General features: G+C 59.3%; 59 protein-coding genes and 1 pseudogene (1 of these 60 only partly in view). 27 read left to right on the plus strand and 33 right to left on the minus strand.

Going from position 1 to position 54,621, the window contains the following annotated elements; translation table 11 throughout:
• The first annotated feature begins 320 nt into the window (after window positions 1-320).
• A complete protein-coding gene (locus KGB06_RS12075) occupies window positions 321-1,196 on the plus strand; it encodes a LysR substrate-binding domain-containing protein (protein ID WP_223515901.1) in 876 nt (291 codons plus the stop codon).
• 125 nt (window positions 1,197-1,321) lie between these two features.
• Here the strand turns inward: KGB06_RS12075 and KGB06_RS12080 are convergent, their stop codons facing one another.
• The 7 genes from KGB06_RS12080 to KGB06_RS12110 form a co-directional block, all read right to left on the minus strand.
• Window positions 1,322-2,686, minus strand: coding sequence for an MFS transporter (locus KGB06_RS12080; protein ID WP_223515904.1), 1,365 nt, complete (start codon window positions 2,684-2,686; stop codon window positions 1,322-1,324).
• A 90-nt stretch (window positions 2,687-2,776) separates the two neighbouring features.
• On the minus strand, window positions 2,777-4,210 hold the full coding sequence (locus KGB06_RS12085) for an NAD-dependent succinate-semialdehyde dehydrogenase (RefSeq protein WP_223515907.1): 1,434 nt from the start codon (window positions 4,208-4,210) through the stop codon (window positions 2,777-2,779).
• Window positions 4,207-5,241: an aldo/keto reductase gene (locus KGB06_RS12090; RefSeq protein ID WP_223515910.1), complete on the minus strand. Its 1,035-nt coding sequence runs from the start codon at window positions 5,239-5,241 to the stop codon at window positions 4,207-4,209. The genes KGB06_RS12085 and KGB06_RS12090 overlap by 4 nt, the downstream gene beginning before the upstream one ends.
• Window positions 5,242-5,251: 10 nt before the next feature.
• Window positions 5,252-5,764: a formaldehyde-activating enzyme gene (gene fae, locus KGB06_RS12095; protein ID WP_008043405.1), complete on the minus strand. Its 513-nt coding sequence runs from the start codon at window positions 5,762-5,764 to the stop codon at window positions 5,252-5,254.
• Window positions 5,765-6,095: 331 nt separating this feature from the next.
• On the minus strand, window positions 6,096-6,380 hold the full coding sequence (locus KGB06_RS12100; protein ID WP_223515912.1) for a pentapeptide MXKDX repeat protein: 285 nt from the start codon (window positions 6,378-6,380) through the stop codon (window positions 6,096-6,098).
• Window positions 6,381-6,426: 46 nt separating this feature from the next.
• Window positions 6,427-7,212 (minus strand): molybdopterin-dependent oxidoreductase, encoded by a 786-nt coding sequence (locus tag KGB06_RS12105; protein WP_223515915.1) that lies wholly within the window; start codon window positions 7,210-7,212, stop codon window positions 6,427-6,429.
• Window positions 7,209-7,829: a cytochrome b/b6 domain-containing protein gene (locus KGB06_RS12110; protein WP_223515918.1), complete on the minus strand. Its 621-nt coding sequence runs from the start codon at window positions 7,827-7,829 to the stop codon at window positions 7,209-7,211. Before KGB06_RS12110 ends, KGB06_RS12105 begins: the two co-directional genes overlap by 4 nt.
• Before the next feature lie 166 nt (window positions 7,830-7,995).
• Between KGB06_RS12110 and KGB06_RS12115 the strand changes: the two genes are divergently transcribed.
• Window positions 7,996-8,937 (plus strand): class I SAM-dependent methyltransferase, encoded by a 942-nt coding sequence (locus KGB06_RS12115; RefSeq protein WP_223515921.1) that lies wholly within the window; start codon window positions 7,996-7,998, stop codon window positions 8,935-8,937.
• 129 nt (window positions 8,938-9,066) lie between these two features.
• On the opposite strand, the gene KGB06_RS12120 is transcribed toward KGB06_RS12115, so the two are convergent.
• The gene (locus tag KGB06_RS12120; RefSeq protein WP_223515924.1) at window positions 9,067-9,516 is read right to left on the minus strand and encodes a cupin domain-containing protein; all 450 of its coding nucleotides are present in this window, start codon (window positions 9,514-9,516) and stop codon (window positions 9,067-9,069) included.
• A gap of 242 nt (window positions 9,517-9,758) precedes the next feature.
• Between KGB06_RS12120 and KGB06_RS12125 the strand changes: the two genes are divergently transcribed.
• Window positions 9,759-10,205 carry a hypothetical protein gene (locus tag KGB06_RS12125; protein WP_223515927.1) on the plus strand — a complete coding sequence of 149 codons (447 nt, stop codon included), beginning with the start codon at window positions 9,759-9,761 and terminating at the stop codon, window positions 10,203-10,205.
• 139 nt (window positions 10,206-10,344) lie between these two features.
• Here KGB06_RS12125 and KGB06_RS12130 read toward each other — a convergent pair whose 3' ends face one another.
• The 3 genes from KGB06_RS12130 to KGB06_RS12140 all read right to left on the minus strand — a co-directional run bounded on the left by KGB06_RS12130 (window position 10,345) and on the right by KGB06_RS12140 (window position 13,400).
• A complete protein-coding gene (locus tag KGB06_RS12130) occupies window positions 10,345-11,280 on the minus strand; it encodes a Ppx/GppA family phosphatase (protein ID WP_223515929.1) in 936 nt (311 codons plus the stop codon).
• Window positions 11,281-11,473: 193 nt separating this feature from the next.
• Window positions 11,474-11,824, minus strand: a complete 351-nt coding sequence (locus KGB06_RS12135) for a BON domain-containing protein (protein WP_223515932.1) — start codon at window positions 11,822-11,824, stop codon at window positions 11,474-11,476.
• A gap of 73 nt (window positions 11,825-11,897) precedes the next feature.
• Window positions 11,898-13,400, minus strand: coding sequence for an aldehyde dehydrogenase family protein (locus KGB06_RS12140; RefSeq protein WP_223515935.1), 1,503 nt, complete (start codon window positions 13,398-13,400; stop codon window positions 11,898-11,900).
• A 355-nt stretch (window positions 13,401-13,755) separates the two neighbouring features.
• On the opposite strand from KGB06_RS12140, the gene KGB06_RS12145 reads away from it, so the two are divergent.
• From KGB06_RS12145 to KGB06_RS12155, 3 genes are read left to right on the plus strand one after another with little or no spacing between them, the layout of a single operon-like run.
• Complete coding sequence (locus KGB06_RS12145) at window positions 13,756-13,959, plus strand: hypothetical protein (RefSeq protein ID WP_223515938.1); 204 nt, start codon at window positions 13,756-13,758, stop codon at window positions 13,957-13,959.
• Between the two features lie 57 nt (window positions 13,960-14,016).
• Window positions 14,017-14,532 carry a DoxX family protein gene (locus KGB06_RS12150; protein WP_223515941.1) on the plus strand — a complete coding sequence of 172 codons (516 nt, stop codon included), beginning with the start codon at window positions 14,017-14,019 and terminating at the stop codon, window positions 14,530-14,532.
• A 55-nt stretch (window positions 14,533-14,587) separates the two neighbouring features.
• Complete coding sequence (locus KGB06_RS12155; RefSeq protein ID WP_223515944.1) at window positions 14,588-15,286, plus strand: dienelactone hydrolase family protein; 699 nt, start codon at window positions 14,588-14,590, stop codon at window positions 15,284-15,286.
• Window positions 15,287-15,339: 53 nt separating this feature from the next.
• Here the strand turns inward: KGB06_RS12155 and KGB06_RS12160 are convergent, their stop codons facing one another.
• The 7 genes from KGB06_RS12160 to KGB06_RS12190 all read right to left on the minus strand — a co-directional run bounded on the left by KGB06_RS12160 (window position 15,340) and on the right by KGB06_RS12190 (window position 24,079).
• Complete coding sequence (locus KGB06_RS12160) at window positions 15,340-15,702, minus strand: copper-binding protein (protein WP_223515947.1); 363 nt, start codon at window positions 15,700-15,702, stop codon at window positions 15,340-15,342.
• Entirely contained in the window at window positions 15,699-18,857 is a 3,159-nt protein-coding gene (locus KGB06_RS12165; protein ID WP_223515950.1) for an efflux RND transporter permease subunit, read from the minus strand. The genes KGB06_RS12160 and KGB06_RS12165 overlap by 4 nt, the downstream gene beginning before the upstream one ends.
• The gene (locus tag KGB06_RS12170; RefSeq protein ID WP_223515953.1) at window positions 18,854-20,074 is read right to left on the minus strand and encodes an efflux RND transporter periplasmic adaptor subunit; all 1,221 of its coding nucleotides are present in this window, start codon (window positions 20,072-20,074) and stop codon (window positions 18,854-18,856) included. The genes KGB06_RS12165 and KGB06_RS12170 overlap by 4 nt, the downstream gene beginning before the upstream one ends.
• On the minus strand, window positions 20,071-21,327 hold the full coding sequence (locus tag KGB06_RS12175) for a TolC family protein (protein ID WP_223515956.1): 1,257 nt from the start codon (window positions 21,325-21,327) through the stop codon (window positions 20,071-20,073). Before KGB06_RS12175 ends, KGB06_RS12170 begins: the two co-directional genes overlap by 4 nt.
• Before the next feature lie 95 nt (window positions 21,328-21,422).
• Complete coding sequence (locus KGB06_RS12180) at window positions 21,423-21,764, minus strand: hypothetical protein (protein ID WP_223515958.1); 342 nt, start codon at window positions 21,762-21,764, stop codon at window positions 21,423-21,425.
• A 285-nt stretch (window positions 21,765-22,049) separates the two neighbouring features.
• Window positions 22,050-23,018: a nitrilase-related carbon-nitrogen hydrolase gene (locus KGB06_RS12185; RefSeq protein WP_223515961.1), complete on the minus strand. Its 969-nt coding sequence runs from the start codon at window positions 23,016-23,018 to the stop codon at window positions 22,050-22,052.
• A gap of 104 nt (window positions 23,019-23,122) precedes the next feature.
• The gene (locus tag KGB06_RS12190) at window positions 23,123-24,079 is read right to left on the minus strand and encodes a GlxA family transcriptional regulator (RefSeq protein WP_263288252.1); all 957 of its coding nucleotides are present in this window, start codon (window positions 24,077-24,079) and stop codon (window positions 23,123-23,125) included.
• 275 nt (window positions 24,080-24,354) lie between these two features.
• Between KGB06_RS12190 and KGB06_RS12195 the strand changes: the two genes are divergently transcribed.
• A complete protein-coding gene (locus KGB06_RS12195) occupies window positions 24,355-24,849 on the plus strand; it encodes a PaaI family thioesterase (RefSeq protein WP_223515963.1) in 495 nt (164 codons plus the stop codon).
• A 27-nt stretch (window positions 24,850-24,876) separates the two neighbouring features.
• Here KGB06_RS12195 and KGB06_RS12200 read toward each other — a convergent pair whose 3' ends face one another.
• On the minus strand, window positions 24,877-25,497 hold the full coding sequence (locus KGB06_RS12200) for a cell wall hydrolase (protein WP_223515966.1): 621 nt from the start codon (window positions 25,495-25,497) through the stop codon (window positions 24,877-24,879).
• Between the two features lie 139 nt (window positions 25,498-25,636).
• Here KGB06_RS12200 and KGB06_RS12205 point away from each other — a divergent pair, with 139 nt between their 5' ends.
• Window positions 25,637-26,497, plus strand: a complete 861-nt coding sequence (locus KGB06_RS12205) for a CAP domain-containing protein (protein WP_223515970.1) — start codon at window positions 25,637-25,639, stop codon at window positions 26,495-26,497.
• Window positions 26,498-26,519: 22 nt separating this feature from the next.
• Here KGB06_RS12205 and KGB06_RS12210 read toward each other — a convergent pair whose 3' ends face one another.
• Complete coding sequence (locus KGB06_RS12210; RefSeq protein WP_223515973.1) at window positions 26,520-26,756, minus strand: phage GP46 family protein; 237 nt, start codon at window positions 26,754-26,756, stop codon at window positions 26,520-26,522.
• Between the two features lie 202 nt (window positions 26,757-26,958).
• Between KGB06_RS12210 and KGB06_RS12215 the strand changes: the two genes are divergently transcribed.
• Together KGB06_RS12215 and yghX are read left to right on the plus strand one after the other, a co-directional pair.
• On the plus strand, window positions 26,959-28,722 hold the full coding sequence (locus KGB06_RS12215) for an L-lactate permease (protein WP_223515976.1): 1,764 nt from the start codon (window positions 26,959-26,961) through the stop codon (window positions 28,720-28,722).
• A gap of 102 nt (window positions 28,723-28,824) precedes the next feature.
• Window positions 28,825-29,712 carry a YghX family hydrolase gene (yghX, locus tag KGB06_RS12220; RefSeq protein WP_223515979.1) on the plus strand — a complete coding sequence of 296 codons (888 nt, stop codon included), beginning with the start codon at window positions 28,825-28,827 and terminating at the stop codon, window positions 29,710-29,712.
• A gap of 47 nt (window positions 29,713-29,759) precedes the next feature.
• On the opposite strand, the gene KGB06_RS12225 is transcribed toward yghX, so the two are convergent.
• Entirely contained in the window at window positions 29,760-29,903 is a 144-nt protein-coding gene (locus tag KGB06_RS12225) for a hypothetical protein (protein ID WP_223515981.1), read from the minus strand.
• A gap of 8 nt (window positions 29,904-29,911) precedes the next feature.
• Window positions 29,912-30,700: a DeoR/GlpR family DNA-binding transcription regulator gene (locus KGB06_RS12230; protein WP_223515984.1), complete on the minus strand. Its 789-nt coding sequence runs from the start codon at window positions 30,698-30,700 to the stop codon at window positions 29,912-29,914.
• 112 nt (window positions 30,701-30,812) lie between these two features.
• On the opposite strand from KGB06_RS12230, the gene KGB06_RS12235 reads away from it, so the two are divergent.
• The 3 genes from KGB06_RS12235 (at window position 30,813) to KGB06_RS12245 (ending at window position 32,798) form a co-directional block, all read left to right on the plus strand.
• On the plus strand, window positions 30,813-31,691 hold the full coding sequence (locus KGB06_RS12235; protein WP_223515987.1) for a serine hydrolase domain-containing protein: 879 nt from the start codon (window positions 30,813-30,815) through the stop codon (window positions 31,689-31,691).
• Between the two features lie 118 nt (window positions 31,692-31,809).
• A complete protein-coding gene (locus KGB06_RS12240) occupies window positions 31,810-32,616 on the plus strand; it encodes a DUF2092 domain-containing protein (RefSeq protein WP_223515990.1) in 807 nt (268 codons plus the stop codon).
• On the plus strand, window positions 32,613-32,798 hold the full coding sequence (locus tag KGB06_RS12245; protein ID WP_223515993.1) for a hypothetical protein: 186 nt from the start codon (window positions 32,613-32,615) through the stop codon (window positions 32,796-32,798). Before KGB06_RS12240 ends, KGB06_RS12245 begins: the two co-directional genes overlap by 4 nt.
• Before the next feature lie 31 nt (window positions 32,799-32,829).
• On the opposite strand, the gene KGB06_RS12250 is transcribed toward KGB06_RS12245, so the two are convergent.
• The gene (locus tag KGB06_RS12250; protein WP_223515996.1) at window positions 32,830-33,498 is read right to left on the minus strand and encodes an ATPase; all 669 of its coding nucleotides are present in this window, start codon (window positions 33,496-33,498) and stop codon (window positions 32,830-32,832) included.
• Window positions 33,499-33,671: 173 nt separating this feature from the next.
• On the opposite strand from KGB06_RS12250, the gene KGB06_RS12255 reads away from it, so the two are divergent.
• The 4 genes from KGB06_RS12255 to KGB06_RS12270 all read left to right on the plus strand — a co-directional run bounded on the left by KGB06_RS12255 (window position 33,672) and on the right by KGB06_RS12270 (window position 36,373).
• Window positions 33,672-34,166 (plus strand): hypothetical protein, encoded by a 495-nt coding sequence (locus KGB06_RS12255; protein ID WP_223515999.1) that lies wholly within the window; start codon window positions 33,672-33,674, stop codon window positions 34,164-34,166.
• Between the two features lie 73 nt (window positions 34,167-34,239).
• Window positions 34,240-35,148: an alpha/beta fold hydrolase gene (locus KGB06_RS12260; RefSeq protein ID WP_223516002.1), complete on the plus strand. Its 909-nt coding sequence runs from the start codon at window positions 34,240-34,242 to the stop codon at window positions 35,146-35,148.
• A 138-nt stretch (window positions 35,149-35,286) separates the two neighbouring features.
• Entirely contained in the window at window positions 35,287-35,508 is a 222-nt protein-coding gene (locus KGB06_RS12265) for a hypothetical protein (protein ID WP_223516004.1), read from the plus strand.
• Between the two features lie 124 nt (window positions 35,509-35,632).
• The gene (locus KGB06_RS12270; RefSeq protein WP_223516007.1) at window positions 35,633-36,373 is read left to right on the plus strand and encodes a hypothetical protein; all 741 of its coding nucleotides are present in this window, start codon (window positions 35,633-35,635) and stop codon (window positions 36,371-36,373) included.
• A gap of 39 nt (window positions 36,374-36,412) precedes the next feature.
• Here KGB06_RS12270 and KGB06_RS12275 read toward each other — a convergent pair whose 3' ends face one another.
• Both KGB06_RS12275 and KGB06_RS12280 read right to left on the minus strand, forming a co-directional pair.
• Window positions 36,413-37,216 (minus strand): hypothetical protein, encoded by an 804-nt coding sequence (locus tag KGB06_RS12275; protein WP_223516009.1) that lies wholly within the window; start codon window positions 37,214-37,216, stop codon window positions 36,413-36,415.
• Window positions 37,217-37,406: 190 nt separating this feature from the next.
• The gene (locus KGB06_RS12280) at window positions 37,407-37,607 is read right to left on the minus strand and encodes a YbdD/YjiX family protein (RefSeq protein WP_223516011.1); all 201 of its coding nucleotides are present in this window, start codon (window positions 37,605-37,607) and stop codon (window positions 37,407-37,409) included.
• A gap of 420 nt (window positions 37,608-38,027) precedes the next feature.
• Between KGB06_RS12280 and KGB06_RS12285 the strand changes: the two genes are divergently transcribed.
• The 4 genes and pseudogenes from KGB06_RS12285 (at window position 38,028) to KGB06_RS12300 (ending at window position 40,441) form a co-directional block, all read left to right on the plus strand.
• Complete coding sequence (locus tag KGB06_RS12285) at window positions 38,028-38,633, plus strand: SCO family protein (protein WP_223516014.1); 606 nt, start codon at window positions 38,028-38,030, stop codon at window positions 38,631-38,633.
• Entirely contained in the window at window positions 38,633-39,106 is a 474-nt protein-coding gene (locus tag KGB06_RS12290) for a copper chaperone PCu(A)C (protein WP_223516017.1), read from the plus strand. The genes KGB06_RS12285 and KGB06_RS12290 overlap by 1 nt, the downstream gene beginning before the upstream one ends.
• A 326-nt stretch (window positions 39,107-39,432) precedes the next feature.
• Window positions 39,433-39,633: pseudogene (locus KGB06_RS12295) on the plus strand (PLD nuclease N-terminal domain-containing protein); the annotation flags it as partial.
• A 496-nt stretch (window positions 39,634-40,129) separates the two neighbouring features.
• Entirely contained in the window at window positions 40,130-40,441 is a 312-nt protein-coding gene (locus tag KGB06_RS12300) for a fructose-bisphosphate aldolase (RefSeq protein ID WP_223516019.1), read from the plus strand.
• 91 nt (window positions 40,442-40,532) lie between these two features.
• On the opposite strand, the gene KGB06_RS12305 is transcribed toward KGB06_RS12300, so the two are convergent.
• The 5 genes from KGB06_RS12305 to KGB06_RS12325 form a co-directional block, all read right to left on the minus strand.
• On the minus strand, window positions 40,533-41,150 hold the full coding sequence (locus KGB06_RS12305; RefSeq protein WP_223516024.1) for a LysE family translocator: 618 nt from the start codon (window positions 41,148-41,150) through the stop codon (window positions 40,533-40,535).
• 249 nt (window positions 41,151-41,399) lie between these two features.
• Window positions 41,400-41,948: a cupin domain-containing protein gene (locus KGB06_RS12310; protein ID WP_007946335.1), complete on the minus strand. Its 549-nt coding sequence runs from the start codon at window positions 41,946-41,948 to the stop codon at window positions 41,400-41,402.
• Window positions 41,949-42,451: 503 nt separating this feature from the next.
• A complete protein-coding gene (locus KGB06_RS12315) occupies window positions 42,452-43,735 on the minus strand; it encodes an NAD(P)/FAD-dependent oxidoreductase (protein WP_411741846.1) in 1,284 nt (427 codons plus the stop codon).
• A gap of 72 nt (window positions 43,736-43,807) precedes the next feature.
• Complete coding sequence (locus KGB06_RS12320; protein ID WP_223516030.1) at window positions 43,808-45,298, minus strand: aldehyde dehydrogenase; 1,491 nt, start codon at window positions 45,296-45,298, stop codon at window positions 43,808-43,810.
• A 190-nt stretch (window positions 45,299-45,488) separates the two neighbouring features.
• Window positions 45,489-46,865, minus strand: coding sequence for a glutamine synthetase family protein (locus KGB06_RS12325; protein WP_223516033.1), 1,377 nt, complete (start codon window positions 46,863-46,865; stop codon window positions 45,489-45,491).
• A gap of 284 nt (window positions 46,866-47,149) precedes the next feature.
• On the opposite strand from KGB06_RS12325, the gene KGB06_RS12330 reads away from it, so the two are divergent.
• The 5 genes from KGB06_RS12330 to KGB06_RS12350 all read left to right on the plus strand — a co-directional run bounded on the left by KGB06_RS12330 (window position 47,150) and on the right by KGB06_RS12350 (window position 52,528).
• Window positions 47,150-47,911 (plus strand): gamma-glutamyl-gamma-aminobutyrate hydrolase family protein, encoded by a 762-nt coding sequence (locus KGB06_RS12330; RefSeq protein ID WP_223516035.1) that lies wholly within the window; start codon window positions 47,150-47,152, stop codon window positions 47,909-47,911.
• Between the two features lie 367 nt (window positions 47,912-48,278).
• Window positions 48,279-49,421: a polyamine ABC transporter ATP-binding protein gene (potA, locus tag KGB06_RS12335; protein WP_223516038.1), complete on the plus strand. Its 1,143-nt coding sequence runs from the start codon at window positions 48,279-48,281 to the stop codon at window positions 49,419-49,421.
• A 29-nt stretch (window positions 49,422-49,450) separates the two neighbouring features.
• Window positions 49,451-50,332, plus strand: a complete 882-nt coding sequence (locus KGB06_RS12340; protein ID WP_223516125.1) for an ABC transporter permease subunit — start codon at window positions 49,451-49,453, stop codon at window positions 50,330-50,332.
• Entirely contained in the window at window positions 50,329-51,213 is an 885-nt protein-coding gene (locus tag KGB06_RS12345) for an ABC transporter permease subunit (protein WP_223516040.1), read from the plus strand. The genes KGB06_RS12340 and KGB06_RS12345 overlap by 4 nt, the downstream gene beginning before the upstream one ends.
• 217 nt (window positions 51,214-51,430) lie before the next feature.
• Window positions 51,431-52,528, plus strand: coding sequence for a polyamine ABC transporter substrate-binding protein (locus KGB06_RS12350; protein WP_223516043.1), 1,098 nt, complete (start codon window positions 51,431-51,433; stop codon window positions 52,526-52,528).
• Between the two features lie 254 nt (window positions 52,529-52,782).
• On the opposite strand, the gene thpR is transcribed toward KGB06_RS12350, so the two are convergent.
• The gene (thpR, locus tag KGB06_RS12355; RefSeq protein WP_223516046.1) at window positions 52,783-53,322 is read right to left on the minus strand and encodes an RNA 2',3'-cyclic phosphodiesterase; all 540 of its coding nucleotides are present in this window, start codon (window positions 53,320-53,322) and stop codon (window positions 52,783-52,785) included.
• A gap of 60 nt (window positions 53,323-53,382) precedes the next feature.
• Here thpR and KGB06_RS12360 point away from each other — a divergent pair, with 60 nt between their 5' ends.
• Window positions 53,383-53,577, plus strand: a complete 195-nt coding sequence (locus tag KGB06_RS12360; RefSeq protein WP_223516048.1) for a hypothetical protein — start codon at window positions 53,383-53,385, stop codon at window positions 53,575-53,577.
• Between the two features lie 14 nt (window positions 53,578-53,591).
• Here the strand turns inward: KGB06_RS12360 and KGB06_RS12365 are convergent, their stop codons facing one another.
• Window positions 53,592-53,945: a DUF1428 domain-containing protein gene (locus KGB06_RS12365; RefSeq protein ID WP_223516051.1), complete on the minus strand. Its 354-nt coding sequence runs from the start codon at window positions 53,943-53,945 to the stop codon at window positions 53,592-53,594.
• 2 nt (window positions 53,946-53,947) lie between these two features.
• On the minus strand, window positions 53,948-54,621 hold the 3' portion of the coding sequence (locus KGB06_RS12370; RefSeq protein WP_223516055.1) for a hypothetical protein. Its footprint extends 415 nt past the window's final position; only the last 674 of its 1,089 coding nucleotides appear in the window; its start codon lies off the right edge, out of view; it ends in the stop codon at window positions 53,948-53,950.

Here is a 54,621-nt window from a genome sequence, read left to right on the forward strand (position 1 = left end):
TCGTACAGGCCGACACATCGGTTGAAGACAGGGACTGTTTAAGCGTCGTATTCTTTTTCATGGACTCGCCCTCGCTGCCGTTGGCTTCTTAGACTGCCACCGTGGCGCATTGACGCCTCGGCGTGGGCGAGTCCATCCAATTACAGTGATTTGCGGCGCACACTAAACCTGTAGGAGCGGGCTTGCCCGCGAAGGCGTCAGTGCAGACAACACTTGCATCAGCCCGTTGCCAATAGTCAGATAGGTACTCATAACCATACCGATAAAAACAATAGCCCGGCCCGACGCAACACCGGAGACCGGTACGGAGCCCTCCTTCCATGCGTCAACTGCCCTCGCTCAATATGCTGCGCGTCTTCGAAGAGGTCGCGCGCCATCGCAGTTTCAGCCAGGCGGCGCTGGCCCTGAACGTCACTCAAGGGGCGGTCAGTCGACAGATCAAGCAACTGGAAGACTACCTTGGTGTCGCGCTGTTCGTGCGCACGCCCCAGGGCTTGTCGCTGACCGAATCCGGCATCGCCCTCTCCCCGCACCTGGCGCAAGCCTTTGACCACATTGAACGTGCCCTGCAAGCCGTGCGCGTGCCCAACCTGCGCCAGCGCCTGAGAATCCTCGCGCCGCCGACCTGGGCGACACGCTGGTTGTCCGCGCATTTGCGCGTGTTCTGCCAGCGCTATCCTGACATCAGCCTGAGCGTGACCAACCAGGCCGGCCACGACAGCCTCGCCGAGATCGATTGCCACATCCGCTTCGGCCTCGAAGCCGTCAGCCATTGCAGCAGTCAATTGCTGGTGATGGAGCGGCACATCGCCGTGGCCAGTCCGGAGTTGTTTAGCGAGGGGCAACCGCCGGATCTGCGGCAGTTTCCTTTGCTGCACATCCTGCATGATGGCAAACGCTTGAAGGTCTGGGAAAACTGGCTGGCAGCGACGGGACGCGACGATGTCGATGCGGGGCAAGGACTGGAATTCAGCACGCTGGATCAGGTGATTCACACCGCGCTCGCCGGTGGTGGGCTGGCGGTGATTGATCGGCAGATGATCGAGAAAGAGTTGGCCAATGGCAGCCTGCTGCCGATTACCCCGGTGGAAGTGATCGGGCCGTATGGCTATTGGCTGGATGTGGCGAACGACAAACAGGGATTGTCGAAGGTGCGGTTGTTTACGGATTGGTTGGGGTTGGTCAGTAATCCCTGAGCCCCCCCATACCACTGTGGGAGCGAGCCTGCTCGCGATGGCGGCGGATCAGTCAATATTGATGTCGACTGACACTCCGTCATCGCGAGCAGGCTCACTCCCACATTTGGATCTTTATCAGGTCCTTAGATCTGCGCAGCCACTTTCACCACCGCCGCTGCACCACCCTCCACCGGGCTCTGCGCCTTGCCTGCCTGGCTCAGGGTCAGGGATTTGGTCTCAGGAGCCCACGCCCAGGAAATCAAGGCCCCGAACGCGAGAACCCCGGCCAGAATGGCCATTGTCGGACTCATGCCGATCCCGGCCACGCTCAGCGGCAGTAGAAAGGTACTTACCGCCGAACCCAGACGGCTGACCGCCGTGGCCAGGCCGATACCGCTGGCGCGCACTTCCGTCGGGAAGCTCTCGGCCGGGAACACCCCCACCAGATTGCTCACCGCCGACAGCACCAAGGTGAACACCCCAAACACCAACACCATCAGCCAGGCCGTACTGCTCGGCAACACCGCCAGCAGGAACAACGCCACCGCCAGAATGATGAACGAGTTGATCAGGAAGCCGCGACGGGAAAACTTTACCGTGCACCAAATGCCGATCAGTGCGCCGAGAATCAACAGCAGGTTGAGCATCATCTCAGTGCCGAAGCCTTCGGCCAGTCCCATTTTCTGCAGAATCGTCGGCAGGAAGGTGTAAATCGCAAAATACGGCATGACGATGCAGACGAAGAACAGGCAGTTGAACGCCGTGCGCTTGCGATATTCACGGCTGAACAGCACGGCATAACCGGAGCGGGTTTCGGTGGAACGGGTTTCGTCGAGTTCGACATTATCACCCAGGAATTTTTTGACGACTGCTCGCGCCTCAGCGATACGGCCCTGATTGACTAGCCAGCGCGGCGATTCCGGCGTGCCAATGCGGGCAATCAAAATCACCACCGCCGGGATCGCCGAGGATGCCAGCATCCAGCGCCAGGCATCGTCGCCCAGGCTGAGCATCGCCGTCCCGATGAAGGTCGCGGCAACATAGCCGCAAGTCCAGACGACACTGAACGAGCCGAGCAATATCCCACGGTGCTTTCTCGGCGCAAACTCGGCCAACATGGCATGTCCAACGCTATAGTCGCCGCCCAGGCCGATACCGATCAGGATCCGACACAGCACCAGGCCAATGGCCGTTTCGACATAAAACTGCATGACCGACGCCACAGCGATCAGCAGGAAACTGACCAGGAAAATTTTCTGTCGACCAACGCGATCGGAAAACCAGCCAAAAAACAGACTCCCCAGGAACAGGCCGATCAGTGCCGATGCACCGATCAGGCCCTGCCAGAACGCATCGAGCTGCATTTGCGGATTGAGCAGCGTCAAGGCGATACCGATCAGGCCCAGGATATAGCCATCGGTGAAGTGGGCACCGAAGGTCAGCCCGGCGATCTTGATATGAAATCGACCAATGGGCAGGTCATCGATATGTACCGATTTAACGGACATATAACTCTCCAATTGTTGTTATTGACGGAGAAATGAAATCAATCGTTTCAACTGTGGGAGCGAGCTGGCTCCCACAGGGTTTTTGGGAGGTTACAGACCACCCATCAACAAGTATTTGATTTCCAGATAGTCATCCAGACCGTACTTCGAACCCTCGCGACCGAGGCCCGATTCCTTGATGCCGCCGAACGGCGCCACTTCCGTGGAAATGATCCCTTCGTTGATGCCGACCATGCCCGCTTCCAGGCCTTCGGCCATGCGCCATACGCGACCGATGTCGCGGCTGTAGAAGTAAGCCGACAAACCAAACGGCGTGTCGTTGGCCTTTTGCAGCACTTCGGCTTCGTCCTTGAAACGGAAGCAGGCTGCCACCGGGCCGAAGGTTTCTTCCTGCGCGATCAGCATTTCGCTGCTGGCTTCGGCGAGGATGGTCGGCTCGTAAAACGTACCGCCGAGCGCATGACGACGACCACCGCACAACAGCTTGGCGCCCTTCTCCAGCGCATCGTCGACGTGCAGTTCGACCTTGGCCAGCGCCGCTGCGTTGATCAATGGGCCTTGCTCGGTTTCGCCGTCCAGCGCACGGCCCACGCGCATTGCCGCAACGGCTTCCGCGAGTTTGCCGGTGAAGGCTTCGTAGACGCCGTCCTGAATGAAGAAACGGTTAACACAGACGCAGGTCTGCCCGGTGTTGCGGAACTTCGAGGCCATCGCGCCTTTGACCGCAGCGTCCAGATCAGCGTCGTCGAAGACAATGAACGGCGCGTTGCCACCCAGTTCCAGCGAGACCTTTTTCAGCGTGTCCGCCGCCTGGCGCATCAGCAATTTGCCAGTGCGCGTGGAGCCGGTGAACGACAGTTTGCGCACAATGCTGGACGCTTGCAGCGCACCACCAATCGCGACCGCATCGCCAGACACAATGTTGAACACACCCGCCGGAATACCGGCCTGCTCTGCCAACACCGCCAGTGCAAAGGCCGACAGCGGCGTTTCTTCCGAAGGCTTGAGGATCATCGTGCAACCGGCGGCCAATGCCGGGCCGACCTTGCGCGTGACCATGGCCAAAGGGAAATTCCACGGGGTGATCGCGGCGACCACGCCAATGGCTTCCTTGACCACGATGATCCGTGCATCAGCCTTGTGGCTCGGAATCACGTCGCCGTAAGCGCGCTTGGCTTCTTCAGCAAACCACTCCAGAAAACTCGCGGCATAGACCACCTCACCCATGGCTTCGGCCAACGGCTTGCCTTGTTCGCGGCTGAGCAGGGTCGCCAGATCCTTCTGGTTGCTCAGCATCAACTCGCTCCAGCGCTTGAGCTTCTGGCTGCGTTCCTTGGCGGTGAGCTTGCGCCACGCCGGTAACGCTCGGTTGGCGGCGTCAATGGCCAGGCGGGTCTCTTGGGCTCCGGCCTTTTGTACTTCGGTGATCAACTCGCCGTTGGCCGGGTTGAATACCGAGTAGCTCGGACCACCGGACGACCATTGACCGTCGATGAAATTGCCAGTGCGGATCAGCGCGCTCATGCGACAGCCTCGGTGAGGGTGAAGCGTTCCAGACCCGGACGTGCCGAACGCAAAATTCGTTTGCCGGCGGTGTAATCGTTGATCACGTCGCACGGGGTGTAATTGCGTTCCAGCTCGTGCAGTTCTTCAGCGTCGAGCTGGGTGTCCAGCGCGGCCAGCGCACTGTCGAATTGCTCGGTGGTGTCTGCGCCCACCAACATGCAATCCACACCCGGATGGTTGGCCACCCAAGCCTGGGCGATTTGCGCATTCGAAACGCCACGGGCGCGGGCCACGCGTTGCACCGAATGAGCGATTTCGAACGAGGCTTCGTCGCTGTACATCTGCTGAGTAAAAAAATCGGTCTGGTTGCGCGTCGACTGCACATCGCCGGTCAACAATCCGCGGGCCAGCGGGCTGAACACCGAGACGCCCAGGCCTTGATCACGACAGAACGGGATCATCTCGCGCTCTTCTTCGCGGTAGGCGCAGTTCAATTGCAGCTGCATGTTGATCGGCTTGACCCAACCGTTGCGCTCGCAAGCCATGAGAATCTTCGCCAATTGCCCGGTGAGCATGGTCGAGACGCCGATGTAGCGCGCTTTGCCGGAGCGCACGATGTCGTTCATCGCGCTCATGGTTTCTTCGACCGGCGTGTTCACATCGAAGTAATGCAGCATGAACACATCGACGTAGTCCATGTTAAGGCGCTTCAGCGAGGCGTCGATGCTGTCCATGATGTGCTTGCGCGAATGGCCGCTGGCGTTGATCCCGTTGCGGGTGCCGTAACCGACTTTGGTGGTGATCACCAGGTCTTCGCGACGGACCAGGCGCTTGACGATGCGCCCCACCACTTCTTCGCCGACACCGGCGGAATAGAAGTCCGCCAGGTCGATGAAGTTGACGCCGTTGTCCAGCGCGTGCGCGACGATCGGCTCGCTTTTCTTCTCATCGAAGATCCACGGCTTCCAGTCCGGGGTGCCCATGTTCATTGTGCCAAGGCACAGGCGGGAGACTTGCAGGCCGGAGTTGCCCAAACGAATGTATTGCATGGCGCGGACCTCAGGCTTTTGGCGTGTAGAAAGGGTTGCTGATGTGATTGACCACATCCGCCAGTTGCGCGGTTTCCGGCTTGCCGGTCAGCGCGGCACGAATCGCCGTGCGGCAGGCGTTGTAGTTGTTCAGGTAGACCGCATCGAGGTCATCGCAGGCCGGGTTGACCCAGTTGGCGGTGACGATGGCCCATTCGTCTTCGGCTTCCGGCGGCAAGGTGCCGTCCAGCAGCGCTTCAAGCACGGCCTTGGCGATACCGGCCTGGGACGCGCCCCAGGTGGCGTTGCCGTGCAGGTCGCTGCTGATCGCCGCTTTGTTGACATAAAGGGTCATTGGCTTGACCGGAATGTTTGGCTGGGCGATCACCATGAATGGGCAGTGCCCCTGGCTTGGGGACGCCAGGCTGTTGGCAAACGCCTGGCCGGCCGGACCGTTGCGCGGGCCGATCAGAATATTGATGTGCGCGGCATTTACGCCCGGGCCTTCGAAACCTTCACCGATGTACAGGTCGAGTTCTTTCATGAGTCGTTACTCTTCAGGGAGTTTGGGTTGATCAGAAGCGCACGCAGGCAGCGGGCCTGGCGTGGCAAATGTCGGGGTTCGAAGAGCGCAGCAGGTCGCTGGCGAAGACGCGGCAGTGATGATGAGTCATGGTTGCAAACGCTCTTTTTTGTTGTTGATGAGCTGGTTTGCGATTTTTTAACACTGGGGGTTTGCGGGGCTGTAACCATTAAAAGTCATGAGGGCATGACTTCAAGTCATACCCTGCACACAGCTATGGGAATGTGGGAACTGTGAAGCTGCAAGAACTGTGGGAGCAGGTTCGCTCCCACAGGGATTGAGTCGTATTGGATTACTGCGACGCGGCGTCCTTCTTCATGGCGTCTTTGCTCATGCTGTCCTTGGACATGGCATCTTTTTTCATGGCGTCCTTGGACATTGCATCCTTGGACATGCTGTCTTTCTTCATCGTGTCTTGGGCCATGGAGTCCTTCTTCATCGTCGCGTCTTTGGACATGGCATCCTTGGACATCGAGTCCTTGCTCATGCTGTCGCTGCTCGTGGTATCGGCGGCAAACACGCTTGCGGCGCCCAGTGCGATGCACATGGACAGTACGGTGGTGGCTAACTTTTTCATGATGAAACTCCTTGAAGCTCAGGTTGCGGACAAGTGAAGTTGCGTGTCAGCTGCCACCGAACCAGTTGTAGCCCTGGTCTTCCCAGAAGCCACCGCTGTAGGTGTTGCTGACGAAAATCGCCTGAATGTGTTTGGGATTCTTGTAGCCAAGCTTGGTGGGCATGCGCAGTTTCATGGGGAAGCCGTACTGGCGCGGCAGCACCGCGCCGTCGTAGGTCAGCGTCAGCAAGGTTTGCGCATGCAGCGCGGTGGCCATGTCGATGCTGGTGTAGTAGTCGTCCGCGCATTTGAAACCGACATATTTGGCATCGGTGTCGGCGCCAACGCGCTTGAGGAAATCACTGAACCGCACGCCACCCCAACGGCCGATCGCGCTCCAGCCTTCGACGCAAATGTGCCGGGTAATCTGTTCGGTCTGCGCCATGGCGCGCAGTTCTTCGAGCCGCCAACTGCGCTTGTCCGCGACCAGGCCGGTGACTTCCAGTCGGTAGCTCTCCTCTTCCACTGTCGGCGCCTCGTCAATGCCGTAGTAGGCGTTGAAAGGGAATGGCCGGGTGATCATCGACTCGGGATAGGTCGGTGCCATGGCGTTGGGGTTGAACAGCCAGCCCTGCACCCGGTCGTTGAAGCGGGACATGGCGGACAGCGCGGTGTCGACGCTTTCGTTGTCGGTGATGTTGCAGCCGGACAACATCGCCACACCGCCGAGGGTCAGGCCACGCAGCAGGAACGAGCGACGCGAGCGGTCGGTGATCTGCGGGGCAAGGATTTTCCGGGCGTCTGTCAGGATCGATGACTTGTCCAGCCCGGTACTTTCGATGCGCTTTTTCATACCTGCTCCTTGTGACCGACGATCATGGCCCACAACGTTTTGGGAACCAGCGCGACCATCACCAGATGCACCGCAACGAAGGCCACCAACAAAGACATCGCGAAGAAATGCACCCGTCGCGCGCCTTCGTAACCCGCCATTAACTCGCGCAGCAGCGGGAACTGGACGGACTTCCACAGCACCAGCCCGGAAACCACCAGCAGCGTGATGTCGACCATCACGAACAGGTACGCCAGCCGTTGCACCTGGTTGTAATGACTCAGGTCGGCATGCCCCAACCGTCCTCGCAACGCTGCCCACAGGTCATGCAAGACACCTTTGGGCGAAACGGGAAAGAAACGGCGTTTCAGACGACCGCTGAACAGGTTGAAGGCCAGATAAATCAAGCCATTGATAGCGAGAAACCACATCGCCGCAAAGTGCCATTGCAGTGCGCCGCCCAGCCAGCCGCCGAGCGTGATCGATTTGGGAAAGCTGAAATCGTAAATCGGCGATGCGTTGTAGATTCGCCAACCGCTGGTGACCATGACCAGCACCGCCAGGGCGTTCAGCCAATGGGTCAGCCGTAGCCAGCGCGGATGGCTGCTGACGCGGGGTGAAGCAGATAGCTGCGACATGTCTGGCTCCCGGCAGTTGATCGATGGGGCCGAGTATGTGAGCGGACAGATCGCCAAATCCTCACGTAAAGTTAAATTAAACGTGATAACTCTCGACACGTTGCAACGCGCCTTGCCCCGCAATTGTGGTTAAAATGCCGCCCCCTCAAATTGCCGACCCTGCCCGATGAACCCAGACGCGCTCGCCACCCTCCACACCCATTTGCTGATGGCACTGGCAACGGCCCCCGCAGAAACCCGCCGCTTGTTCCACGGCCGTGGCCGCTGCTGGCCGGGGCTGGAGCAGTTGACCGTCGACTGGCTGCAGGGTGTAGTGCTGGTCGCGCTGTTCAAAGAGCCGGAAGCGTCGCAGCTGGAAGATTTGAAACGACTGTTGATGCAGATCACCCAGTCACACGAGTGGACCCAATCCGGCGCACATACCTTGCTGCTGCAACATCGTTATCTGCTGCAAAGCACCACCGAATGGCTGCTGGGCGAGGTGATCGATGAGATGACCATCACCGAGGGCGGCTTGCGTTATCGCGTGGACCTGGGCCGCAAGCAGAACACCGGCCTGTTTCTCGACATGCGTTACGGCCGCGACTGGGTGCGGGCCAATGCCCAGGGCAAGCGCGTGTTGAACCTGTTTGCCTACACCTGCGGCTTCTCGGTCGCCGCCATCGAGGGTGGCGCCGAGCACGTGGTCAATCTGGACATGTCCAGCCCGGCCCTGAGTCGTGGCCGCGATAATCACCGACTCAACGGGCACGACTTGAGCCAGGTCAGTTTTCTCGGCCATGACCTGTTCAAATCCTGGGGCAAGGTGATTGGCAAGGGGCCTTATGACCTGGTGATCATCGACCCGCCGTCCTTTCAGAAAGGCAGTTTTTTGCTGACCAAGGACTACCAGCGTGTGTTACGCCGGTTGCCGGAACTGCTCAGCCCTGAGGGTACGGTGCTGGCCTGCATGAACGACCCGGCGTTCGGGTCTGACTTCCTCATCGACGGCGTTATGCGTGAGGCACCGAGCCTGCGCTTTGAACAGCGGCTGGAGAATCCGCCGGAGTTTCCGGATGCGGACATTGAGTGTGGCTTGAAGGCACTAGTGTTCAAACTGGGGGATTGAGTTCTGCTCTACCTGTAGGAGTGAGCCTGCTCGCGATAGCGGTGTGTCAGTCGATATCAATGTTGAATTATGAATCGCCATCGCGAGCAGGCTCGCTCCCACATTTGCAGCGCATCAGGCAAACACTGCTTAGTCCTCCAGCACCAGCAGCGGCGTGCCTTTCTTCACAATGTACGTCGCCAGCTCTGACGCCTTGCCGCCACCAACGTTCTTCGCCAAATGCGCCGTACCCGCGGGGATGTACAGCGAATCGCCAGCCTTGAGCGTGACCGGTGGCCGGCCTTCCAGTTGGTACTCGAACGTGCCGTCGATGACGTATGCCACTTCCACGCCTGGATGCGAGTGTTTCGGCGAGACCACGCCCGCGTCGAAATCAACACGCACCTGAATCACCTCACGCTCAGCGACGTCCAGGTCCTGGCGCACCAGGTCCGTGCGGTGGATGCCTGACTGCCAGCTTTTGCCAGGCTGCGCTTCATGGCTTGCCTCGGCAGCCTGCGAAAAGCTCGCGAAGGTAACCAGTGTTACAGCGGCTAGCGCGATGCCGAGCCGGGTGTGACGGGAAGTGATACGGGACATCGCAATTCTCCAATGATGACCGCCGATGCGGTGTGTTCATTTAGAGGGCGCGGTGTATCCCGCTCGTGTCGCATAACCCATGGTTTTGTATGCCAAGTTGGCTGTCGGCACAGGAGATACGTTGCGATACAAGCACCCGTGTGCGCCAGGACCGACTATCCGAAGAAATGTCCTCTGTCACCGGACAGCTAAAATTGACAGGGGGATCACTTCAACGCGTCCTTACAAGCGGGAGTTTCACGATGAAAATCGTATCTTCGCTGGCGTCGGTGGTGGTGGCGGTCGGGTGGCTCTGCGGGTGTTCGACGGTGCCTGACAGTCAGATCACCAACGTTCCCCTGCACGCTACGCCCGTCAATGCCGGGAATATCGCCCGGCCCATCATGATGCCCAACGGCAATACGACCGAGTTCTGGTTTGCCGTCAGCGGTGAAACCATGGGCAGCGCATTGCCCGGTCGTTTGTCGGCTTACATCTATCCCGGAAGCTGCGCCAATCTGGGTTCGAAACCGGCCTATGACATGAACGACGGACCGAATGCGCGGTTCTATTCAATGGCATCGATGCAGTACTTCTGGAAAAGTGCGCCGGTGTCTGTCGAGACACTTCGAGCCGGCGACTATGCCTTGGTGGTGCGTGAAAACCCGGCCGATGGTCATCAAAACATTTTCTGCGGCAATCTAGGCTGAAGCCGTTGGACTTCCCTGCGTTCCCGCCTGTTGTGCGGGAACGTTTTTTTCAGCAATTGCCACATGTGCTGTCACTGGTCCTGAGCCATAACCGGGTCCGCCTCGCCTCGTTGACGGTGTCTAGGAAGCAATTCGGGGTTCAATGCTGTGACATCAGCCCATGCAGGACCCCGAACCTCAAACCCGCCTCCGAAGGCGTCATCTGCAAGATCCCGAAGACCTTGAACGCCGCCAGCATCACCACCAGCCCACCCGGCAAGGTGCTCAAGCGATGGTTTTGCAGACCGGCCAGTTTGAGCTGTTTGACATGCCCCACTTCCAGCAGTCGCAACGATAGGCGCAGCAGACCGCAGTAAGTGATACCGCTTTCGCCGTCGTCGTTCATCCCGTTGGCCTTGAGCACCTTGGCGAGCATCCGTGCCGTCCCCGAAGACCCGATGGCCTGCTGCCAACCCAAGGCCCGGTAACGCCGCGCCACTGTTTCAAATTGCAGCGTGGCCACACGCTCCGCCTCCAGCAACGCCGGGGCGGTTATGCAGCCACCGGAAAAATACCGCGCGCCAAAAGTACCGCTGCCAATGGCAATGCTTTCGGTCAACAGCGGTTGAGCGCCCTGCCCCAGGATCAACTCGGTGGACCCGCCACCGATGTCCACGACCAGTCGCATGCTTTGCGGGCTGGGGATCGAATGGTTGACACCGGCGTACACCAGCTGAGCCTCTTCGTGCCCGGAGATGACGTCAATCCGGAACCCGAGGTGGCGCTCGGCGCTGGCCAGGAACAGCTGCGCATTGTCGGCCTCGCGCACAGCACTGGTCGCCACCGCCCGCACCCGGCCGGCTTCAAAGCCGCGTATTTTTTTGCCAAATCGCGAAAGCGCCTGCCATCCACGATCCAGCGCCATTTCGTCCAGCGCACCGCCCTGAAAACCTTCCGACAAACGGACAGGTTCACGCAGGGTTTTCACCTCGTGGATCATCCATTTCTGGTTCCGTTTGACCGATTGGCCAATCATCATGCGAAACGCATTGGAGCCCAGGTCAATGGCTGCAAACAGGGAGGCGTCTCCTTTCATGGCGGGGATTCCTGGCAATTTCATCAGCCTGCGGAGGGAGTTCCGCGAAGCGTTCAAGATGGTTTGCAAGGATGCTGCCATGGGTTAGGTGACACCAAGATGACACCGCCGTTTTTTCTACGCCCCGGAGGCCAGCCGCCCCCCCGGGCAGCGCTTCCGGTTTACAGAAGCGCTGCTTACAGGGTCGCCTTGGTCATTTGTCGTCCGGTTTGGTTGACGATTGAGGCCGCTGTTCAGCGCTTTCTTCGGCGTTGGGCGGTTCGGGATAACTGCCTGGCATGAACACGTGAGTCAGCAATTCCCTGGCATCGACGTCGACAACGCCCTGAACTGAACGGGTCACTGCAACAACCTGCTCACATTGCCGATGGGTATTGACCCGGCCACTCAACGCCACCGTACCCGCATGGGTCTTGACGTGAATGTGCATGGCAAGGGTGGGCTCGGCCATGGCCAGGGCCGACTTCACCCGGGCCGTCAGCCATGTATCGTGAGCGACCGCTTCCAGTTGATGAGAATACTGCTCGAAGGAACGAAGTTTCATGGTGGATCCCTCTTTCAGAACGAAGGAGCAAACACCTTAATTATAGTGCGCCCCCCGCCTGCGGTCGGGATACCTAGCGTTTGACCGACAAATCGGTCTGCGTCATGCGACTACGAATAGTAAACACGCCGTCTCCGGAGAGAATCGCACTGCGAGCAAACAGCCGACCGCTCTCCCAGTTCGAAAGACCCAGCTCCGGCTTGTTCAGCGCGTACTGTCCGTCGACCCAGCGAGTGATCCCGTTGCCGACAAACGGAGCGTTGACCGCGTTGTAGAAACGCTCATGCGCAGCGTCATCCGCACTGATCAACGACACTGTGAACTGCGGGCTGTAGCGATTGAACAAGGCAATGGCACAGTCCAGATCGTCGACGATCATCAGGCTGACTTCCGGGGTTTCTTCCCATTCCCACTCGCGGCCCAATTGATCCTCTGGCAATGGCTCGACCATTGCCTCGGTCCGGTAGCCTTCGGCGCGGTATACCTCGACGTTTGCACTCAACCACTGAGCCGGCAAGTCCCCCTCGCTGCCTTCGACAATATGCAACTTGCAGCCCTGGCCCCGTGCGTTGCCAGCCTGTTGCAACGCATCGAGAAACAGCGGCACCAATTCGGCGGCGCGGTCGCGCTGGATCAGGCAGACGTTCAAGGTGTTGCAGACCTTGCGGTCCAGAGAGTTGCGTACGACGGCGGCGAAGCGAGTCGCGTCGGCATCCTTGTCGGCGATCAGCCAGGCACCGCCGGTGCCGTGCAGGCTGACGGCGGTGCCGGCCTGTTGGGCGATGCTGCCCAATTGGCTGACCGCACGCCCCGAACCGCGGGCCACGGCCAGGGACAGACGTCGGTCGGCGAACATCGCCCAACCGGCCGCGTGGTTGACGCTTTCGACCAGCGACACCGCGCCGAATGGCAACCCGGCGTCGCTCAGTGCCGGATTCAGGGCATGGGTGACGATGGCTTGGGCGGTGCTCAATGCATCGCTGCCAATGCGCAGCACGGCGGTGTTGCCAGTGCGTAAGACACCGGCAGCGTCGGCGAACACATTCGGTCGGCCTTCAAAGACAAACGCGACGATGCCCAGCGGCGACACCACTTGTTCGACTTTCCAGCCGTCATGCTCAACGCAACTGATCACCTTGCCCCGTGAGGCGGGCGCATCGTGCCAGGCGCGCAGGCCAGCGATCATGTCACTGCGCATGCGTTCATCCGCCAGCAAGCGCGTGGTGGAACGCCCACGGGCCTTGGCGCGTTCGATGTCGGCGAGGTTGGCGGCCGCGATCAAGTCCCAGCACTGCGGGGTTTCCAAGCGCTGGGCAAACAGATCGAAGAAGGCGCTGATTGCTTGATCCGACACCGCCGACATCGCGCTGAACGCCACTGCTGCACGTTCGATCGCAACGCTGGCCGCTTGCTGGTCAGCCACCGGAATCAGCAACAATTCGCCGCTGACCTGTTCTACCAACAGGTGGTCTCCGGGCTGAAAGCGCGCGGCCAGTTCGGGGCTGACCACCGTGACACGATTACCGGCAAAAGGAATCGGCGTGCCAGCGACTAGACGTTCGAGCGCAAGAGACATGAAGCGGTTCACCATGCAGGGGGCGGCTGGAAAATGTATAGGAAATTTTCCAGAGCGTCATTCACCACTAATCCCCTGTGGGAGCGAGCCGGCTCCGGGCGGCGTTCCGACGAATGCGGTGTGTCATTCGACGATGATGCTGACTGATACACCGCATTCGCGAGCAGGCTCGCTCCCACAGGGGGTTGTGCGCCGGGCTTGTATCAGTGTGTATACAGCCCGCCTCCTGACACACCCCGCCCATAAAACCCCGCCGCAAAGACACATCGCAGATACACCGTCTTGATGAACTACGCCTGTCGATTGGCCAAGCCGATCAAAGCGCTCAACTCACTCAATGCTACGGAGTATCACCATGTTCAAACTCTCAACGTCCTCCCTGACCCTCGGCCTGCTCATCGCCGGTGGCCTGGCCTTGTCAAACGTCGCATCGGCCTCCGAATCCGAAGCCTTCAGCATGAAACAACTGGCCCACGGCTACAGCCAGGTCCAGGCCGACACCGCGGAAAAACCCGCCGAAGGCAAATGTGGCGAAGGCAAGTGCGGCGCCGGCGAGTAACCCATCGCGCGGGGCACGCCGTGGCCCCGCATTCCTGCCCCAGTGGAGACCAAACCCATGAACACCTCGCTCTCGTCGGCCGTCAAAAGCCTGCACCTGAACCTCGACCGTGCCGGTAGCTGGCTCGCGCCCCTGACCTTGCGGTTGTTCATCGCCTGGGAGTTTTTTGAGTCAGGCCGGGAAAAATGGAATGGTGAAAACTGGTTTGCCGACATCCAGGACCGTTTTCCGTTTCCATTCGACCACGTGCCAGCCACGCTGAACTGGGAGCTGTCGATGGGGGCCGAGCTGATTGGCGCGCTCGCCATTCTGCTGGGCCTTGGCACACGGCTATCGGCGATCATGCTGATGGTGGTCACGGTGGTCGCCACCGCTGCCGTTCACTGGCCGGCCGATTGGTCTACATTAAGTGAGCTTGCCCAGGGTTACGCCATCAGCAACAAGGGTCACGGTAACTTCAAACTGCCGCTGATCTACCTCGCCGCCCTGCTGCCGTTGTTGCTCTCGGGTGCCGGCAAGCTGAGCCTCGATACGCTGCTGGCGCGATTTTTCTGGCGCCGTCACAATCGTTGAGATGCTACCGTGGCAAGCTTGACTCTTCACCTCACTTGCGTAGACAGGAGCCACCATGAGCGTGACCACCCAATGGATCGAGATCGACGGCGACGAAGGTACATTCGGCGCTTACCTGGCCATTCCGCATACCCAACGAGGCCCGGGGATCGTCTTGATCCAAGAGATCTTCGGTGTCAACGAGCACATCCGCTCGGTCGCCGAGCAATACGCCGCTGACGGGTATCTGGTGATCGTGCCAGACCTGTTCTGGCGTAGCGGCCACCGCATCGAACTGACCTACGACGAAGCCGGCTGGAAACGCGCCGTCGAGTTGATGAACGCCACCGACATCACCAAGGCGCAGGCCGACATCAAACTGGCCATCGACGTGCTCGATGCACAGCCGGGGCTGGATGGTGGCATCGCTTCCATCGGTTATTGCTTTGGCGGCTTGCTGTCTTACCTCACCGCTACCAACGGGCTGGTGGATGTGGCGGTCGCCTACTACGGTGGCGGCATCCAGAATCACCTCGACCGCGCCGATGACATCCAGGTGCCACTGCTGATGCACTTCGGTGAGCAGGACAGCCACATTTCGCTGGAAGCCGTAGAGAATATCGCCGAACGTTTCGACACTAACGACAATGTGGAAATTGTCGTGTACCCAGAGGCAGAACATGGTTTCAACTGCTCGCACCGCGACAGCTACAACCAGCGCGCAGCGGCTGAGGCACATGGTAATACGTTGATTTTCCTGGGCCAGGAGCTCTAATTCAAACGGGCCGGCGGTGCGAATGACCTTCGCACCGCCGGGCTCGCCAGACGCTACTTCGCTACATCAATCGATACGAGGGTCGCCGTCGCCCCTTGCAACTGAAACTCGAAGTTCACCTGATCTCCCACCTTCACCGCAGCCAGTTGCGCCTCTGTAGCCTTGAACCCCATGGTCATCGGCGGCCATTTCACCGCCGGCACGGCACTGTGGGCGATGGTTACCGTGTGTTTCGCACTGTCGATGGCCTTCACGGTACCTGCCGCCTTGGCAACCGGAGCTTGCGCTGCTTGCTCCTTCATTGGCTTACCGTCCATGGCCTTGTCGTCCATCTTCATGCCCGACATATCCTCTGCCTGAGCCGAAAAAGAAAGGGCAATCACGGTGCTTGTCGCTGCGATCAGAGTCAGTTTCATTGGGCGTTTCCTTGAGAGTGAGTGGTTTGTGACAGGAGCTGACGGCGACGCATCAAGCGATACGCCGCCGGAATGACAAACAGCGACAGCAACGGCGCGGTGATCATGCCGCCGACCATGGGCGCTGCGATGCGGCTCATGACCTCGCTGCCAGTGCCGCCGCCCAACAGAATCGGCAACAGGCCGGCAATGATCACGGCCACGGTCATGGCCTTGGGTCGAACACGCTGCACTGCGCCTTCACGAATGGCGGCGACCAATCCGAGTTCCGTGCGGTCGCCCGCGTCTTCGCGCTCGGCCCAGGCATTTTTCAGGTACAGCAGCATGATCACCCCAAACTCGGCGGACACCCCGGCCAGCGCAATGAAGCCGACGCCCGTGGCCACCGACAGATTGAACCCCAGCCAATAGAGGAACCACGCACCACCCGCAAGGGCAAACGGCAGCGTGGTCATAATCAGCAAGGCCTCGTCGAAACGCGCGAACGTCAGATAAAGCAGCACAAAGATGATCAGCAGCGTGGCCGGCACCACCAATTTGAGCCTCGCGTTGGCCCGCTCCAGAAACTCGAACTGCCCGGAGTAACTCAGGCTCATGCCGGGGTGCAACGTGACCTGCTCGCTGACGACCCGGCGCAGATCGGCGACCACCGAAGCGATGTCCCGCCCACGCACGTCGATGTACACCCAGCCCGACGGACGCGCGTTTTCGCTCTTGAGCATCGGTGGCCCGTCCGTGACCTTGACCTTGGCCACCGTGCCGAGGGTGATCTGACTGCCCAGTGGCGTGTAGATCGGAAGTTGCTCCAACGCACCAAGGGAGTCACGCCACTCTCGCGGATAACGCACATTGATCGGGAAGCGCGCGCGATCTTCGATGGTTTCTCCGACGTTTTCACCGCCGATGGCGCCAGCCACGATCGACTGCACATCGGCGATATTGAGCCCATAGCGAGCAGCCGCCTTGCGGTCGATATCCACGTCGATGTAACGCCCACCGGTCAAGCGCTCGGCCAGCGCGGAACTGACGCCCGCAACATTTTTGGCCGCCCTTTCGACGCTTTGTGTCACCGCATCGATCTGCGCCAGATCGCTGCCGGCCACCTTCACCCCGATCGGGCTTTTGATGCCGGTGGCCAGCATGTCGATGCGGTTGCGAATCGGTGGAATCCAGAGGTTGGTCAACCCCGGCACACGGACCACGCGGTCCAGTTCTTCCACGAGTTTTTCCTGGGTCATGCCCGGTCGCCACTGGTCATGGGGCTTGAACTGGATCGTGGTTTCGAACATCTCCAGCGGTGCCGGATCGGTGGCGGTTTCTGCACGCCCGGCCTTGCCGAAAACGTGTTCGACTTCCGGTACGGTTTTGATCAGGCGATCCGTCTGTTGCAGCAGTTGCGCAGCTTTCTGCGTCGACAGGCCGGGTAGCGCCGATGGCATATAAAGCAGATCGCCTTCGTCCAGTGGCGGAAGGAACTCGCCCCCCAGACGCGACATCGGCCACAACGCGCTGGCAAAGACCAGGAACGCGACCAGCAGGGTGATTTTCGGACGACGCAGAACGGCATCCAGTGCCGGTTGGTAGAGCCTGATCAGCCAACGGTTCAGCGGGTTTTGTTGTTCATTGAGGATCCGACCGCGAATCCAGTAGCCCATCAACACCGGCACCAAGGTTACCGACAGCCCCGCCGCAGCCGCCATGGCGTAGGTTTTGGTGAACGCCAACGGGCCGAACAATCGCCCCTCCTGCGCTTCAAGAGTGAACACCGGAATGAACGACAGGGTGATGATCAGCAAGCAAAAGAACAACGCCGGCCCCACTTCCACCGCTGCATCGATCATGACCTGCCAGTGCCGCTCGCCCTTGAGTGCTTCCCCTGGATGAGTCGTGTGCCAGGCCTCGATCTTTTTGTGGGCGTTTTCGATCATCACCACGGCAGCATCGACCATGGCGCCAATGGCGATGGCGATCCCGCCCAGGGACATAATGTTGGCGTTGATCCCTTGATGGCGCATCACGATGAAAGCGATCAACACCCCCACCGGCAACGAGATGATCGCCACCAATGCTGAACGCAGGTGCCAGAGAAAAATCCCGCACACCAACGCCACCACGATGAACTCTTCGATCAACTTGTGGCTGAGGTTTTCCACAGCGCGATCGATCAACTTGCTGCGGTCGTACGTGGTGACGATCTCCACACCGGCCGGCAAGCTGCTTTTGAGCTCTTCAAGCCTGGCCTTGACCGCTGCGATGGTTTCCTTGGCGTTCTTGCCGCTGCGCAGGATCACCACGCCGCCGACGGTCTCGCCTTCGCCGTCGAGTTCAGCCAGGCCCCGGCGCATTTCCGGTCCCAGCTGAATCGTTGCTACATCGCCAAGGGTGACAGGCACGCTTCCCACGCCGAGCTTGAGAGGAATCGCCCGAAAGTCATCAAGCGTCTTCAGATAACCCGAAGCCCGTACGACAAACTCGGTTTCCGCCAACTCCAGCACCCCGCCACCGGTTTCCTGATTGGCCTTGCCAATGGACTCGGTAATTTGTGCCTGGGTAATCCCCAGATTGGCCATTTTCAAAGGGTCGAGCTGGACCTGATACTGCTTGACCATGCCGCCGACGGTGGCCACTTCGGCGACGTTGGGCAAGGTCTTGAGTTCGAACTTGAGGAACCAGTCTTGCAGCGCGCGCAGTTGCGCCAGATCGTGGCCGCCGCTGCGATCAACCAATGCATATTGGAAGATCCAGCCCACCCCGGTGGCGTCCGGTCCCAACGCCGGTTTGGCGCTGGCAGGCAGACGGCTCTGGACCTGGCTCAGGTACTCCAACACCCGTGAACGTGCCCAGTACTGATCAATGCCATCCTCGAACAACACGTACACAAAGCTGTCACCGAAAAAGGAGTAGCCGCGAACGGTCTTCGCCCCGGGCACCGACAACAGGGTGGTTGCCAGTGGATAGGTCACTTGGTTCTCGACAATCTGCGGTGCCTGGCCTGCGTAAGGTGTGCGAATGATCACCTGGACATCGGACAAGTCCGGCAGCGCATCGATGGGTGTGCTTTGTACCGACCACACGCCCCAAGCCGTGACAAACAGCGTTGCCAGCAGCACCAGAAAGCGGTTGGCCACGGACCAGCGGATCAGTGCGGCAATCATGGCTGGTCTCCGGTTTTTTCCAGCGGCTGGGCCTCAATGCCTTTGAGGCTGGCTTCGGAGTCGAGCAGGAACTGCCCCGACGTGACCACCTGCTGCCCTTCCTTCAGGCCATTGAGTACCACCGTTTGACCGTCGCTTTCCGGCCCGGCCTGCACCTCGACCGGACGGTAGCGCCCGCCCTCTTCGGCCACCATCACCAACACGCGTCGCCCCGTGCGGATCAAGGCTTCGCTCGGCACCTGCAAGACTGTTTCGGTGGTGCTGTGCAAGCGCACCTGTGCTGTCAGCCCAGGGCGCAAGCGGCCGTCAGGGTTGGGCAGTTCCACCCGCACGCTGACGGTGCGGCTGTCCGCATTGGTTTGCGGCAGAATCGCGCTGACCGTCCCGTGAAGAACCGTCAGCGCAGAACCCACAAGGCTGGCTTCCACGGTTTGACCTGTCTGGATTGCCCCCGCAACCGCCTCCGGCACCGCTACTGTCAACCAGACACTGTTCAGGCCATTGACCCGGGCCAGCGTTTCTCCAGCGGCCAGGGTCATGCCGACGCGTACGTTCAGTTCCTGCAACGCACCGGCAATCGGCGTGGTGATCGTCTGACTCAACTGCACTTTGGCACTGCGTTCGACCTGGGCGATCAAAGTGGCCGGCATCCCGGTCAGGCGCAATCGCTGTCGGGCAGCGGCCAACAGGCCGGGGTCGCCCAGGCGCTTGAGCACCAGAAACTCCTCCTGAGCGCCAGCCCATTCCGGCACCAGAATGTCCGCCAATGGCGCCCCCGCCTTAAGCACATCGCCCGGTGCACGGGCGTATACCCGCTCGACGAAACCCGCTGTGCGCGCCTGAATCACCGCCACGTCCCGTTCGTTATAAGCCAGCACACCTGCTGCCTCGAGGCTCGAGGCCTGAGCGCCACGGCGGACCTTGGCCAACCGCATACCGAGATTCTGCGCCACGCTCGGATCGATCTGGATAGAGGCCGTGTTGGCTTCGGCGTCGGCGTAACGCGGCACCAGTTCCATTTCCATAAAGGGCGACTTGCCGGGTTTGTCGAACTTCTGCTGCGGGTACATCGGGTCGTACCAGTACAAGGCTTTGGGTTCTCCTCCTGCCATCGCGCCTTGATTGATCGTTGCCGGTTGATGGGCAAGCCAATAGCCGCCGACGCCACCCAGCGCCATGGCGCACGCAACCCCTGCCACGCTTTTTAAACGGCTCATTGGCCATTCTCCCCGTAGGCGAAATACAGCCGCGCGCTGGTCAGTGCTTTCTGTTCGTTGATGTCGATCTGCTTCAGACGGGCCTCGATCAGCTCACGCCGGGTGGCAACAACCGCCGACACATCGCTTTTGCCCGCCCGATAACTGGCGAGGGTCAACTCGGCCTTTTCTTTGGCCAACGGCAATACACTTTCCTGCGTGCGCCGCACTGCACGCTCCAGTCGCTGGTAGTCGGCCAATTGGTCTTCCAGTTGCTGGGTGTGCTCACGAACCAACGCCTCGCGCTCGGCTTCGAGTTGATTGAGCTCAGCGCGTTTGGCGGCGATCTTCGGGTTTTGCCGCGACGCGGGAAACAGTGGCAGGTCGAAGGTGAATTGCACGCTGACCATGTCGCCGAACTCACGCCCACGCTTCTGGTAATCGAGCTCCCAGCTCCAGTCGGATTGTTTGTCGGCTTCGGCTTCGCGGACTTTGGCCTGCGCTTGCCGGGTCATGGGCGCGAAGGCCACCAGTTCCGGGTGATGCTCAAGTTTGTGGGCGTAACGGGTGGTATCGATGGGCCATTGCGGCCAGTTGCCGATGGGTTGCTCATTGGCAGCGGGACCGATCCAGCGTTTGAGGGCGGCGCGTGCCTGGGCTCGCTGGAGCGTCAACTGGTCTTGCTGCTCTTCCAGTTGCGCCGCTTCCTGCTTGGGCGTCACCGCATCGGCGGGTTGCGCGCGACCACTGGCGATCTGCGCGCGCACGGTGTCGGCCAGCAAACGGTTCTCGCGATAAAACTCCTGGAACAACACGTGTTTCAGCTCGACGGCATAGCTGTCGATCCAGGCCAGCGCAGTGGCCTGACGCACCGCCAGGCGCTCGACTTGAGCTTGCGCAGCGGCCACGTCTACGGCCGCGTCGGCGACGTCAGTACGCGCCCGGCGCTTGTCGCCATTGGGCATTTCCTGCATTACGCCGACCATCTGCATGGTCATGAAGTCGTGATCCAGCGTGCCGCGATCAGGGCCGCCCACCGGAAAGTTTTGCACCCCCAGCAACAGCTTGGGGTCAGGTAATTCCCCGGCGGGAATCGCGGCACTGCGGGCCGCCTGGAGTTTTTCTGCTTGAGCGGTGAGCGACGGCGCGTTGTCATCGGCCAATCGCAAGGCTTCATCGAGGGTCAGTGGGGCAGCAACGCACGGCAACGCCAATACGCTTGCGGCCAGGGCAGCCGCGAGCGGCCACCCCGTGCAAAAGCACGTGGGTTTCATGTCTGAAATTCCTGTCATGATCCGCTGCGCGCGTTTTACGGCGCACAGCAACGCCATCCCGCATGGGCGGAATGGGGCTCAACGTGGAACAGGAATCAGGCGCGAGGGGGGCGCCATACCCCGGACGGGGTCTGGACAGGCATCACGTCCGCGAAGAACGTGGCTACCACAGGGCTGAACAGGTTGACAGGAGGTTTGATGATCGAGACTTGCAGCATGCCACCGGTTTTGCATTCCTGACCGGGCTTGCAAGGTTTGCCATGGTCGGGCGCGGTGCTCATGTCCTGGCAGCAGTCCTGATCCATGTCACCCATCATCGCCATGCCCATGGTTTTCATCGGGCAAGGTTCTGCGGGTGCTGAAACGCCCGCCATCCCACTCAAGGGAAGCGCGAGGCTGATCAGGAAAATCAGGCAAAACCGCAGATAGCGTTTCATGGGGCTGGAGTCTAGCGGAGGTAACGGCGCTTTCAAATACCGGACAGCAAAATGAAGTGCCAACGCAACCTGTAGCAGCTGGCGAAGCCTGCGTTCGGCTGCGAAGCAGTCGTGAGACCTGAGTTTGCGGCTTTCCTGAAACACCGCATCGTCTGATTTCACGACTGCTGCGCAGTCGAACGCAGGCTTCGCCAGCTGCTACAAGAATTGCGTTACCGCAGAAATTTCTTAACTGACCGGGGCTTCTCACTTTCGGAGCCCCGGCACGCCATTTCGTTTATTTGATCAGACCTCTTCCGCTTGCGCAGTGACGGCCAACTTCGGCTGAGCATTGCGCTCATGAACATGGCGATGGGGCGTGCGGTCGATGTTCAAACTCAGAATCTCCGGACGGCTGTAGTGACCACGGCCGTCCATTTGGCGTTTGCGGATCTCGATCTCGAACAAGTCGATGTCAGCAATCACTTCGCCTTCGCCTTCGGTCAGCGCACCGACCACTTCACCTTGTGGGTCGATGATCGCGGTGTAGCAACCGCCGGAAATCGGACCGATCTCGCAACCGGTATCGGCCATGATTTGGGCTTGCTGTTCCGGGTACAACCAGGCGGTCGAGTTGACCACGAAGCACGCCGATTCCAGCGCATGCATGCGGATGCTGACTTCCATTTGACGGGTGAACCGTTCGCCGGCAAACGAGCCGGGGTACATCGAGGCGTGAATCTGTTCACCGTCTTCGATCAAGGCATACCGCGCCAGCGGGTTGTAATGTTCCCAGCAAGCCAGTTGACCGATGCGCCCTACCGCGCTGTCGGTGGCGCGCAGGCCGGAGCCATCGCCCATGCCCCAGATCATGCGTTCGTGATAGGTCGGCGAGATCTTGCGACGCGCCTGAATCAGCGTGCCGTCGGCATCAAACAGCAGTTGCGTGTTGTACAGCGTGCTGCCATCGCGCTCATTGACACCGATGGACACCACCATGTTGGCTTCCTTGGCGGCTTTGCCGATTTCATCGGTGGTCGCCGAAGGCACCACCACGGCCTGATCCAGCAACTTGTAGTGCTCGGAACCCATTTTGAAAGGCGCCTGCACAAAGGAGAAATACGGGTAATACGGTACGACGGTTTCCGGGAAAACGGCGAACTGCACACCCTTCTCGCCGAGTTCGCGAATCTTGTTAACGACCTTTTCTACCGTGCCCTCACGGCTGTAGAGCACGGGTGCAATTTGGACGGCAGCGGCTTTGACGATGGTCATGGCGGTGATCTCACTGAGGGATTGGGCTTCAACGAGATCAAGATTACGACAATCATATTTTGTCTTAAATGTCGAATACACCACCTTTCAGGACATACCGGACATCACACTCGATTAGCCCGCTGAATCACCTGCGGCGGTTGCCCGAACGCACGGATAAAGGCCCGACGCATGCGCTCCCGGTCGCCAAAACCGGTTTCGGTCGCCACCACATCGATAGCATGTCGACCGGTTTCCATCATCAGTCGCGCGGCTTCCACCCTCAGGTTTTCGATGGCTTTGGCCGGCGATTGACCGGTTTCGGCGTGGAACACCCGACTGAATTGCCGGGGACTCAGATGGGCGGCGCGGGCCAACTCCTCCACCGACAACGCGGACTTCAGATGCTGTTTGGCGTAGGTCAACGCCGCCTGGATGCGGTCGGTCTTCGGTTCGAGTTCCAACATCACCGAAAACTGCGACTGACCACCCGCGCGGCGGTGGTACACCACCAATTGCCGGGCCACCGTGCGCGCCACGTCGGCACCGAGGTCCTTTTCCACCAGCGCCAGGGCCAGGTCGACACACGCGCTCATGCCGGCGGCGGTCCAGAGATTGCCGTCGTTGATGAAGATGCGGTCCTCTTCGACCAGCACCTTTGGAAACGCTCGCTGCAAGGCCGGCGCATGACACCAATGAGTGGTCGCCCGCCGACCATCCAGCAAACCCGCTTCGGCCAGTGCAATCGCCCCGGTACAGATCGAACCCAGACGCCGCGTGGACGCGCTGGCACGGCGCAAAAACGCAACCATGCCCGGCGACGTTGGCCGGACCAGGTTGTCGCCCATCACCAGCAGCGTATCGAACGCGCGCTGATCGAATGCGCGGGTTTCCACACCGAAACCGGCGGAAGTCTGCACCATGCCACCCTGCTCGGACAGCAGCGAAAGGCTGTACACCGGCTCGTCGGCGCTGTTGTTGGCCAACTCGAAGGTAGCGCACATGGCGAGGCCGAGAACCTGGAAGCCGGGGTAAACGATGAGTCCGATGTTGAGCACGGCAGTTGTCCGTAAACGTGGCATGACAAGTTTCAAGCCATTCGAGCAGGACTTTACTCTGCTGTGGACTGCACCGGTAATGAAAAAAAGTACCCGGCTGGACTAATGGCGATCTTTAAGGCAAGGCGCAAAACCTGTGGGAGCGAGCCTGCTCGCGATGGCGGACTGTCATGTGCCACCACCATCGCGAGCAGGCTCACTCCCACAGGGATTGCGGCACTCCCCGAATGGCGCAATGGACTTCCCCTCGTTCCGGCGTTTTAATCTCAGCGGACTTCAAAGCACCACAAGGGACAACCATGCTCGACATTTCCATGCAGGACAGCGCAGCCCCGGAGGGCGTGTGTTACGGCTGCGGCAGCCGCAACCCTCACGGGCTACACGTCAAAAGCCACTGGCATGCCGATGGCATCCACGTCGTCGCCGAGCATCTGCCCGACGCCAAATACTGCGGCTGGCCGGATCTGGTGTACGGCGGATTGATTGCGATGTTGGTGGATTGCCACTCGAACTGGACCGCCATGGCTTACCACTACCGGGCAGAAAACCGCGAGCCGGGATCACTGCCGCGCATCGACTGCGTCACCGGCAACCTGGGCATCAAGTTCATCAAGCCGACGCCGATGGGCGTTGCGCTGACCTTGCACGCCAAGGTCGAGGGCGATGTCGGGCGCAAAAGCCGGGTCATCTGCGAGGTGTACGCCGACGGCGTGCTCACGGCAGTGGGAGACTCGGTGTTTGTTCGGGTCGATACCGGGCAACTGGCCGCTGCGGCGCATGGTCGTGAGGTGTAAGGGTTTTACAGCTGAGAGTTGGGCGACCTACTTCGCCGACCCATCGTGCGGCTTGTAGAACACAAACAAGCCGATACTCGCCGTTTTGATGTACTTCTTGGCCCAGACAGGCTTCACCGTCTTGTCATGGAAGTACATCGCGCCACCGGTGCGATCCGGCAGCTGCTTGTTCAGTGCCTTGCGCGCGATTTCCTTGGCCAACTCATATTGGGTTTCTTCCTGGACCGTGTCCGGGCGCCCGTCGCACCACCAGGAAAACTGGCAGCTTTTGGTTTCGGAGCCTTGCTTGACCACCCCGCACACGGTGTCAGGAAAACCTTCGTGGCCGAGACGGTTCATCACCACGTTGGCCACCGCTTCCATATCAGCCATGTTCTCGCCTTTGGCTTCCCAGTAAATGGAGCGGGCCATGCAAGTAATCGCATCGTCCAATGGAGACTTGCCGGCCGGGTCGACAGCCTGGACTTCGGACGGGGTGATGGCCTGGGACTTGGGCACTGAGACGTTGCTGCCCTTCTCGGCCGCCTTCTGTTCAAGCACCTGCGCCTTGTCTTCCGCCACGTCCTGCTTTTGTTGTTGATCGTCCGCAATAGCCTGACCGGTGAGCAGTGAAACGGCGAGGTACGCGGCGATCCATTTGACGGGCATGGCGCAAACACTCTGGGAGGCGTCGGTTCAGTTTAGTAGCCAAATCATGTCAGCTACTGAGTCACAAACTGCAAAAAGCCATTGCCTTGTACGGGGGGAGTTCGCGCATCATGGGCTCAGTCCGTCCAAGGGGGTTTTCATGCACGTCTTATCATCCGCTATGCGCTTAGCAGGGTTGTCGCTGGGTTTGGTGCTTGCCACTACGGCCATGGCGTCCGAAGAAACGCAGCTGACCGACTCGATCAACGCCTTTCGCAGCCTGGCGCAGCGTTGCGCCGGTCAGGTCTCGCCGGAGTTGCCACCGCTGAACAGCGATCCGCGTCTGGTATTGCCGGCCAGCGGACCGGTCGATTTGCAGCAGGCCATGGTGCGTGCGTCGTATCCAATGTTCAATGTGCAAGCGATTACCTTGACCGGCCCGCGTGATGCGCAAGCGGCGATGATGGCGGTGCAGGAAAGCTTCTGCCAGGTCGTGCTGGACCCTAAATTCATCGACATCGGTGTCAGCCGCCAAGGCAGCGATTGGCGTATTGTGCTCGCCCGTCCCCTGTTACCCGCGCGCCAGGGCGATGCCGCCGCCGAAGGCCAGAAGCTGTTGGTCGAGCTCAACGCCGCGCGCACCCAACCCCGTCAGTGCGGCGGCCAGGCGTTTGCCGCGACCACACCGCTGGCGTGGAACGCCTTATTGGCGTCAGCCGCCGAAACCCACTCCCGGGCAATGGCCAACGGCAATTACTTTGATCACAAGGACCGCGACGGCCACATGCCCGGTGACCGCGCGGAACTGGCGGGTTACAACTTTCAGCAGATCGGCGAGAACATTGCCGCCGGGCAAGACACCGTGCACAAGGTGGTTAACGGCTGGCTGGCCAGCCCAGGTCATTGCGCCAACCTGATGAATCCACAGTTCCGTGAGCTCGGCGCCGCTTACGCGGTGGACCCGAAGAGCGATGCGGGGATTTACTGGACGGCCATGTTCGGTACGCAGTTAGGACAATGATCAGAGCGGTGATAAGCCGCTCTCACAGCGTTTGCTGACTGTTGCCGACGGTTTTGGCTTTTTCGATGGCCCACGCCATCGCTGCCTCGAAGTCCAGCCGATGCGGGGACGGATGGTGGTCCTCTTCAATCACCGAGCCGTCCGGCCGGTACACACCGATCAGCATTTCCAGGGAGCCGTCTTTCAGTATTTCGGCTGTGACCTTGATCGAGCATCCGTTGGAAAGCGTCTCCTTGTGTTCCTCATGGCGTTCAGTCATCGCTGTCTCCCTCTCGTGGTGCATGGGGGCGGGTCAGTTATCCTCTCTCAGCGTAGTAGAAGTTCGCCCGGGATCTCGCTGACCAAGGCACCTTTCAATGATGACGAACCTCCCCGAGTCAGCGGCGTAATGCCACCTATACTCCTTTCCACCAACCCCGCCCGGGGCCTGCACTACCGACAATAAAAAGCAGAGGTGGAACATGGTTTGGCAACAAGTCTACGATCCCTTCGGTAATCCGGTCATTTCAACCCTCATGGCAGCCGTGCCGGTAGTGGTGATGCTGGCCTCCCTGGCGTTTTTCCACATCAAGGCGCACATGGCGGCGTTGCTCGCACTGGCGTCTGCCTTGCTGATCGCGATCCTGGCTTTCGGCATGCCGGCGAACATGGCCGGCTCGGCGGCGTTATTCGGCGCTGCCAACGGCTTGCTGCCGATTGGCTGGATCGTGCTCAACATCATCTTCCTGCACCGACTGACCACCGAGAACGGCTCGTTCAAAGTGCTGCAGGATTCCCTGGCGCGCATCACCGACGACCGACGTTTGCAATTGTTGCTCATCGCCTTCTGTTTCGGCGCGTTTTTTGAAGGCGCGGCCGGCTTCGGTACGCCGGTGGCGGTGACCGGTGCGATCCTGATCGGGCTCGGCTTCTCGCCTTTGGCTGCCTCCGGCCTGGCCTTGATCGCCAATACCGCGCCGGTTGCGTTTGGCGCACTGGGTACACCGATCATTACCCTGGCCAAAGTGACCGGGCTGGATGAAATGGAGCTGTCGATGATGGTCGGTCGCCAGCTGCCATTTTTCTCGGTACTCGTGCCGTTTTGGTTGATCTGGGCCTTCGCCGGCTGGCGCAAGATGCTGGAGATCTGGCCAGCAATCCTCGTGGCCGGGGTCAGTTTCGCGGTACCGCAATTCCTGGTGTCCAACTACCACGGCCCGATGCTCGTGGACGTGATCGCCGCGCTGATTTCCATGGCCTGCCTGACGGGTTTCCTCAGGGTCTGGAAACCCGCCACGGTGCACACCTCGGCCGCCTTGACCGGGCGCGTCGACACCTCGAAGATCGACGCCGAACATGAGCAGGCACCGACGGCGAGCGCGACCTTTTCCAATGAAGCCAAACCGGCGGTAATGCGCGCGTGGATGCCGTGGATCATCCTCACGGTCTTTGTCTTCGCCTGGGGCACACAGAGCTTCAAAAACTTGTTCGATACCCGCCCGGCGATCGATCCGGCAACCAGCTCGGCCAAGCTCGACCCGCAAGGCAAACCGATGCGCGAAGCGAACCCGATCTTCGCCCCGATCGTGACCTTTACCACCCTGCACCAGCAGGTTGAAAAAGTACCGCCGGTGGTGCCTGCGCCTAAAACCGAGGACGCGATCTACAAGTTCACCTGGTTCACCGCCACTGGCAGCGGCATCTTGCTGTCAGCCATCCTCGGCGGGCTGCTGATGGGCTACTCGATTCCGCAACTGGTACACCAATACCTGCGAACGCTGTGGGTGGTGCGCTACTCGCTGATCACCATTGTGGCGATGCTGGCCTTGGGTTACCTCACGCGCTACTCGGGACTGGACGCCACCATGGGCCTGGCCTTCGCCGCGACCGGTATTTTCTACCCCATGTTCGGCACCCTCCTTGGCTGGCTCGGCGTGGCGTTGACCGGCTCCGACACGGCCTCCAACGTGCTGTTCGGCGGCTTGCAACGGGTGACCGCCGAACAACTGGGGATCAGCCCGGTGCTGATGGCGGCGGCGAACAGTTCTGGCGGGGTCATGGGCAAAATGGTCGACGCGCAGTCGATTGTGGTGGCGTCCACGGCGACGCGCTGGTACGGGCATGAAGGGGAAATTCTGCGGTATGTGTTCTTCCACTCGATTGTGCTGGCGATTCTGGTCGGTGGGTTGGTGACGTTGCAGGCGTATGTGGCGCCGTTCAGTCACATGGTGGTGGGTGGGCATTAGTCCGCACGTCCCCCTGTTTGCCACAACCCGGACGAACTGTCCGGGTTGTGCGCCAAACGCTGCTTTACTGGATTAAATCCTGATCAAACGGGAAGCGCCCCGATGGAACGTCTCACCGCCAAAGATTTCGCCCCCGAACTGCTCGAACTCTACGATTACTACGTCCATGGCAAGATCAACCGCCGAGAGTTTCTTGATCGCGCAGCGTTGTTCGCCCTGGGCGGTTTGACTGCCAGCGCACTGCTCGCGTCCCTGAGCCCCAACTATGCGCTCGCCGAACAAGTGGAATTCACCGACCCGGACATCATCGCCGAGTACATCACCTACCCCTCACCCAAGGGCCACGGCAATGTGCGCGGCTATCTGGTGCGCCCGGCCAAAGCTACCGGCAAAGTGCCGGCTGTGGTGGTGGTGCATGAAAACCGCGGGCTTAATCCTTACATCGAAGACGTCGCCCGACGCGTCGCCAAAGCCGGGTTCATTGCGCTCGCCCCCGACGGTCTGAGTTCGGTCGGCGGCTACCCAGGCAACGATGATAAGGGCCGCGAGCTACAGGCGAAGGTCGATCCGGAAAAGCTCATGAATGATTTTTTCGCCGCCATCGAGTGGCTATCGAAAAACGACGCGACCACAGGAAAAGTCGGCATCACCGGCTTCTGCTATGGCGGGGGTGTCTCCAACGCGGCGGCCGTGGCCTATCCGGAACTGGCGGCGGCCGTGCCTTTTTATGGCCGCCAGCCAAAAGCTGAAGATGTGGCCAGAATCCAGGCGCCATTGCTGCTGCATTACGGCGAGCTGGACAAGGGCATCAATGATGGATGGCCAGCGTACGAATCCGCGTTGAAAGCAGCCGGCAAAACCTATGAGGCCTATATTTATCCAGGTTGCAATCATGGTTTCCATAACGACTCGACGCCTCGCTACGATGAGGCCGCTGCCAAACTGGCGTGGGACCGTACGATCGCGTGGTTTCGCAAGTATCTGGTTTAGGGGGCGTGCTGTAAGCGCAGGCAGCAGGTATCAATTCCTTCGATCATTCACATCACGAAGCCGAATTTTTTATTTTCCTCCGACGTATTCAAGATGGCGACATCTCGAATACGTCGGACGACATCTTCATGAACCTGAATTTTGCCTTTGCCTGCTTCATCGTTGTGTCGTTTGCGATTGCGCTGGGACATGGTTGAGCTCAGGCGTCTACCTGAACCACCTCAATACCCAACCGCTGATAATCCTCAACGTTGCCCGACGCCAGCTGTTGCTCGGTGATCAGCGTGTGGATGCGATTGCACGGTGCGACAACGAACGGCTCCACCGCGCCCAGTTTGTCCGCCGTGGTCACGGCCACCACGTGCGACGCGCTGTCGATCATCGCCAGTTTTACTGGCACCTCATCGAAATGCAGCGAGCTGATGCCGACTTCCGGGTGAATCACACAGATACCGGTGAACAGCAGATCAGCCTTGATGCCCTCGATCAGCCGAAGGGTTTCATGCCCGCTGGCCGACATCGTCGCGCGATTGAGTTGCCCACCGGCAAGGATCACTTTGATGCCTGTGTATTCGGCCAAGGCAATAGCGATCATTGGCGACGCAGTAATGGCCGTGATGGCAATGTCCGAGGGCAGCGACCGCGCGATCTGCAGCGTTGTGCTGCCTGAATCGAACATCACAATCTGGCCATCCTGCACCCAGCGCGCGGCAAGTTGGGCCAGCTGCGTTTTTACCTCATCGGTTTCACCGACCCGGGTGAAGAAATCCTTGCCCGTGTCTTTAGGTCGCGGCAACGCGCCGCCATGCACCCGTTGCACCAACCCTGCAGTCGCGAGTTCTGACAGGTCGCGGCGAATGGTGTCTTCGGAAACGGCGAAATGCTGACTCAGCTCGGAGGCCATGACCTTGCCGTCGCGCTCAAGGAGCAGGAGGATTTTTTGCCGGCGCACCGACGGTAGCTCGGCTGCGGCGTGCTGATCGTGCATGTTTTTGCCTGATATTGCGGGTTTATGCGAGATTAGCCAAGCCACCGATAAAACACAATTGAGCGTTTCTGGCACACTTCCACGGCACCTTCATCCAAAGCAGCCATCACCCATGCCATTTGCCCTTGTCTCAAACGGTTCACCGCTCACGCCTGCACAGCCTGATGTGACGGTTCCCTGGTGGAGTTTTACCAAGACCGTGCTCTGCGCCGCCGCCCTGTCGCTGGTGCGTGATGGCCTGGTCGATCTGGACGATACTCTGCCGGAAGGACCGTTCACCCTGCGCCAAGTGCTGCGGCATGAAGCCGGCTTGGCGGATTATGGCGAGCTGGCGGAGTACCACACCGCCGTGGCGCGCAACGAAACGCCGTGGCCCGCTGATGACATGTTGCGACGCCTGGAGGCGACCCGATTGCGCTACGCACCCGGCGACGGCTGGCGGTATTCGAACGTGGGTTACCTGTACGTGGCCAGGTTCATCGAGCGCCTGACCGGTCTGGCGCTGGAAGAGGCGCTGACCCGACTGGTTTTTTCACCCCTCGGTTTGTCACGTGTGCGCCTGGCCACGACGCGAACCGATCTGAAGGGCGTGACCATGGGCGCTGCGCAAGCGTATGACCCGGGCTGGGTGTATCACGGCCTGTTGGTCGGCCCGCTGAATGAAGCCGCGCTTTGTCTGGATCGTCTACTGGCCGGCCAGACCTTGCCGTCATCGTTACTGCGGGAGATGCAAACGGCCCGCGTGCTCGGCGGGCCGATGGCCGGGCGACCCTGGGTTGCGCCTGGCTATGCCCTGGGCCTGATGCAAGGCGCGGTCGAGGGCGGGCTGGTCTTGAGCGGGCACACCGGCGGCGGGCCGGGCAGCGTGATCGCGGTCTACCGCTGCACGAAAGGCGACGACTCCGCGAGTTGCGCGGTTTTTGCCGAAGGTGGCGCCGATGGGGCTGTTGAAGCAGAGGCTGTCAGTCACTTGGTGAATTGCCTTAAATGACTCGGACCTATGCGCTAAAAAATCAGCTCGGATGAGTGGTCATTCATTGCGTGTGTGATGGGACTAACGTTGTAAGTCCACACCGGGCAATCCGGTATTCTCACAGCGGTGAACTTCCATGGACAAGATCGCCCGACAGTTAATCGACTCTTCGACAATCCGCTTCGCTGGCGCCGGATTGGCATTAATAGTGGGATTGAGCATTCCGAACGCCGCCCATGCCGATGAGGCGTACGCAAAAAATTTACTCAAGAGCATGTCCGACTACCTGACCGCGCAAAAAAACATATCGTTCAACTACGACACAAACTTTGAAGTCATCACCAAAGAAAAACAGAACCTTGCGCTGGCCGCTTCCGGCACGACAGTCATCAGCCGCCCCGACAAGATACGCAACATGCGCGCGGGTGGCTTTGTCGACATGGAAGTGCTGTTCGACGGCACCACCCTGACCTTGTTCGGCAAAAACACCAACACGTACACGCAAGTGGCTGTGCCCGGCACACTTGATCATTTGATTGATGAACTAAGGGAAAAATACGACCGACCGGTGCCTGGCGCCGACCTGTTCGTGTCCAACCCTCAAGAGTCGTTGATGAACGGCGTGACCAACATAAAGGACTTGGGCAGTGGCGTCATTGGAGGCGTCGAATGCGATCACCTGGCCTTCAGAAGCAAAGCCGTGGATTGGCAGATCTGGATCGCCCAAGGCGAGCGTCCTTACCCTTGCCGCTATGTCATCACCTCAAAACAGGTCGCGGGCGGGCCGCAATACAGCATTCAGTTTAGTAACTGGAAGACTGGTGATGAGGTCGCCGCCGACGATTTCACCTTTAACAACTCGACGAATGCGCAGAAAATCGACTTGAAAGACCTCCCCGGCGATACGTTGCCAAAGAACTTTGTGCGAGGACCTGGCAAATGAACCTTTTGATAAAAACAGGCGGTTTGCTACTGGGCGGCTTCGTGCTGATCGCAGCGCTTGAACTCGGTGAAACCCTGTCGATCCCGGGCGTACACAGCGTTATATCCCAGGCCGAAGCGGTTGTCGGACGCCCTCTCACCCCGGTCAGCGTGGCCGGGGTGGCGCGGCGTAGCAATCGGTGATGACAACCCAGGCTTGAACGCGGGAGCTGCGTCAGTTACTGGCAACGTGCGCCACACTGTCCGACTTCACCAACGCCTTCAGCGAAGCATCAAATTGCTTCAGCGCGCTCACTTGCAACTCGGTTTGCTGGTCGATTTGCGCAGCAATTTCCGGCGCTGCTTTGCCATGCACCCAGACCGAAGGCATTTGCTGTGCGCGTGAGCCTTCGGCCTGGCCGATGTACTGCAGGTTTGCATCGTAGAACTTGGCCATGAAGCGCGCTTCGACCTGATTATTGCGCTTGGACACCAGACGGCTGTAGGTATCCAGCATCACCACCACGTCGGGATGGGCTTGCACCAGTGCGTCGAGGTTGTCGTAGACGGTCACCGAGCCGAACTCTTTTTGCAGCGAGCCCTTGAGCCAGTTGATCGCAAGCTTCGGATCGGAGCTGTTGACGAACGCGTTGCTGATGCGCGAATCCAGCTGAGGATTCTTCGCGCCGTTCACCGCTACCGCGTGGTACTGCTCAAGGTATTGGAGGGTGTTGAGGGTATTTTCGCTGTAGAGCACGCCCACCGATCGGGCATGCTGCAGGCTGGTTGCGCTGTCGGCGATCGGTAGGAAATGGCAAGACGGGTCAGCCGCGTAAGCCGGCACGGTGGCGGCGACGCTGCCGCTGAATACGGCGATAAAAGCCACCAAGGTAGACATTCTCATCGCGCAGGTTCCTTCAAGGGCGAATTCGGTATGTGCCTATCCTCCTCTCTTGGCGAAAAAACAGAACTTGCGTTCCTTGATGGTAACTATTGATTAAACCAATGGTGGCGCGATGAGCCTGGGCTACGCTGTTCTGATGCCCTTGTTTCTGCCCTCACCCATGGAGCCCAAACGTGCATCGAATTTCCTCTGCCGCTATCGCCTTGACCCTGTTATTCGCCTTGACCCTGTTATTCACCTTTTCAGATTCAGCCTCTGTGGATACCCCCGCCCTGAATGAAGCCCGCACCCTCGTCGCCAAAGCCCACATGGGCAGCAATCTCCCGGCCCTTGCACTGTCGACGGCGCAGGGAACGGTCTCCTACTCGGTGATCGCCGAGAAACTGGGGGCTGACGATGCCAGGCGCATCGTGTCCGAGGAAATCACCGCATTGCTGCCCAAGTATCAGCCGGAATGGGATAAGAACCTGGCGCGGGCCTATGAAAAGTCGTTCTCTGAAGAAGAACTGTCATCGCTCGTCGCTGATGGGCCGGCCTCACCCTACGTGGAAAAAGTAAAAGCACAGCTAGCCACCGTCGGTGCAGAGATGCGCTCGACTTCAGAACCGATTGTGACGGCACTGGTGACTGAGGCGCTGAAGGCGACCATGGAAAAGCACGTGCCTTAAGGCGGATGCCCTCGTAAGCGGTCTACGCTGCTTCAGGTACGCCACTTCCCACGTGTACCCTGGAGACACCGTCATGCTGCGCACCCTGCTGACCGCTTCCTTGCTGCTTGCACTCAGCCTCCCGGCCCTGGCCGGGGTGACGCCATTCCCTGCTGACTTTCGTACGCAAGACATCACCGTCGAAGGCGTGAAAATCCATGTGCGCGTCGGCGGCAAAGGGCCTGCCGTGGTGATGCTGCATGGTTTTGGTGACACCGGCGACATGTGGGCGCCACTGGCGGCTGACCTGGCCAAGGATCACACCGTTGTGGTGCCGGACTTGCGCGGCCTGGGGCTGTCGTCGATCCCGGACAACGGCTACGACAAGAAGACCCAGGCGGGCGACATCCGTGGCGTGTTGGCCGCATTGGGGATCGAGCACTCGGTGGTCATCGGCCATGACATCGGCACCATGGTCGCCTTCGCTTACGCCTCGCGATATCCGCAGCTGACGGATCGCCTGGTGGTGATGGACGCCCCGGTGCCCGGCATCCCGCCCTGGAACGATATCGTCCGCTCACCGATGCTTTGGCACTTCGACTTTGGCGGGCCGGACGCCGAGCGGCTGGTGGCAGGTCGTGAACGCATCTACCTGGACCGGTTCTGGAACGAATTCGCGGGGGACCGCAGCAAAATCGATGAAGCCACCCGTCAGCATTACGCCAACCTCTATGCCCGCCCCGGTGTGATGCACGCGGCCTTCGCCCAGTTCGGCAGCATTCGTCAGGACGCCGTGGACAATGAAGCCTCAATGAAGACGCGGCTGACGATGCCGGTACTAGCCATCGGCGGGGAAAAATCCTTTGGGGCCAATGAAGCGATCGTGATGCGCAACGCGGCGGACAACGTGACCGAAGTGGTGATCCCGGGGGCTGGTCACTGGCTGATGGAGGAAGCGCCGACGCCGACCATTCAGGCGATTCGCGATTTCATTGCGCAGTGACGCGAGTGCTGGGGAATGCGCGCCAACATTGGTTGATACGCCACTGTTTCGTGGCTGATTCCGACGACATCCTCGCTGTTACCTTACCGACCGTGTTGTCACTTCTGCGGGCTTTGGCAGGCCAATAAACCGGGTGAAGTGACCGGAACCAATGCCAGCCGAAAAATGACCTACACCGGCCTGGTCAATCACACCATGTTCGATAACAAGCTGATCGAGGTCGCCAAAGGCAAACGTAACAGCTGGAACTTCACCTTTGCTGACGCAACGGCGGGGCGGTCAAACGGCCGCCCCTCTGTTTCATCGGTTGATACACCGCCGTTACGCACGCTGTTACCTGCCGGGCAGGAACAGTGTTGATAAGCCCTCTGACTGTAACGCCAAGACACTTCGCCGCCCTGCCCCGCCCGCCTACAGTGAAGCCGTCAATGAGCTCAAAGGGCCATTGACTGCCCGACACACCACACCAAGGAATAGGGAAATCATGAGCAAATCCAATGCGGTAAGTGCCCATCAACAGCAGCTGCATGATGACGTGCAAGCGGCCGTCAAATCGATCCTGGCCGCTCCAACGGCCCTGAAATCCACCGACTACAGCAAGGTGTTGACCTCAACCCTGGCCGCCACACAAAAGTCGGTGAAGATCCAGATCGCCGCTGGCGACCTGACCACGCTGAAACAGTCCGGCTACAAGCTGTGTTTTGCCAAGAAGGTCGGTACCGAAGCCTACAACGTGGTCTGGCAGTCTTATGTCCAATACTTGAGTAACAGCACCTTCAGCTGGACCCCGCAATATCAGCTGTTCGGTTCCAACTCGTTCCAGGCCAACGTGCAAGTGGATGTCTCGACCAACCTCATCACTATCGGCCTGGGCCAACAGTCCGTGCTAGACAGTTCCGGCCTGCTGGGTTCGGCGACGAGCGGCGGCCCTGACACGGCGATCACCCTGATCAACAATTACGGCAATATCCACCCCGGCGTCAGCCAATTGTCCACCGGCATCGATGGCAAGCAGGTCAGCACGCCGATCTACGTGGCTTCCAGTCCAGTGGTCCTCGGCTCCACGGCGCTGACCCCGATCGAAACCATATTGGTGTGGTTCGAACAGAATGTGCAGACCAGCACCATGTTCAGTACCTCGCGCTCTCAATCTGTCGAAATCGACCTGACCTTCGACAACACCGCCACCCGCCTCTACTCCGGCGGCAGCTGGACCGTCGTGTAAAACCTGCATCCGGGGCAACCTTGCGGTTGCCCCGTCTACTCAAGCGTCACCGCCACCCCGGGCGAAATACCCGGTCAATGACTGGCAGATGGATTGCGCCAGATCTTCCTGAGTGGCAATGCCGTAAGGGCGATTGCGATCAAACTGTTCTGACCAGCGAATCCGCCCCTGAGCGACATCAATCAGGCGCACCGAGGCCCGGACCCGGGACGATTCAACCCGTACGCTGCCCTCCAGTGAATAATTGCCGCGCCCGACCCGCACAAGGTCCGAGGCTTTGACGCTGTTGCGCGGCACCTTCATCAACACGTGGTTGCCATGGCTTTGCGTCTGCTCGAACGACTCGAACAGCCGGCAGCTCAGCTCTTCACACAAGCCCCGGGCAAAGTCATCGCCGTCGCGAGTGATGCAGGTGAACGGCTGAATCTGCAGCACCGGATGGCGCGTCGCGATCGCTTTGGGCCGGAGTCGTTGATAAGCAAGCCGATAGCACCCGGCCGGAATGCTCAGGCGTACCGGGTCTTGCTGACCGGTGGTGGTGTAATGGGTCGCGAGTTTGCGTCGCAGCCGCCCCACCTGCACGCGCACCACCGGATCGTCGCCGGTGCAGTAAATCGCCGGATCACGGCGAAACACCGCCAGGCCGATAGCGTGCTCGGTGAGCGCAATGCCCGGAGATTGAAGGTCATGCTCGAGCAGATAGCGCAGCAGATCGCCCATCCGTCGGGACTTGGCAAACACCGGGCTGGACAACAGCTGCGCCAGCACCCGCTCCATTTCTTCACGATCAAGTGGCTCGGGGACACCCTCGGCACTCGAATTGCTTACGTGCTTGATCACCATTGCCTGCCTCCGTGCAGGATACCGACAATCGCTCGCCACCTCTTTTGAAGTGGAATTGATACTGAAGTCGTACTCCTTGCCCTTGTGCAACGCCCACGCCCGGGAAGGCTCGGACGCTGCAACGTCGAAGCTTAGCAGTCGAAACGCGATAGCGAGAACATTGTGCTGATTGCGGCGTTCACAGAGGCGTTCAGCAGCAACGCGTCGTGCATTGCTTGCCGCCGTAGCGGGCCTCCTGACGCTCACGAATAAACATCGAGTAGCTCAAGACCGGCTGGTCCGGGTGTTTGAGCACCATTTGCGCGACGTAGTTGTCGTAGTCAGGGACGCCGACCATCAAACGTGCGCTCTGACTGAGGAATCGGGCGGCTTGCTGCAATTTGCGGTACATGGCAATGCTCTCATTGTGGTGTTGGACTGCCCCATGAAAGCGCACTCATGTATCTGCAATGTGTCCGCTGCAACGCCTCCCCTGTAGCAGCTGCCGAGCCTGCGAGGCTGCGTTCGGCGGCGAAGCCGTCGTAAACCCTGAGTGCACGGTGGGCCTGACACACCGCATTGACTGATTTCACGACGGCTTCGTCCGAACGCGGCCCGCACCGAACGCAGCCTCGCAGGCTCGGCAGCTGCTACAAGGATCGCGTTATGGCTACTGATCCGTAGTTTTCTTCCGGTTCTGTCTCTGTACCGCAACCCGCGCCGGTCCGACAATGCGCAGCACAGCGCAACAGTTTGTTAATATCCACGCGCTTTTTTCGTCTGATTCATCAGCCGCCACAGATTTCACGTCGCTACACAGGATTTCCCCTCCATGAGTACGTTGTATACCCGTCGCACTGTCCTGCGCGGCATGAGCCTGTTGAGCCTCGGCCTGCTGGCCGGTTGCGATGACAGCAGCAAACTGTCGTTCAAACACGGCAAGGACCTCAGCGACAAGATCATGGGCCGTACTTTCAAGCTCAAGGACGCCGATGGCGAAACCCGGATGCTGACCAGCTATCGCGGGATGATGCCGATGGTTTTCTTCGGCTTCACCCAATGCCCGGCCGTGTGCCCGACCACATTGGCCCGCGCCGCCCAAGCGAAAAAGCTGATGGGCCGCGATGGCGAAAAGCTGCAAGTGATCTTCATCACCCTGGACCCGGAACGCGACACGCCGCAGATGCTCGACAAATACGTCAAATCATTCGACCCGACGTTCGAAGCGCTGCACGGCACGCTGGAAGAGACCGCCGCCACCGCCAAGGAATTCGGGGTGTTCTTCGAAAAGGTCCCCAGCGGTTCGAGCTACACCGTCTCCCACACCGCGACCAGCTATGTCTTCGACTCCCGGGGCACTTTGCGCCTGGGACTGTCTGCGTCCCTTACCGCCCAAGAGTGCGCAGAAGACCTGCTCACCGTCATGGAGGTCTGCTAATGACTTCAACATCCTTCAAACGCATCAAACAACTGGCCCTCGGTCTGTCGCTGATTGGCCTGGCCTTCCAGGTGTCCGCGCAAACTCAGGTCCACGATGCCTGGGTCCGCGCGACCGTTGCCGACCAACCGTCCACCGGCGCCTTCATGACCCTGCAAGCCGACAGCGACAGCACCCTGCTGAGCGTTCAATCCCCGGTGGCTAAAACGGTACAGATTCACCAAATGAGCATGAAAGACGATGTGATGAAAATGGGAATGGTCGAGTCCGTCGCGCTGCCGGCAGGCAAGCCTGTGAACTTCGATCCCCATGGCTACCACGTGATGCTCATTGACCTGACCGCTCAGGTTAAGGAAGGCGATAAAGTCCCGCTGACCCTGACCGTGAAAAACGCCAAGGGCGAGCAGGAAATTATCGAAGTGCAGGCCGACGTCCGCGCGCTCGGCATGGCGGATCACAGCAAGATGCATTAATGCCCCGCCAGACCCGCCGCCCAGGCGGGTCTAATCTCTCTGCCGGTCAGGCTGGCGTGGGTGAACACCTGAGCAAACTCGGCGTGCCTCACCTGCAAAGGATGTCTGCGGTTTAAAACGTAAAGGAAGTCCCCTGTTTCTACCTTTGCAACCCAATCCCCCTGTGGGAGCGAGCCTGCTCGCGAAGAGGCCCTGACCTTCAACATCAATTGAACTGCCAGCTCTAAATCGCGAGCACCCCGCTCACTCCGCCCAAAAAACCTGAAATTTAATCAACCCAGCCCACAGCGATTCACCTAACTGAATGACTATCAGGAGGGTGGCGAATGCAAACCGAAACAATCTGGATCGTACTCACAGCGGTACTTTTGCTGGTCGAGCTATGGGCAATCAACCGAGTCCGAAAAGCCGAAGGCAAATCGAGCAACAAACTCTTGTGGATCGTGGTGATCGTGTTCGTGCCGATGATTGGCGTCCTGGCATGGGCAGCGTTCGGCCCGAAACACACCGAACACAACCCGCATTCGCCGCAGGCCAGGCAGTGGGGCGAACGATCCGCAACATCGATTTTGGTAACTGCACAAAGTCCCGATGATTCGGGGCTTTGTCTTTTCTGGCCATCCGAAAAACGTGTAGGAAAGCGCCCTCTGTGGCGAGGGAGCATGCTCCCGCTGGGCAGCGAAGCCACCCCATCCCGTACCGCATTTCTAAACACGCCCAAATCCTGTAGCAGCTGGCGAAGCCTGCGTCCGGCTGCGCAGCAGCCGCAAACCCTGCAGGCAACGTCCACCTGACACTAAACAACCTCTGATATCACGATTGCCGATCAACAAAACGTCGTCTTAACCATCCCCCCAAACCCGCATTTACGTCCTACAACCCCTTTTTCAGCCGCCAAAATCGACGCCTATATTCGACCCGTCGCTGACCGCAGTCAGCGATAGGGTTTCGCAGCCCTAAAGGAAGACACCAAGCGCCGCCATGTTTATGGCGGCTGTGATTTTCTTTTAAGGACTGACATTTATGACCAATCAGAACCCGCCCCGCCGCTTCACCCCAATGTCCCAACTCGCCACCGACTACCCCGTCCTGCTCATCGACAGCGACGCCCCACTGTGCGAACTCCACAATTGCGTCAGCGAGCGCCTCAACGTCGTCCTCAAATACCTCAACCTCATGGCCTGCACCAGCCTCCCCGACTACGCCGAAAACGACATCAACACCGTCACAAACATCGCCCGGATTCTGATCCAGGATGTGAGTGATGTGTTTCGGGTGATTGAGCAGCGTGGGTTTGATACGCCCAAGAAGCAGAGCGCTTGCTTTAGTCAGTAATAGGTGACCTGCAAAAGGTGACACCGCTATTTATTAAATAGATTTGTCACCTTTTTGAGAAATTCGCTCTGAAACGGCAAACATTCACAGATCAGCCAACCCCCAACAAAAGCCCCTCAGCCTTAATTAAATAACCTAATTTCCACATAGAGAATGTAATCAGATAAAAACCACTCATCCAATTTAATATTCGAAAACTCACCCTTCCAGACAACATCCTACCCACAGCATCACCGCTTAACGCATAAACCATTTGGCAAACGAAGCTACCAATAAAAAAACCTGAAATAAATGCAGGAATATTGACCGCTACCCCACCTGAATGGTTGGCAAAAACGTAAGAAGTGATTGCAACGATGGTCAGTGGATTGGTCATCGTCAAAGCAAAAACAGAAATGAACCCAGCCTGTTGCGAAACCGACATATCGGGATCTGCATACTTCAGTATCTTTACCCCCAAATAAAACAGATAGACGATGGATGCAAAGACCAACAGGTTCCGATATTGCAACACGAACACACTCACAAGTGCTGCACCCAATAACGCAATCACGGCATATAAAACATCGGCGACTGCGGCGCCTAGTGCACTTGGCACCGCACTAAATCGGCCATGCAATATTGACTGCCGCAATATAATTAATGCAATCGGTCCGAACGAAATCGACAGCACCATCGAGAACAGCAGAGACTGCTGAAAATCGCGCACTTACTTTCCGACTTCCGTGAACATTTTTTTCTTGGTTCGGCAATAAGGATATTTAATGCCTGCTGCCACATTGAACGCTTCCTGAATGTTCATCAGTCTCTCCGTTTATTCCTTGATTTTATTTTTGTCGATCCCTGTTGCGCTATCCTGCGCCGGAGAAATATTCAATCTCACAAAATAAATGTCAACCGTTTTTGGCTTCGGACGCAGCCTTCGGCAGCTGCTACAGGGCTGCGTCCATTTTTGGTATCAGAAGTTTGCCGGGGTATTGGCGCTGATGATTTCCGCTTCATCCTGGCCAATGTTGCGAAACTTGTGCGGCAGGGTTGTCGGGAAGTAGTAACCATCCCCAGCGTTGAGCACACTAATCTGCCCATCAACCGTCAACTCAACCGTCCCCCGCGTCACCAGCCCACACTCCTCCCCTTCCGAATGCACAATCGGCTCTTCCCCCGAACTTGCCCCAGGCGCGTACTGCTCGCGCAACAACCGCATCTGCCGACTCGGCACCGAAGCCCCAATCAGCAACAACCGCAGACCATGACGGCCCAGATCCGGCTGTTCATTAGCCCGAAACACGTATTGATGCTCACGCGGCGGTTGATCAAAGGTAAAGAAGTCCGCCAGAGACATCGGTATGCCTTCGAGCAGTTTTTTCAGGGAGCTGACGGAGGGGCTGACGCGATTCTGTTCGATCAGGGAGATGGTGGCATTGGTGACGCCGCTACGCCGGGCCAGCTCGCGCTGGGACAGCTTATAGCTTTCGCGTACTAATTTGAGTCTTGAGCCCGTGTCCATGACAGCCTTATGCGTGAATTACTTAAGGGGTAATGGGGGTGGATGGCGGGCGACTTTTGGCCGCGAAAACACCGCTTCCCTGTCCCGGAAATTTGAAAGGCGGGTATTAAATCACGTTTGTTCGTGTTGCTCAGCAGGTTCGATAAGTGGTTGGGTAAAAAGGTTGTTTTGACCTGAATTCAGGGGGTTTGGCTGTGAAAACTGTAGGGGCGGTTGCTGTGTGTCAGCTGGCATTGATGGCGACGGGGATGGCCTCATCGCGAGCAAGCTCGGCTCCTACAGGGTAGTGGTGTGTCAGGCGATATCGATGCTGGCGGATATGGCCTCTTCGCGGGCAAGCCCGCTCCCACAGTTTTGACCTGAGCGAATACAAATTTTGTGCATTCCATAGATCTCTGTAGGAGCCGAGCTTGCTCGCGATGGCGGTGTGTCAGGCGACATCAATGTTGGCTGTGCCGCCGCCATCGCGAGCGAGCTCGGCTCCTACAGGGATTGCAGCAGGTTTAGATGCCGATACGATCGCGCAGCGAGTAGTACACGGCGCCGAGGGCGGTCAACGGTGCTGAAAAGGTGCGGCCGCCGATCATTGGCATGTGTGGCAGGGAGGCGAACGCGTCGAAGCGTTCGGCGTCGCCGCGGATCATTTCCGAGATCAGTTTGCCGGCCAGGTGCGAGCAGGTGACGCCGTGGCCGCTGTAGCCTTGCATGTAGTAGGCGTTTTTCTCGATGCGGCCGAATTGCGGCATGCGGGACATGGTCAACAGGAAGTTGCCGGTCCAGCGGTAGTCGATTTTCACGTCCTTCAATTGCGGGAAGGTCTTGAGGATTTTCGGCTTGATCAGTTGTTCAATGTCGTCCGGTTCCCGCGCGCCATAGACCACGCCACCGCCGTACAGCAGGCGGTTGTCGGCGGTGAGGCGGTAGTAGTCGAGCAGGTAGTTGCAGTCTTCGACGCAGTAGTTGTTTTTGATCAGGCTGCGCGCAACCTTTTCGGACAACGGTTCGGTGACGACGATTTGCGAGCCGCACGGCATGCTCTTGCTGGTCACGCGATTGTCGAGGCCCTGCGGCAGATAAGCGTTACCGGCGATCAGCAGGTATTTGGCGCGCACTACGCCTTTGGCGGTGCGTACGGTGATCGGTTCGCCGTAAGTGATTTCTACTGCCGCCGATTGTTCGTAGATTTTGCCGCCCAGACCGATGATGGCCGAAGCTTCGCCGAGGGCCAGGTTCAGCGGGTGGATGTGGCCGCCCTGCATGTCGAGCAGGCCGCCGACGTAGGCGTCGGAACCGACTTCACGCTTGATGTCAGCCGTGTCGAGCATTTTCAGGTTCTTGTTGCCGTAGCGCTCCCAGCTTTTCTTCTGCTCGGCCAGGCCTTTGAGTTGCTTTTTGTTCATCGCGGCGAAGATGCCGCCCGGACGGTAGTCGCACTGGATGTCGTAGTGTTGTATGCGCTGACGGATGATGTCGGCGCCTTCAAAAATCATGCTGCCGAGGACTTCGGCGGTTTTGTCGCCGTAGCGCTCTTCGATGACATCAACGTCGCGGCTGTAGGAGTTGACCAGTTGGCCACCGTTGCGACCGCTGGCGCCGAAACCGACTTTGGCGGCTTCCAGTACGGTGACGCTGTAGCCGGCTTCGGCGAGGAACAGGGCCGAGGACAAACCGGTGTAGCCGGCGCCGATGATGCAGACGTCGCATTCCACCAACTCTTCAAGCACCGGGAAATCGCCGGTGAAGTTGCGGGTGGCGGCGTAGTAGCTGTTTACGTGGGTTTGTTTCACAGAATCTTGTTTCATAGCTTTCTCCGATGGCCACCGGCAGCGTGCCGGCGCCCGTCGCTTTTTTTATAGGTATTAGAGCTTGATCCAGGTCGCTTTGAGTTCGGTGTATTTGTCGAACGCGTGCAGCGATTTGTCCCGACCGTTACCCGACTGCTTGTACCCGCCGAACGGCGCGGTCATGTCACCGCCGTCGTACTGGTTGACCCAGACGCTGCCGGCGCGCAAGCCGCGAGCGAAGGTGTGGGCCTTGCTCAGGTTGCTGGTCCAGACGCCAGCGGCCAGGCCGAAGATGCTGTCGTTGGCGATGGCCAGAGCTTCTTCAACGGTGTCGAAGGTGATCAGCGACAGCACCGGGCCGAAGATCTCTTCACGGGCGATGGTCATGGCGTTGGTCACGCCGTCGAAAATCGCCGGTTCCACGTAAAGGCCGCCGGTGCTTTCGAGGGTGCGGCTGCCGCCGGCGATCAGTTGCGCGCCCTGGTCTTTGCCTACCTGGATGTAACGCAACACGTTGTCCAGTTGGCGCTGATCGACGACTGCGCCGACGGTGGTTTCCGGGTCCAGTGCGTGCCCCGGTTTCCACGCTTGCAGCGCTTCCACCAACAGCGGAATGAACTGCTCGCGGATCGAACGCTCCACCAGCAAGCGCGAACCGGCGGTGCAGACTTCGCCCTGGTTAAAGGCAATCGCACCGGCCGCCGCTTGTGCTGCCGCGCGCAGATCCGGCGCGTCGGCGAACACCACGTTCGGGCTCTTGCCGCCGGCTTCGAGCCAGACGCGTTTCATGTTGCTTTGCCCGGCGTAGATCATCAGTTGCTTGGCAATCGCGGTCGAACCGGTGAAGGCCAGCACGTCGACGTCCATGTGCAGCGCCAGCGCCTTGCCGACAGTGTGGCCGTAGCCCGGCAGGACGTTGAACACGCCTTTCGGGATGCCAGCGTCCAGCGCCAGTTGCGCAATGCGAATGGCCGTGAGCGGCGACTTTTCCGAAGGCTTGAGGATGAACGAGTTACCGGCAGCCAGCGCCGGGGCGAACTTCCAGCTGGCCATGATCAACGGGAAGTTCCACGGCACGATGGCGGCGACCACACCGGCAGGTTCGCGGGTAATCAGGCCGAGTTGATCGTGCGGGGTGGCGGCGACTTCGTCGTAGATCTTGTCGATGGCTTCGGCGCTCCAGCGGATCGCGTTGGCGGTCGCTGGAATGTCGATGTTCATCGAGTCGTTGATCGGCTTGCCCATGTCGAGGGTTTCGAGCAGGGCCAGTTCTTCCCGGTTGGCCAGGATCAGGTCGGCGAAGCGGATCAGGGTGCGCTTGCGCTCGGCCGGGGCAAGGTTGGCCCAGATGCCGGATTCGAAGGTGCGGCGCGCGACGGCGACGGCCGCATTGGCGTCGGCTTCGTCGGTGCTGGCGACGTTGGCCAGAAAGCGACCGTCGACCGGGCTCATGCATTCAAAGGTGTCGCCGCTGAGTGCAGGGCAATATTGGCCGTCGATGAATGCACGGCCTTCGAGTGTTAGGGACTGGAAGCGTTGTTCCCAGTCGCTGCGAGTGTTTGTCATGGTTGTGACTCGACGCAGAGGAATATTGGATATCGGTGTGTCAGACGACGGGGGCTGGCTGATCGACCGCCTTCGCTGGCAAGCCAGCTCCTACAGTTGATCCATGTCGCTCACAGATGCTGCGCCCGACACACAACCCTGTAGGAGCTGGCTTGCCAGCGAAGGCGGTGCATCAGGCGACATCGAAGAATCAGACAGTGTGCAAGTACCAGTTGTACTCAAGGTCGGAGATGGAGTTCTCGAACTCGGCCAACTCGCTTTCCTTGCACGCCACGAACACGTCGATGTACAGCGGGTCGATGTAACGGGCCATGACTTCGCTGTCGTCCAGCTCGCGCAGTGCATCACGCAGGTTGTTCGGCAGGCTCTGCTCGTTTTGCTCGTAGCTGTTGCCTTCGACCGGGGCGCCCGGTTCGATCTGGTTGGTCAGGCCGTGGTGAATACCGGCCAAAACCGAGGCCATCAACAGGTACGGGTTGGCGTCGGCACCGGCTACACGATGCTCGATGCGCACTGAGTCCGGCGAACCGGTCGGTACACGCACGGCTACGGTACGGTTGTCGATGCCCCAGCTTGGCGAGTTCGGCACGTAGAACTGGGCGCCGAAACGACGGTACGAGTTGACGTTCGGGCACAGGAACGCCATCTGCGCCGGCAGGGTCTCGAGCACACCGCCGATCGCGTGTCGCAGCGCGGCGTTCTGCTCGGGATCCTCGCTGGCAAAGATGTTGTTGCCTTCTTTGTCGAGAATCGAAATGTGCACGTGCAAACCGTTGCCCGCCTGACCCGGATACGGCTTGGCCATAAACGTGGTGTCCATCTCGTGGTCGTAGGCGATGTTCTTCACCAGACGCTTGAGCAACACCGCGTAGTCGCAGGCCTTGATCGGGTCGTTGACGTGATGCAGGTTCACTTCGAACTGCGCCGGGGCGCTTTCCTTGACGATGGCGTCGGCAGGAATGCCCTGCTCTTTCGCGCCTTCGAGGATGTCTTGCAGACAATCGACGTATTCGTCGAGGTCGTCGATCAGGTACACCTGAGTCGACACCGGACGCTTGCCGGACACCGGCGAGCGCGGCGATTGCGGACGGCCGTTCACGTTGTCCTGGTCGATCAGATAAAACTCGAGTTCGAACGCAGCGCAGATGGTCAGGCCCATGTCGTCGAACTTGCGCACGATATTGGCCAGCACTTCACGCGGGTCGGCGAAGAATGGCTGGCCTTCTAGTTCATGCATGGTCATCAACAGTTGCGCGGTCGGGCGCTTCTGCCAAGGCTCGATGCTGAGGGTGCCAGGAATGGGGAAACAGATCCGGTCAGAGTCGCCGATGTCCAGACCCAGGCCAGTGCTTTCCACCGTAGAACCGTTGATGTCCAGAGCAAACAGAGACGCCGGCAGGTTAATGCCTTTTTCGTAGACCTTATGAAGACTGGTGCGCTCGATGCGCTTGCCGCGCACCACGCCGTTCATATCCGCAATCAGAAGGTCGACGTACAAAACCTCAGGATATTTCTTAAGGAATGCGTTTGCTTCGTTGAGTTGAACGGCACGCAGAGGGACCGACATGATGCACCTATTTTTTAGCTGTTAATTATTATGTTCACTACCCTTTCACGAGCCCAGTCAACCCGAACGGCAAAGTGAAGTCAATAGCGAACACTTGACCCTTCAACCTTTATTTTCTGGCCTTTTTAGGGGACGAGAGTGCCAGATCGATCTTGCGCACCGTGTAATTGCTGGAGATCGGACGTGCGGCGTTTAGAATTTTTTACATGAGAGTTGTTAATTAAAATCAACAAGGCTAAGCTCCGGAAAAGCTCGTTCAAGTGTGAAACTTCGAGGTGATAAAAATGGCATTCAAGCCATTGATCGGCGTTACTGCATGCGTCAAACAGATTGGCCTGCACCCCTACCACGTCAGCGGCGACAAGTACTTGCGTGCTGTCAGCGTCGCGGCTTTGGGGCTGCCTGTGGTCATCCCTTCCCTGGGCGAACTGACTGAAATCGAGGATGTGCTCGCGCATCTCGACGGTCTGTTGCTGACCGGCTCCCCCTCGAATGTGGAACCTTTCCACTATCAAGGCCTGGCCAGCGCTCCCGGCACGGATCACGATCCGGCGCGGGACGCCACGACCCTTCCTTTATTACGTGCGGCCATTGCGGCCGGCGTGCCGGTGCTCGGCATCTGCCGGGGCTTTCAGGAAATGAACGTGGCGTTTGGTGGCAGCCTGCATCAGAAGGTCCACGAACTGCCGGGCATGCTGGACCACCGCGAAGCGGACAGTCCGGAGCTGGCGGTGCAATACGCACCGGCACATACGGTCACTGTGCAACCGGGCGGCGTGTTCGAAGCCCTGGAGTTGCCGGCGGAGCTCATGGTCAATTCGATTCACAGTCAGGGTATCGACCGATTGGCGCCCGGCCTGCGTGCCGAAGCGATTGCGCCGGACGGCTTGATCGAGGCGATTTCCGTCGACCACAGCCCAACGTTTGCAGTCGGCGTGCAATGGCACCCGGAGTGGCAGGTGCTTTCGAATCCTCCTTATTTGAGTATTTTCCAGGCGTTCGGCGATGCGTGCCGGCGACGGGCCGCGCTGCGTAAAAGCCGCTGACTGAATACACAAACAACTGATTACTGCCCCCGCGAGTCAGACGGGCGTGCCTTTGCGCGCCCGCCCCTCGCGACAGCAACACACTGCGATAACAACAAGTACTACCAGGCAGCCAGGACGGCGGCGCCGAATAAGCCCAAGCGGTACGGGCCAGTGAATCCAACGCAACACCCCTGTAGGAGCTGGCTTGCCAGCGATGGCGGTCTGTCAGTCGACACTGATGTCGACTGCCACGGCCTCTTCGCTGGCAAGCCAGCTCCTACAGGGGACGCGAGTGAATTGACTGGCACCACACGGTTCGGGCTTGCAATCAACTATTAAGTCAGGCCGCGTTGGCCCGACGACTGAAACCTGTTGGGAGTTTCACATGGCAAACGCCTCCAGCACTTACAGGAAGGCTCTTGAAGGTCACCAGACATCGAAAAAGGTGTTGTTGAAGGTCGACCGCGTCACCAAGAAGTTCGACGAAACCTGCGCAGTAGACGATGTCTCGCTTGAGATTCATCAAGGCGAGATCTTCGCCCTGCTCGGCGGTTCCGGTTCCGGCAAATCAACCCTGCTGCGCATGCTCGCAGGCTTCGAGCGCCCGACCGATGGCCGGATTTTCCTCGACGGCGTGGACATCACCGACATGCCGCCGTACGAGCGGCCGATCAACATGATGTTCCAGTCGTACGCCTTGTTCCCGCACATGACCGTGGCGCAGAACATTGCCTTCGGCCTCAAGCAGGACCGTTTGCCCGCCAGCGAAATCGACGCCCGCGTTGAAGAAATGCTGCGCCTGGTGCACATGACCCAATACGCCAAGCGCAAGCCGCATCAACTGTCCGGCGGTCAGCGTCAGCGTGTGGCATTGGCTCGCTCCCTGGCCAAGCGTCCGAAGCTGCTGCTGCTCGACGAACCGATGGGCGCGCTGGATAAGAAGCTGCGTTCGCAGATGCAACTGGAGCTGGTGGAAATCATCGAGCGTGTCGGCGTGACATGCGTGATGGTGACCCACGACCAGGAAGAGGCCATGACCATGGCCCAGCGCATCGCGATCATGCACCTGGGCTGGATCGCGCAAATCGGCAGCCCGGTCGACATCTACGAAGCACCGGTCAGCCGCATGGTCTGCGAGTTCATCGGCAACGTGAACGCCTTCGACGGCACGGTGGTGGAAGACCTTGAAGGTCACGCAATCATCCACAGCCCAGACCTTGAGCAGAAGATTTACGTGGGTCACGGCGTCAGCACCTCGGTGCAGGACAAGTCGATCACCTACGCCATCCGCCCGGAAAAAATGCTGGTCAGCACGGTCAAGCCCGAGAACCGCTACAACTGGTCCCAAGGCAAAGTGCATGACATCGCCTACCTCGGCGGTCACTCGGTGTTCTACGTCGAACTGCCAAGCGGCAAAGTTGTGCAATCGTTCATGGCCAACGCCGAACGCCGTGGCGCGCGCCCGACCTGGGATGACACCGTCTACGTGTGGTGGGAAGACGACAGCGGCGTGGTACTGCGCTCATGAAAACACTCAATCAGCAGTTCATGCGGCTGATGCCGAGTGGTCGAAAGCTCGTCATCGGGGTTCCCTTCCTGTGGCTGTGCCTGTTTTTCCTGTTGCCGTTCTTCCTGGTGATGAAGATCAGCTTCTCGGAAGCGGCGCTGGCCATTCCTCCTTATTCGGAGATTTACACCTACGCCGAACAGAAGTTTCAGCTGTTTTTGAACGTCGGCAACTACCTGTTGCTGACCGACGATGAGCTGTACATCTCGGCCTACCTCGGCTCATTGAAGGTCGCGTTGTTCAGCACGCTGATTTGCCTGGTGCTCGGTTTCCCGATGGCCTACGCCATTACCAAGGCCAACAAGGAAACGCAAAACGTCCTGATGCTGTTGATCATGATGCCGACCTGGACCGCGATCCTGATCCGCGTGTATGCGTGGATGGGCATTCTCAGCAACAACGGATTGCTAAACGGGTTTTTGATGTGGACCGGACTGACCGATCACCCGATCGAGATCCTCAACACCAACACGGCCGTGTACATCGGCGTGGTTTACGCCTACTTGCCGTTCATGGTGTTGCCGCTGTACGCCAACCTGGTCAAGCACGATCAAAGCCTGCTGGAAGCGGCTTCAGATTTGGGTTCGAGCAACTTCAACAACTTCTGGAAAATCACCGTGCCGCTGGCCAAGAACGGCATCATCGCAGGCTGCATGCTGGTGTTCATCCCGGTGGTGGGTGAGTTCGTGATTCCGGAACTGCTGGGCGGCCCGGAGACCCTGATGATCGGTCGCGTGCTGTGGCAAGAGTTCTTCAACAACCGCGACTGGCCGGTGGCGTCTGCACTGGCGGTGGTGATGCTGTTGATCCTGATTGTGCCGATTCTGCTGTTTAACCGCAGCCAGGCCAAAGAGATGGAGGCACGGGGATGAAACGTTTCGGTTTTTCAAAAATGATGCTGGTGTTCGGCCTGTCGTTTATCTACCTGCCGATGCTGATCCTGGTGATCTACTCGTTCAACGCCTCGAAATTGGTGACCGTGTGGGGCGGCTGGTCGTTCAAGTGGTACGCCGGTTTGCTCGACAACACGCAACTGATGGGCTCGGTGGTGCGCTCGCTGGAAATCGCCTGCTACACGGCGGTGGCTGCGGTTGCACTGGGGACCTTGGCGGCGTTTGTGCTGACCCGCGTCACGCGCTTCAAAGGTCGCACATTGTTCGGCGGCCTGGTCACTGCGCCGCTAGTGATGCCGGAAGTGATCACCGGTCTGTCGCTGTTGCTGCTGTTCGTGGCGATGGCGCAGTTGATCGGTTGGCCGCAGGAACGCGGCATCATCACCATCTGGATCGCTCACACGACGTTCTGTGCGGCGTATGTGGCGGTGGTCGTTTCCGCGCGCTTGCGTGAGCTGGACCTGTCCATCGAAGAAGCGGCCATGGACCTTGGGGCCAAGCCATTCAAGGTGTTTTTCCTGATCACCATTCCGATGATCGCGCCATCGTTGGCGGCCGGCGGCATGATGTCGTTTGCCCTGTCGCTGGATGATCTGGTGTTGGCGAGTTTCGTGTCGGGGCCGGGTTCGACGACCCTGCCGATGGAAGTGTTCTCGGCGGTGCGTCTGGGCGTGAAGCCTGAGATCAACGCCGTGGCCAGTTTGATCCTGTTGGCGGTATCGATTGTGACCTTCATGGTCTGGTACTTCAGCCGCCGCGCCGAAGCCACCCGCAAGCGTGCGATCCAGGAAGCAATGGACCAGACCGCCAATGAGTCGTGGCAGCAACCTGACAAGCAAATGGTAGAAGCGACGGCTTAAGGGCCTGCAGCACGCACACTTTGTAGCAGCTGGCGAAGCCTGCGTTCGGCTGCGAAGCAGTCGTGAATTCAGACACTGCGGTTCTTTCTGGAAGATTGAATTCGCAGGTTTTACGACTGCTTCGCAGCCGAGCGCAGGCTTCGCCAGCTGCTACAAGGGGTGCGCCAAGACTGCAATTGTTTTGCGAATTTGAATAAAAAAGAATGGAGTTGTACCGATGAAAATGTTTGGCAGGACTCTGCTGACACTGTCCTTATTGGGCGCTATGGCTACCGGCGCCCAGGCCAATGACAAGGTACTGCGCGTCTACAACTGGTCGGATTACATCGCACCGGACACCGTCAAGAAGTTCGAAGACGAGACCGGCATTCGCGTGACCTACGATGTGTTCGACAGCAATGAAACCCTTGAGGCACGCCTGCTCGCGGGCAAATCCGGCTACGACATTGTCGTGCCGTCCAACAGTTTTCTGGCCAAGCAGATCAAGGCTGGCGTCTATCAGACACTGGACAAATCGAAGCTGCCGAACTGGAAAAACCTCAACTCTGTCCTGCTGAAAAACGCCTCCGCCAGCGATCCGGATAACGCTCACGCCTTCCCGTACATGTGGGGCTCGATTGGCATCGGTTTCAACCCGGTCAAGGTCAAGGAAGTACTCGGCGCCAACGCACCGACCAACTCCTGGGACCTGCTATTCAAACCGGAAAACGCGGAAAAACTCAAAGCCTGCGGCATCAGTTTCCTCGACTCGCCAACCGAAATGCTCCCGGCCGCCCTGCACTACCTGGGCTACCCGGTGAACTCGCAAGACAAAGGCCAGATCGCCGAAGCTGAAGCGCTGTTCATGAAGATTCGCCCTTCTGTGGCGTACTTCCATTCGTCGAAGTACATCTCCGACCTGGCCAATGGCAACATCTGCGTGGCGGTCGGCTATTCCGGCGACGTCCTGCAAGCCAAGGCCCGCGCCCAGGAATCGGGTAACACGGTGCAGATCGACTACAGCATCCCGAAAGAAGGCGCCGGCAGTTTCTACGACATGGTCGCCATCCCTCGGGATGCGGCGAACGTCGAGAACGCTTACCTGTTCATGAACTTCCTGATGCGCCCGGACATCATCGCCGAGATCACCAACAACATCGGCTACAGCAACGCCAACGCCGCAGCGACGCCGCTGGTGGATGAGGCGATTCGGGATGATCCGGGCTCGTATCCGCCGCAGGAGGTGATGGCGACGCTGTATGCGATTCCGGATATGCCGATCGGGATTCAGCGGGTGATGACCCGGGGCTGGACGCGGGTCAAGCTCGGGAAATAATCGCTGAATGTGAAATCGCTTTCGCGAGCAGGCTCGCTCCCACAGTGGTTTGTGGTGAGACACAGATTTGTGCACGACGCCAATCCCTGTGGGAGCGAGCCTGCTCGCGAAGAGGCCAGCACTGGCAACACAAGACTCAACCGTTTTCCGTTCCCGCAGCGCCTTACCACCGCTGCACGCTCCCTGCAGCAGAACGGCCTCACCTGGCTTCCTCGGTTAAGGTGAATTTGGGCGCTCTCCTCGGGCGCCATTTTTTATGCGGGAACGAGTGGCCATTCGGCCAATGCCCGATAACGTCCCTTATGCGATTCAAACAACGCAAAGCGATCAGCCCGCAGGAAAAACTCGGGCGGCGTCACGGACTCAGGCACCGGCAGCCGGTAGTCACGCATCAAGGTCAAATGCGGCCGAAACTCCTTCGGCGCATCCTCAAACCCAAACGGCAACATCGCCTGTTCCAGCGCATACACCAACCGCAATAACTCCGGCGGCGCTTGCTCGGGTGCGAGCACCAGCACGCCTGCCCTGCGCCAGACATCCAGCCGATCAAGCGCCAACTTCAACGGCCCACCCGGCACGCGAACCTTCGCGGCAGCGGTGCAGATATCGGCGATCTGCGCCACGCCCACCGCGCCCAAAAACTTCAACGTCAGGTGAAAGTTTTCCGCCGGCACCGGGCGCCCGCTGCGCAGTTCAAGCGCGCTACACCATTGCGCAATCGCCTTGCGTTGCTCGGGCGGGCAGTTCAGGGCAAAAAACAGCCGTTTCAGCGGCTCATGGGATTCGTCGCTCACGCCTGGCACCTCCTGACATGCACGTTATAGTTGAACCAACCGAAAACAACGGGAGGGGCTATGCGGGAGATCATCAGCAAAGAGCCATGGTGGGCGATGCCACCGAAACCTGGGCAGGATGAGTCCGAGCTGGAATGGGGCTGGCTGGTTCACTATAGCGAAGGTGAGCCACGTTTCGAGTTCGTCAGGGAGCGGCCGACGGATAACGAGATCCGTAATCGCAAGAGTTGCAGGATCACCCCGACAGCGGAGTGATCCTGGGGTGTGTTTCAGGCCTGAGTGATGATGTTGAAGCCGCCGAAGATCATCCGCTGACCATCGAACGGCATTGAATTGACGTCCGGTTGCATGCGCGGGTCGGCCATCATTTTCTGCATGCCGGCATTGCGGGTCGGCTTGTCTGGCCAGACGATCCAGGAAAACACCACTGTTTCGTCTTCCTTGAGTTTCACCGCCATCGGAAACGAGGTCACTTTGCCGTCTGGCACGTCGTCGCCCCAGCATTCAACAATGCTCAAGGCACCGTTCTCCTTGAAAATCGCGCTGGTGATTTCGGCGTGCTTCTTGAATTGCTCGCGGTTGGCGGTCGGTACGGCAATCACACAGCCATCGACATAAGACATGGTCATTCTCCTGCAGGGGGGTGAGGGTCGAGCTGATGGTTAGTCGATTCCGTCGGGCTCCAATCGACAGGCCTGCTGGCCGAATTGACCGACGGTGGTTCGGCAGTTACCGCCAGGTTGCCCTCGATCTGCCCCGCCATGTACAGCGTCCCTGCCATCACGCCGGTCGTCGGATTTTGCACCAGCTTCATCCAGGCTTTGTCGAACGTATTGCCCAAACTGCTGCGAATCAGCGCCTCGCTGTCCGGCCGGTCGGCAGCCTGGATGAGCGCGCGAATCCCGGCCACGCCGACGGTGATCAAGCCCCCGGCGAGTTTCCCGGCGGCGGCGGCCACCGCACTGGCGGCCCCGCGAGGGGCCATTTCGGCTTCCATGCGCTGACTGGCGCGCTTGGCCACTGGCGCCATGGCAGTGTCCGTCGAACCGATCCCCTTGTCGCCCCCCGCCTTGTGGATCTTGTCAATCAACGCTGCGTAAGCCGGCAGTGAGTCCAACGGCTGCGTACGGACGACCTGGTAAAGCGAGGCATTGCGCGCGGGCGGTGGCCCGAGGGCGATGGCGGGGACTTTCTGGATGCGGCCATTGAGCTGCGCCATCGGTATGCCGTGACGCTTGGAGGTTTTCTGCAGTTCTTCCTGAAGAATGTCTACGTAGAACGCGGTGGACTGGCCGAGAA

This window comes from Pseudomonas sp. GL-B-19, from assembly GCF_019956415.1.
Lineage (GTDB): Bacteria > Pseudomonadota > Gammaproteobacteria > Pseudomonadales > Pseudomonadaceae > Aquipseudomonas.

What these genes read in the sequence shown, in the direction of transcription:
- KGB06_RS12290 (WP_223516017.1), top strand. Translation starts at nt 38,633, where the DNA reads ATGACTTCAACATCCTTCAAACGCATCAAACAACTGGCCCTCGGTCTG.
- KGB06_RS12330 (WP_223516035.1), top strand. Translation starts at nt 47,150, where the DNA reads ATGGCATTCAAGCCATTGATCGGCGTTACTGCATGCGTCAAACAGATT.
- KGB06_RS12205 (WP_223515970.1), top strand. Translation starts at nt 25,637, where the DNA reads ATGCACGTCTTATCATCCGCTATGCGCTTAGCAGGGTTGTCGCTGGGT.
- KGB06_RS12195 (WP_223515963.1), top strand. Translation starts at nt 24,355, where the DNA reads ATGCTCGACATTTCCATGCAGGACAGCGCAGCCCCGGAGGGCGTGTGT.
- KGB06_RS12300 (WP_223516019.1), top strand. Translation starts at nt 40,130, where the DNA reads ATGACCAATCAGAACCCGCCCCGCCGCTTCACCCCAATGTCCCAACTC.
- KGB06_RS12190 (WP_263288252.1), bottom strand. Translation starts at nt 24,079, where the DNA reads ATGCCACGTTTACGGACAACTGCCGTGCTCAACATCGGACTCATCGTT.
- KGB06_RS12350 (WP_223516043.1), top strand. Translation starts at nt 51,431, where the DNA reads ATGAAAATGTTTGGCAGGACTCTGCTGACACTGTCCTTATTGGGCGCT.
- KGB06_RS12260 (WP_223516002.1), top strand. Translation starts at nt 34,240, where the DNA reads ATGCTGCGCACCCTGCTGACCGCTTCCTTGCTGCTTGCACTCAGCCTC.
- KGB06_RS12145 (WP_223515938.1), top strand. Translation starts at nt 13,756, where the DNA reads ATGTTCAAACTCTCAACGTCCTCCCTGACCCTCGGCCTGCTCATCGCC.
- KGB06_RS12310 (WP_007946335.1), bottom strand. Translation starts at nt 41,948, where the DNA reads ATGGACACGGGCTCAAGACTCAAATTAGTACGCGAAAGCTATAAGCTG.
- KGB06_RS12150 (WP_223515941.1), top strand. Translation starts at nt 14,017, where the DNA reads ATGAACACCTCGCTCTCGTCGGCCGTCAAAAGCCTGCACCTGAACCTC.
- KGB06_RS12240 (WP_223515990.1), top strand. Translation starts at nt 31,810, where the DNA reads ATGGACAAGATCGCCCGACAGTTAATCGACTCTTCGACAATCCGCTTC.
- KGB06_RS12140 (WP_223515935.1), bottom strand. Translation starts at nt 13,400, where the DNA reads ATGTCTCTTGCGCTCGAACGTCTAGTCGCTGGCACGCCGATTCCTTTT.
- KGB06_RS12090 (WP_223515910.1), bottom strand. Translation starts at nt 5,241, where the DNA reads ATGCAATACATTCGTTTGGGCAACTCCGGCCTGCAAGTCTCCCGCCTG.
- KGB06_RS12270 (WP_223516007.1), top strand. Translation starts at nt 35,633, where the DNA reads ATGAGCAAATCCAATGCGGTAAGTGCCCATCAACAGCAGCTGCATGAT.
- KGB06_RS12155 (WP_223515944.1), top strand. Translation starts at nt 14,588, where the DNA reads ATGAGCGTGACCACCCAATGGATCGAGATCGACGGCGACGAAGGTACA.
- KGB06_RS12200 (WP_223515966.1), bottom strand. Translation starts at nt 25,497, where the DNA reads ATGCCCGTCAAATGGATCGCCGCGTACCTCGCCGTTTCACTGCTCACC.
- KGB06_RS12170 (WP_223515953.1), bottom strand. Translation starts at nt 20,074, where the DNA reads ATGAGCCGTTTAAAAAGCGTGGCAGGGGTTGCGTGCGCCATGGCGCTG.
- KGB06_RS12100 (WP_223515912.1), bottom strand. Translation starts at nt 6,380, where the DNA reads ATGAAAAAGTTAGCCACCACCGTACTGTCCATGTGCATCGCACTGGGC.
- KGB06_RS12340 (WP_223516125.1), top strand. Translation starts at nt 49,451, where the DNA reads ATGCCGAGTGGTCGAAAGCTCGTCATCGGGGTTCCCTTCCTGTGGCTG.
- fae (WP_008043405.1), bottom strand. Translation starts at nt 5,764, where the DNA reads ATGAAAGAACTCGACCTGTACATCGGTGAAGGTTTCGAAGGCCCGGGC.
- KGB06_RS12325 (WP_223516033.1), bottom strand. Translation starts at nt 46,865, where the DNA reads ATGTCGGTCCCTCTGCGTGCCGTTCAACTCAACGAAGCAAACGCATTC.
- KGB06_RS12175 (WP_223515956.1), bottom strand. Translation starts at nt 21,327, where the DNA reads ATGAAACCCACGTGCTTTTGCACGGGGTGGCCGCTCGCGGCTGCCCTG.
- KGB06_RS12275 (WP_223516009.1), bottom strand. Translation starts at nt 37,216, where the DNA reads ATGGTGATCAAGCACGTAAGCAATTCGAGTGCCGAGGGTGTCCCCGAG.
- KGB06_RS12085 (WP_223515907.1), bottom strand. Translation starts at nt 4,210, where the DNA reads ATGAGCGCGCTGATCCGCACTGGCAATTTCATCGACGGTCAATGGTCG.
- potA (WP_223516038.1), top strand. Translation starts at nt 48,279, where the DNA reads ATGGCAAACGCCTCCAGCACTTACAGGAAGGCTCTTGAAGGTCACCAG.
- KGB06_RS12365 (WP_223516051.1), bottom strand. Translation starts at nt 53,945, where the DNA reads ATGTCTTATGTCGATGGCTGTGTGATTGCCGTACCGACCGCCAACCGC.
- yghX (WP_223515979.1), top strand. Translation starts at nt 28,825, where the DNA reads ATGGAACGTCTCACCGCCAAAGATTTCGCCCCCGAACTGCTCGAACTC.
- KGB06_RS12235 (WP_223515987.1), top strand. Translation starts at nt 30,813, where the DNA reads ATGCCATTTGCCCTTGTCTCAAACGGTTCACCGCTCACGCCTGCACAG.
- KGB06_RS12120 (WP_223515924.1), bottom strand. Translation starts at nt 9,516, where the DNA reads ATGTCCCGTATCACTTCCCGTCACACCCGGCTCGGCATCGCGCTAGCC.
- KGB06_RS12230 (WP_223515984.1), bottom strand. Translation starts at nt 30,700, where the DNA reads ATGCACGATCAGCACGCCGCAGCCGAGCTACCGTCGGTGCGCCGGCAA.
- KGB06_RS12215 (WP_223515976.1), top strand. Translation starts at nt 26,959, where the DNA reads ATGGTTTGGCAACAAGTCTACGATCCCTTCGGTAATCCGGTCATTTCA.
- KGB06_RS12115 (WP_223515921.1), top strand. Translation starts at nt 7,996, where the DNA reads ATGAACCCAGACGCGCTCGCCACCCTCCACACCCATTTGCTGATGGCA.
- KGB06_RS12360 (WP_223516048.1), top strand. Translation starts at nt 53,383, where the DNA reads ATGCGGGAGATCATCAGCAAAGAGCCATGGTGGGCGATGCCACCGAAA.
- KGB06_RS12130 (WP_223515929.1), bottom strand. Translation starts at nt 11,280, where the DNA reads ATGAAAGGAGACGCCTCCCTGTTTGCAGCCATTGACCTGGGCTCCAAT.
- KGB06_RS12225 (WP_223515981.1), bottom strand. Translation starts at nt 29,903, where the DNA reads ATGTCCCAGCGCAATCGCAAACGACACAACGATGAAGCAGGCAAAGGC.
- KGB06_RS12180 (WP_223515958.1), bottom strand. Translation starts at nt 21,764, where the DNA reads ATGAAACGCTATCTGCGGTTTTGCCTGATTTTCCTGATCAGCCTCGCG.
- KGB06_RS12185 (WP_223515961.1), bottom strand. Translation starts at nt 23,018, where the DNA reads ATGACCATCGTCAAAGCCGCTGCCGTCCAAATTGCACCCGTGCTCTAC.
- KGB06_RS12250 (WP_223515996.1), bottom strand. Translation starts at nt 33,498, where the DNA reads ATGAGAATGTCTACCTTGGTGGCTTTTATCGCCGTATTCAGCGGCAGC.
- KGB06_RS12245 (WP_223515993.1), top strand. Translation starts at nt 32,613, where the DNA reads ATGAACCTTTTGATAAAAACAGGCGGTTTGCTACTGGGCGGCTTCGTG.
- KGB06_RS12320 (WP_223516030.1), bottom strand. Translation starts at nt 45,298, where the DNA reads ATGACAAACACTCGCAGCGACTGGGAACAACGCTTCCAGTCCCTAACA.
- KGB06_RS12210 (WP_223515973.1), bottom strand. Translation starts at nt 26,756, where the DNA reads ATGACTGAACGCCATGAGGAACACAAGGAGACGCTTTCCAACGGATGC.
- KGB06_RS12135 (WP_223515932.1), bottom strand. Translation starts at nt 11,824, where the DNA reads ATGAAACTTCGTTCCTTCGAGCAGTATTCTCATCAACTGGAAGCGGTC.
- KGB06_RS12165 (WP_223515950.1), bottom strand. Translation starts at nt 18,857, where the DNA reads ATGATTGCCGCACTGATCCGCTGGTCCGTGGCCAACCGCTTTCTGGTG.
- KGB06_RS12105 (WP_223515915.1), bottom strand. Translation starts at nt 7,212, where the DNA reads ATGAAAAAGCGCATCGAAAGTACCGGGCTGGACAAGTCATCGATCCTG.
- KGB06_RS12080 (WP_223515904.1), bottom strand. Translation starts at nt 2,686, where the DNA reads ATGTCCGTTAAATCGGTACATATCGATGACCTGCCCATTGGTCGATTT.
- KGB06_RS12075 (WP_223515901.1), top strand. Translation starts at nt 321, where the DNA reads ATGCGTCAACTGCCCTCGCTCAATATGCTGCGCGTCTTCGAAGAGGTC.
- KGB06_RS12110 (WP_223515918.1), bottom strand. Translation starts at nt 7,829, where the DNA reads ATGTCGCAGCTATCTGCTTCACCCCGCGTCAGCAGCCATCCGCGCTGG.
- KGB06_RS12125 (WP_223515927.1), top strand. Translation starts at nt 9,759, where the DNA reads ATGAAAATCGTATCTTCGCTGGCGTCGGTGGTGGTGGCGGTCGGGTGG.
- KGB06_RS12280 (WP_223516011.1), bottom strand. Translation starts at nt 37,607, where the DNA reads ATGTACCGCAAATTGCAGCAAGCCGCCCGATTCCTCAGTCAGAGCGCA.
- KGB06_RS12285 (WP_223516014.1), top strand. Translation starts at nt 38,028, where the DNA reads ATGAGTACGTTGTATACCCGTCGCACTGTCCTGCGCGGCATGAGCCTG.
- KGB06_RS12345 (WP_223516040.1), top strand. Translation starts at nt 50,329, where the DNA reads ATGAAACGTTTCGGTTTTTCAAAAATGATGCTGGTGTTCGGCCTGTCG.
- KGB06_RS12160 (WP_223515947.1), bottom strand. Translation starts at nt 15,702, where the DNA reads ATGAAACTGACTCTGATCGCAGCGACAAGCACCGTGATTGCCCTTTCT.